Annotated in this window: 53 protein-coding genes (1 of these 53 running past the window's edge); 32 read left to right on the plus strand and 21 right to left on the minus strand. The window is 72.9% G+C overall.

The window, feature by feature from the left end; all coding sequences use genetic code 11:
• From tpiA to ACIQTO_RS22230, 3 genes are all read left to right on the plus strand, one after another.
• Nucleotides 1-621, plus strand: partial view of a triose-phosphate isomerase gene (gene tpiA, locus ACIQTO_RS22220; protein ID WP_402390604.1) — the 3' portion only. The gene continues 165 nt to the left of window position 1, outside the view; only the last 621 of its 786 coding nucleotides appear in the window; its start codon lies off the left edge, out of view; its stop codon occupies nt 619-621.
• Between the two features lie 88 nt (nt 622-709).
• On the plus strand, nt 710-946 hold the full coding sequence (gene secG, locus ACIQTO_RS22225; RefSeq protein ID WP_380576970.1) for a preprotein translocase subunit SecG: 237 nt from the start codon (nt 710-712) through the stop codon (nt 944-946).
• 205 nt (nt 947-1,151) lie between these two features.
• Nucleotides 1,152-1,439 carry an RNA polymerase-binding protein RbpA gene (locus ACIQTO_RS22230; protein ID WP_063349510.1) on the plus strand — a complete coding sequence of 96 codons (288 nt, stop codon included), beginning with the start codon at nt 1,152-1,154 and terminating at the stop codon, nt 1,437-1,439.
• 60 nt (nt 1,440-1,499) lie between these two features.
• Here the strand turns inward: ACIQTO_RS22230 and pgl are convergent, their stop codons facing one another.
• The 5 genes from pgl to tkt form a co-directional block, all read right to left on the minus strand.
• A complete protein-coding gene (pgl, locus tag ACIQTO_RS22235) occupies nt 1,500-2,288 on the minus strand; it encodes a 6-phosphogluconolactonase (protein ID WP_402390608.1) in 789 nt (262 codons plus the stop codon).
• Nucleotides 2,285-3,388: a glucose-6-phosphate dehydrogenase assembly protein OpcA gene (gene opcA, locus ACIQTO_RS22240; protein ID WP_402390610.1), complete on the minus strand. Its 1,104-nt coding sequence runs from the start codon at nt 3,386-3,388 to the stop codon at nt 2,285-2,287. Before opcA ends, pgl begins: the two co-directional genes overlap by 4 nt.
• The gene (zwf, locus tag ACIQTO_RS22245) at nt 3,385-4,974 is read right to left on the minus strand and encodes a glucose-6-phosphate dehydrogenase (protein WP_402390740.1); all 1,590 of its coding nucleotides are present in this window, start codon (nt 4,972-4,974) and stop codon (nt 3,385-3,387) included. The genes opcA and zwf overlap by 4 nt, the downstream gene beginning before the upstream one ends.
• A 61-nt stretch (nt 4,975-5,035) precedes the next feature.
• Nucleotides 5,036-6,175 (minus strand): transaldolase, encoded by a 1,140-nt coding sequence (gene tal / locus ACIQTO_RS22250; RefSeq protein WP_402390613.1) that lies wholly within the window; start codon nt 6,173-6,175, stop codon nt 5,036-5,038.
• A 97-nt stretch (nt 6,176-6,272) separates the two neighbouring features.
• The gene (gene tkt, locus ACIQTO_RS22255) at nt 6,273-8,372 is read right to left on the minus strand and encodes a transketolase (protein ID WP_402390616.1); all 2,100 of its coding nucleotides are present in this window, start codon (nt 8,370-8,372) and stop codon (nt 6,273-6,275) included.
• 467 nt (nt 8,373-8,839) lie between these two features.
• Between tkt and ACIQTO_RS22260 the strand changes: the two genes are divergently transcribed.
• The gene (locus tag ACIQTO_RS22260; RefSeq protein ID WP_402390619.1) at nt 8,840-9,781 is read left to right on the plus strand and encodes a heme o synthase; all 942 of its coding nucleotides are present in this window, start codon (nt 8,840-8,842) and stop codon (nt 9,779-9,781) included.
• A 50-nt stretch (nt 9,782-9,831) separates the two neighbouring features.
• Here ACIQTO_RS22260 and ACIQTO_RS22265 read toward each other — a convergent pair whose 3' ends face one another.
• On the minus strand, nt 9,832-10,473 hold the full coding sequence (locus ACIQTO_RS22265; RefSeq protein WP_402390622.1) for a DUF2461 domain-containing protein: 642 nt from the start codon (nt 10,471-10,473) through the stop codon (nt 9,832-9,834).
• Nucleotides 10,474-10,545: 72 nt separating this feature from the next.
• Between ACIQTO_RS22265 and ACIQTO_RS22270 the strand changes: the two genes are divergently transcribed.
• Complete coding sequence (locus ACIQTO_RS22270; RefSeq protein ID WP_402390624.1) at nt 10,546-10,884, plus strand: hypothetical protein; 339 nt, start codon at nt 10,546-10,548, stop codon at nt 10,882-10,884.
• Between the two features lie 81 nt (nt 10,885-10,965).
• On the opposite strand, the gene ACIQTO_RS22275 is transcribed toward ACIQTO_RS22270, so the two are convergent.
• Complete coding sequence (locus ACIQTO_RS22275; RefSeq protein WP_402390627.1) at nt 10,966-11,967, minus strand: heme A synthase; 1,002 nt, start codon at nt 11,965-11,967, stop codon at nt 10,966-10,968.
• Between the two features lie 297 nt (nt 11,968-12,264).
• Here ACIQTO_RS22275 and ACIQTO_RS22280 point away from each other — a divergent pair, with 297 nt between their 5' ends.
• From ACIQTO_RS22280 to ACIQTO_RS22290, 3 genes are all read left to right on the plus strand, one after another.
• Nucleotides 12,265-13,617 carry a choice-of-anchor A family protein gene (locus ACIQTO_RS22280; RefSeq protein WP_402390629.1) on the plus strand — a complete coding sequence of 451 codons (1,353 nt, stop codon included), beginning with the start codon at nt 12,265-12,267 and terminating at the stop codon, nt 13,615-13,617.
• A gap of 301 nt (nt 13,618-13,918) precedes the next feature.
• Entirely contained in the window at nt 13,919-14,647 is a 729-nt protein-coding gene (locus ACIQTO_RS22285; RefSeq protein ID WP_402390632.1) for an LAETG motif-containing sortase-dependent surface protein, read from the plus strand.
• Between the two features lie 179 nt (nt 14,648-14,826).
• A complete protein-coding gene (locus ACIQTO_RS22290) occupies nt 14,827-15,288 on the plus strand; it encodes a DUF4231 domain-containing protein (protein ID WP_402390634.1) in 462 nt (153 codons plus the stop codon).
• Nucleotides 15,289-15,390: 102 nt separating this feature from the next.
• Here the strand turns inward: ACIQTO_RS22290 and ACIQTO_RS22295 are convergent, their stop codons facing one another.
• Together ACIQTO_RS22295 and ACIQTO_RS22300 are read right to left on the minus strand one after the other, a co-directional pair.
• A complete protein-coding gene (locus ACIQTO_RS22295) occupies nt 15,391-16,161 on the minus strand; it encodes an ABC transporter permease (protein ID WP_402390636.1) in 771 nt (256 codons plus the stop codon).
• Entirely contained in the window at nt 16,158-17,084 is a 927-nt protein-coding gene (locus ACIQTO_RS22300) for an ABC transporter ATP-binding protein (RefSeq protein WP_402390639.1), read from the minus strand. Before ACIQTO_RS22300 ends, ACIQTO_RS22295 begins: the two co-directional genes overlap by 4 nt.
• A 277-nt stretch (nt 17,085-17,361) precedes the next feature.
• Here ACIQTO_RS22300 and ACIQTO_RS22305 point away from each other — a divergent pair, with 277 nt between their 5' ends.
• The 9 genes from ACIQTO_RS22305 to ACIQTO_RS22345 all read left to right on the plus strand — a co-directional run bounded on the left by ACIQTO_RS22305 (nt 17,362) and on the right by ACIQTO_RS22345 (nt 24,965).
• Entirely contained in the window at nt 17,362-18,204 is an 843-nt protein-coding gene (locus ACIQTO_RS22305; protein WP_402390641.1) for a helix-turn-helix transcriptional regulator, read from the plus strand.
• A 9-nt stretch (nt 18,205-18,213) separates the two neighbouring features.
• Nucleotides 18,214-19,629 (plus strand): Fe-S cluster assembly protein SufB, encoded by a 1,416-nt coding sequence (gene sufB, locus ACIQTO_RS22310; RefSeq protein ID WP_402390644.1) that lies wholly within the window; start codon nt 18,214-18,216, stop codon nt 19,627-19,629.
• Nucleotides 19,630-19,685: 56 nt separating this feature from the next.
• The gene (gene sufD, locus ACIQTO_RS22315) at nt 19,686-20,918 is read left to right on the plus strand and encodes a Fe-S cluster assembly protein SufD (RefSeq protein WP_402390647.1); all 1,233 of its coding nucleotides are present in this window, start codon (nt 19,686-19,688) and stop codon (nt 20,916-20,918) included.
• A gap of 5 nt (nt 20,919-20,923) precedes the next feature.
• A complete protein-coding gene (locus ACIQTO_RS22320; RefSeq protein WP_402390650.1) occupies nt 20,924-21,241 on the plus strand; it encodes a bifunctional 3-phenylpropionate/cinnamic acid dioxygenase ferredoxin subunit in 318 nt (105 codons plus the stop codon).
• A gap of 6 nt (nt 21,242-21,247) precedes the next feature.
• On the plus strand, nt 21,248-22,012 hold the full coding sequence (gene sufC / locus ACIQTO_RS22325) for a Fe-S cluster assembly ATPase SufC (protein WP_402390652.1): 765 nt from the start codon (nt 21,248-21,250) through the stop codon (nt 22,010-22,012).
• The gene (locus tag ACIQTO_RS22330) at nt 22,012-23,295 is read left to right on the plus strand and encodes a cysteine desulfurase (protein WP_402390743.1); all 1,284 of its coding nucleotides are present in this window, start codon (nt 22,012-22,014) and stop codon (nt 23,293-23,295) included. The genes sufC and ACIQTO_RS22330 overlap by 1 nt, the downstream gene beginning before the upstream one ends.
• A 16-nt stretch (nt 23,296-23,311) precedes the next feature.
• Entirely contained in the window at nt 23,312-23,773 is a 462-nt protein-coding gene (sufU, locus tag ACIQTO_RS22335; RefSeq protein ID WP_402390655.1) for a Fe-S cluster assembly sulfur transfer protein SufU, read from the plus strand.
• A gap of 21 nt (nt 23,774-23,794) precedes the next feature.
• Nucleotides 23,795-24,181: a metal-sulfur cluster assembly factor gene (locus ACIQTO_RS22340; RefSeq protein ID WP_402390658.1), complete on the plus strand. Its 387-nt coding sequence runs from the start codon at nt 23,795-23,797 to the stop codon at nt 24,179-24,181.
• Nucleotides 24,182-24,305: 124 nt separating this feature from the next.
• Entirely contained in the window at nt 24,306-24,965 is a 660-nt protein-coding gene (locus ACIQTO_RS22345; protein WP_402390661.1) for a Uma2 family endonuclease, read from the plus strand.
• A gap of 63 nt (nt 24,966-25,028) precedes the next feature.
• Here the strand turns inward: ACIQTO_RS22345 and ACIQTO_RS22350 are convergent, their stop codons facing one another.
• On the minus strand, nt 25,029-26,366 hold the full coding sequence (locus tag ACIQTO_RS22350; protein ID WP_402390664.1) for an MFS transporter: 1,338 nt from the start codon (nt 26,364-26,366) through the stop codon (nt 25,029-25,031).
• 365 nt (nt 26,367-26,731) lie between these two features.
• On the opposite strand from ACIQTO_RS22350, the gene ACIQTO_RS22355 reads away from it, so the two are divergent.
• Nucleotides 26,732-28,387, plus strand: a complete 1,656-nt coding sequence (locus ACIQTO_RS22355) for a hypothetical protein (RefSeq protein ID WP_402390666.1) — start codon at nt 26,732-26,734, stop codon at nt 28,385-28,387.
• A gap of 43 nt (nt 28,388-28,430) precedes the next feature.
• Here ACIQTO_RS22355 and ACIQTO_RS22360 read toward each other — a convergent pair whose 3' ends face one another.
• The gene (locus tag ACIQTO_RS22360) at nt 28,431-28,874 is read right to left on the minus strand and encodes a VOC family protein (protein ID WP_402390669.1); all 444 of its coding nucleotides are present in this window, start codon (nt 28,872-28,874) and stop codon (nt 28,431-28,433) included.
• A 221-nt stretch (nt 28,875-29,095) separates the two neighbouring features.
• Between ACIQTO_RS22360 and ACIQTO_RS22365 the strand changes: the two genes are divergently transcribed.
• Nucleotides 29,096-30,232, plus strand: a complete 1,137-nt coding sequence (locus ACIQTO_RS22365) for a hypothetical protein (protein WP_402390672.1) — start codon at nt 29,096-29,098, stop codon at nt 30,230-30,232.
• A gap of 279 nt (nt 30,233-30,511) precedes the next feature.
• Nucleotides 30,512-31,993 carry an alkaline phosphatase PhoX gene (locus ACIQTO_RS22370; protein ID WP_402390674.1) on the plus strand — a complete coding sequence of 494 codons (1,482 nt, stop codon included), beginning with the start codon at nt 30,512-30,514 and terminating at the stop codon, nt 31,991-31,993.
• Nucleotides 31,994-32,138: 145 nt separating this feature from the next.
• Here ACIQTO_RS22370 and ACIQTO_RS22375 read toward each other — a convergent pair whose 3' ends face one another.
• Nucleotides 32,139-33,740, minus strand: a complete 1,602-nt coding sequence (locus ACIQTO_RS22375) for a PucR family transcriptional regulator (RefSeq protein ID WP_402390678.1) — start codon at nt 33,738-33,740, stop codon at nt 32,139-32,141.
• Between the two features lie 297 nt (nt 33,741-34,037).
• Between ACIQTO_RS22375 and pruA the strand changes: the two genes are divergently transcribed.
• Both pruA and ACIQTO_RS22385 read left to right on the plus strand, forming a co-directional pair.
• Entirely contained in the window at nt 34,038-35,666 is a 1,629-nt protein-coding gene (pruA, locus tag ACIQTO_RS22380; protein WP_402390681.1) for an L-glutamate gamma-semialdehyde dehydrogenase, read from the plus strand.
• A gap of 123 nt (nt 35,667-35,789) precedes the next feature.
• Nucleotides 35,790-36,719, plus strand: a complete 930-nt coding sequence (locus ACIQTO_RS22385) for a proline dehydrogenase family protein (RefSeq protein WP_402390684.1) — start codon at nt 35,790-35,792, stop codon at nt 36,717-36,719.
• Nucleotides 36,720-36,819: 100 nt separating this feature from the next.
• On the opposite strand, the gene ACIQTO_RS22390 is transcribed toward ACIQTO_RS22385, so the two are convergent.
• Nucleotides 36,820-37,413 carry a Uma2 family endonuclease gene (locus ACIQTO_RS22390; RefSeq protein ID WP_402390687.1) on the minus strand — a complete coding sequence of 198 codons (594 nt, stop codon included), beginning with the start codon at nt 37,411-37,413 and terminating at the stop codon, nt 36,820-36,822.
• A gap of 148 nt (nt 37,414-37,561) precedes the next feature.
• Here ACIQTO_RS22390 and ACIQTO_RS22395 point away from each other — a divergent pair, with 148 nt between their 5' ends.
• Nucleotides 37,562-38,254 (plus strand): RraA family protein, encoded by a 693-nt coding sequence (locus tag ACIQTO_RS22395; protein ID WP_402390690.1) that lies wholly within the window; start codon nt 37,562-37,564, stop codon nt 38,252-38,254.
• Between the two features lie 4 nt (nt 38,255-38,258).
• On the opposite strand, the gene ACIQTO_RS22400 is transcribed toward ACIQTO_RS22395, so the two are convergent.
• The 3 genes from ACIQTO_RS22400 to ACIQTO_RS22410 all read right to left on the minus strand — a co-directional run bounded on the left by ACIQTO_RS22400 (nt 38,259) and on the right by ACIQTO_RS22410 (nt 41,438).
• Nucleotides 38,259-38,747, minus strand: coding sequence for a GNAT family N-acetyltransferase (locus ACIQTO_RS22400; RefSeq protein ID WP_402390692.1), 489 nt, complete (start codon nt 38,745-38,747; stop codon nt 38,259-38,261).
• A gap of 79 nt (nt 38,748-38,826) precedes the next feature.
• Complete coding sequence (locus tag ACIQTO_RS22405) at nt 38,827-40,035, minus strand: TerD family protein (protein WP_402390746.1); 1,209 nt, start codon at nt 40,033-40,035, stop codon at nt 38,827-38,829.
• A gap of 152 nt (nt 40,036-40,187) precedes the next feature.
• Complete coding sequence (locus ACIQTO_RS22410; protein WP_402390695.1) at nt 40,188-41,438, minus strand: hypothetical protein; 1,251 nt, start codon at nt 41,436-41,438, stop codon at nt 40,188-40,190.
• A gap of 405 nt (nt 41,439-41,843) precedes the next feature.
• On the opposite strand from ACIQTO_RS22410, the gene ACIQTO_RS22415 reads away from it, so the two are divergent.
• Nucleotides 41,844-42,344, plus strand: coding sequence for an SsgA family sporulation/cell division regulator (locus ACIQTO_RS22415; protein WP_402390698.1), 501 nt, complete (start codon nt 41,844-41,846; stop codon nt 42,342-42,344).
• Here the strand turns inward: ACIQTO_RS22415 and ACIQTO_RS22420 are convergent.
• The 3 genes from ACIQTO_RS22420 to ACIQTO_RS22430 form a co-directional block, all read right to left on the minus strand.
• Nucleotides 42,296-43,798, minus strand: coding sequence for a GAF domain-containing protein (locus ACIQTO_RS22420; RefSeq protein WP_402390700.1), 1,503 nt, complete (start codon nt 43,796-43,798; stop codon nt 42,296-42,298). The genes ACIQTO_RS22415 and ACIQTO_RS22420 overlap by 49 nt on opposite strands.
• Before the next feature lie 190 nt (nt 43,799-43,988).
• Entirely contained in the window at nt 43,989-45,206 is a 1,218-nt protein-coding gene (locus ACIQTO_RS22425) for a M56 family metallopeptidase (RefSeq protein WP_402390702.1), read from the minus strand.
• Nucleotides 45,203-45,649, minus strand: a complete 447-nt coding sequence (locus ACIQTO_RS22430) for a BlaI/MecI/CopY family transcriptional regulator (protein ID WP_402390705.1) — start codon at nt 45,647-45,649, stop codon at nt 45,203-45,205. Before ACIQTO_RS22430 ends, ACIQTO_RS22425 begins: the two co-directional genes overlap by 4 nt.
• A 157-nt stretch (nt 45,650-45,806) precedes the next feature.
• Between ACIQTO_RS22430 and ACIQTO_RS22435 the strand changes: the two genes are divergently transcribed.
• The 6 genes from ACIQTO_RS22435 (at nt 45,807) to ACIQTO_RS22460 (ending at nt 50,430) form a co-directional block, all read left to right on the plus strand.
• The gene (locus ACIQTO_RS22435) at nt 45,807-46,439 is read left to right on the plus strand and encodes a DedA family protein (RefSeq protein ID WP_402390708.1); all 633 of its coding nucleotides are present in this window, start codon (nt 45,807-45,809) and stop codon (nt 46,437-46,439) included.
• On the plus strand, nt 46,436-47,107 hold the full coding sequence (locus ACIQTO_RS22440) for a phosphatase PAP2 family protein (RefSeq protein ID WP_402390711.1): 672 nt from the start codon (nt 46,436-46,438) through the stop codon (nt 47,105-47,107). The genes ACIQTO_RS22435 and ACIQTO_RS22440 overlap by 4 nt, the downstream gene beginning before the upstream one ends.
• A gap of 147 nt (nt 47,108-47,254) precedes the next feature.
• Nucleotides 47,255-47,767: a pyridoxamine 5'-phosphate oxidase family protein gene (locus ACIQTO_RS22445; RefSeq protein WP_402390713.1), complete on the plus strand. Its 513-nt coding sequence runs from the start codon at nt 47,255-47,257 to the stop codon at nt 47,765-47,767.
• Between the two features lie 210 nt (nt 47,768-47,977).
• Nucleotides 47,978-49,099, plus strand: a complete 1,122-nt coding sequence (locus tag ACIQTO_RS22450; protein WP_402390716.1) for a TIGR03364 family FAD-dependent oxidoreductase — start codon at nt 47,978-47,980, stop codon at nt 49,097-49,099.
• A gap of 11 nt (nt 49,100-49,110) precedes the next feature.
• Nucleotides 49,111-49,791, plus strand: a complete 681-nt coding sequence (locus ACIQTO_RS22455; protein WP_402390719.1) for a phosphonatase-like hydrolase — start codon at nt 49,111-49,113, stop codon at nt 49,789-49,791.
• 129 nt (nt 49,792-49,920) lie between these two features.
• Entirely contained in the window at nt 49,921-50,430 is a 510-nt protein-coding gene (locus ACIQTO_RS22460) for a GNAT family N-acetyltransferase (RefSeq protein WP_402390721.1), read from the plus strand.
• A 68-nt stretch (nt 50,431-50,498) separates the two neighbouring features.
• On the opposite strand, the gene ACIQTO_RS22465 is transcribed toward ACIQTO_RS22460, so the two are convergent.
• Nucleotides 50,499-51,161, minus strand: coding sequence for an HAD family hydrolase (locus tag ACIQTO_RS22465; RefSeq protein WP_402390724.1), 663 nt, complete (start codon nt 51,159-51,161; stop codon nt 50,499-50,501).
• A 614-nt stretch (nt 51,162-51,775) separates the two neighbouring features.
• On the opposite strand from ACIQTO_RS22465, the gene ACIQTO_RS22470 reads away from it, so the two are divergent.
• Complete coding sequence (locus ACIQTO_RS22470) at nt 51,776-53,233, plus strand: sulfatase (RefSeq protein ID WP_402390727.1); 1,458 nt, start codon at nt 51,776-51,778, stop codon at nt 53,231-53,233.
• Nucleotides 53,234-53,328: 95 nt separating this feature from the next.
• Nucleotides 53,329-54,375 carry a formylglycine-generating enzyme family protein gene (locus ACIQTO_RS22475; RefSeq protein ID WP_402390730.1) on the plus strand — a complete coding sequence of 349 codons (1,047 nt, stop codon included), beginning with the start codon at nt 53,329-53,331 and terminating at the stop codon, nt 54,373-54,375.
• Nucleotides 54,376-54,393: 18 nt separating this feature from the next.
• On the opposite strand, the gene ACIQTO_RS22480 is transcribed toward ACIQTO_RS22475, so the two are convergent.
• Nucleotides 54,394-55,397: phospholipase domain-containing protein (locus ACIQTO_RS22480; RefSeq protein ID WP_402390733.1), on the minus strand; the 1,004-nt coding region annotated here is incomplete at its 5' end.

A 55,397-nucleotide genomic window follows, 5' to 3' on the forward strand; every position in this document is an offset into this window, starting at 1 on the left:
ACCCTGGTCGACGGCGACAAGCTGAAGATCAAGTACGGCTCGCAGGACATCTCGCAGCACGACTCCGGTGCCTACACCGGCGAGATCTCCGGCCCGATGCTGTCCAAGCTGAAGTGCGCCTACGCGGTGATCGGCCACTCGGAGCGCCGCCAGTACCACGGCGAGAACGAGGAGATCGTCAACGCCAAGGTCAAGGCGGCCTACCGCAACGGGATCACCCCGATCCTCTGCATCGGCGAGCCGCTGGACATCCGCAAGGCCGGCACCCACGTCGAGTACACCCTGGCCCAGCTCGACGGCGGCCTGCAGGACGTCCCGGCCGACCAGGCCGAGTCCGTCGTGGTCGCCTACGAGCCGGTCTGGGCGATCGGCACCGGCGAGGTGGCGACCCCCGAGGACGCCCAGGAGGTCTGCGCCGCCATCCGCAAGCGGATCGCCGAGCTGTACGACGCCCCGCTGGCCGAGAAGGTCCGCGTGCTGTACGGCGGTTCGGTCAAGTCCTCCAGCGCGGCCGGCCTGATGGCCAAGCCCGACGTCGACGGCGGCCTGATCGGCGGTGCCTCCCTGGACGCCGACGAGTTCGTCAAGATCGTGCGGTACCGTGACCAGGCAGTAGGCTAACGCCGCCGCAGCAACGTAGGCTTTGGGGCCGGACCGCATCATGGCGGCCCGGCCCCTTCGCCGAAGATACGAGAGAGTTGGTCCCGCCGTGGTTCTCGGGTTCTCGATTGCCCTGATCATCTTCAGCCTGCTGATGATCCTCCTGGTGCTGCTGCACAAGGGGAAGGGCGGCGGCCTGTCCGACATGTTCGGTGGCGGCGCGATGTCCACCGGCGGCGGTTCGGCCGTGGCCGAGCGCAACCTGGACCGCATCACGGTCATCGTCGGTTTCGGGTGGTTCGCGTGCATCGTCGTGCTCGGCCTGGTGCTCAAGTACAAGAGCTGACGTATCTCTGACGCCCTGTCGCCCCGCGGCCTATGCTGGAACGGTCCGGGGCGGAGTCGGTGGCGGTGCATCCTTAACTCCTGCTTACACTAGGACGACTTTCGCCACCGACGCGCACCGCGGCGGGTCGGCGCACCAGCACGCAGGGAGTCAGACCGTGGCAAGTGGCAACGCCATCCGTGGCAGCAGGGTCGGAGCCGGCCCGATGGGCGAGGCGGAGCGCGGCGAATCCGCCCCCCGCAACCGGATCACCTTCTGGTGTGCCAACAAGCACGAGACCCGTCCCAGCTTCGCCGCCGAGGCGGTCATCCCGGACACCTGGGACTGCCCGCGCTGCGGATTTCCGGCCGGCCAGGACGAGCACAACCCGCCTGCCCCCTCGCGCAACGAGCCCTACAAGACCCACCTCGCCTACGTCCGCGAGCGGCGCACCGACGCCGACGGCGAGGCGATCCTCGCCGAGGCGCTGGCCAAGCTGCGCGGTGAGATCTGAACACCTGACCAACGCCGAAGGGCGCCACCGTTGTCCACGGTGGCGCCCTTCGCCATGCGGTCAGGCCGAGGCCGGCGGGTACAGCTGCGGCGGGAGCTGCGCCGCGGCGGCACGGTCCAGCAGCCACAAGGTCCGGCCGCGCCCGTACGCGCCCGAGGCGGGCGCCTGGAGCTCGCCCGGCCCGGACAGCGCCAGCGCGACGGCGCCCGCCTTGTCCTCGCCGGCCGCCAGCAGCCAGACCTCGCGGGCCGCCCGGATGGCCGGGAGGGTGAGCGAGACCCGGGTCGGCGGGGGCTTGGGCGCACCGCGCACGCCGACCACCGTCAGCCCGGTCTCCCGGACGCCCGGGTGCTCGGGGAAGAGCGAGGCGACATGGGTGTCCGGGCCGACGCCGAGCAGCAGCACGTCGAAGGCGGGCACACCGAGACGGTCGCCCGGCCCGGCGGCCTTCGCCAGCTCCTCGGCGTAGCGGGCCGCGGCGGCCTCGACGTCCGAGCCGTCCACCCCGTCCGAGGCGGGCATCTCGTGCACCCGGGCCGGGTCGAGCGGTACGGCGTCGAGCAGCTCCGCGCGGGCCTGGACGGCGTTGCGCTCGGCGTTGCCGGCGGGCACGAAGCGCTCGTCGCCCCACCAGAGGTCCAGCCGGGCCCAGTCGACCGCGTCCCGGGCGGGGGAGGCGGCGATGGCGGCCAGCAGCGCGTTGCCGTTGCGCCCGCCCGTGAGCACCACCGAGGCGGCGCCGCGGGCGGCCTGGGCGTCCACGATCCGGGTGATCAGCCGGGCCGCGGCCGCCTGGGCCATCAGCTCCTTGTCCCGGTGGACGACCAGCTGCGGGGTCGACGCCGTCACGAGCCCGCCTTCTTGGCGGCGCGCTTGGCCGGGGCCTTCTTCGCCGGGGCGGACTCCCCGGTCGTCGCCGGCTCGTCCAGGACCTTGGCGGTCACCCGGGCCGGGTTGGCCACCGCGGCCTCGGCGACCACGTCCTGCGCGGCCTTCTCGGCCGCCGCCGTCTCGGCGTTGGCCGGCTCGTGCAGCCGCTCCACGGGGGTGCGGACGGCCGTCGCGTAGATGTCGTCCGGGTCGAGCCGGCGCAGCTCCTCCGCGATCAGCTCGGAGGTCTCGCGGCGCTTGAGCGCCACCTGGCGGTCCGGCGAGCCGGGCATCGAGAGCGTGCCCATCAGGCCGTCCGGGCGGTCCAGGGTGATGTCCCCGTCCTTGGTGCGCAGGTGCACCGCGGTGATGCCCGGGCCGCCGGTGACGACCCGCTCGACCGGGACGTGCAGCCGGTTGTGCAGCCAGAGGCCGAGCAGTTCGACGCTGGGGTTGTACGACTCGCCCTCGACCACCGCGGCGGTGACCTGGGAGGGCCGCTGGTCCAGCGCGGCGGCCAGCATCGAGCGCCAGCCGGTGATCCTGGTCCAGGCCAGGTCGGTGTCGCCCGGGGTGTAGCTCTGGGCCCGCTGGGCGAGCTGGCCGACCGGGGACTCGGCGGTGACGGCGTCGGTGATCCGGCGCTGGGCGATCGAGCCCAGCGGATCCTGAGCCGGGTGCAGCGGCGCGTTCTCGGGCCACCAGACCACCACCGGGGCGTCCGGCAGGAGCAGCGGCAGGACGACCGACTGGGCGTGCGCGGCGAGCTCGCCGTGCATGCGCAGCACGACCGTCTCGCCGGAGCCGGCGTCGGTGCCGACCAGGATCTCGGCGTCCAGGCGGGTCTCGGCGCGGGCCCGGGGCGAGCGCCCGGCGCGCTTGATGACCGCCAGGGTGCGCGAGGGGTGCTCGCGGGAGGCGTCGTTGGCGGCCTTGAGGGCGTCGTAGGCGCTGCCCTCGTCGGTCACGATCACCAGGGTGAGCACCATGCCGGCGGCGGTGGAGCCGCTGGCCCGGCGCGCCTCCATCAGCGCTGCGTTGATCTTGCTGGACGTGGTGTCCGTGAGGTCGATCTTCATGGCCGGCGCCAGCTCCTGCCGTCTCGTGCGAGCATCTCGTCGGCCTCGACCGGGCCCCAGGTCCCTGCCGGGTACTGGGCGGGCTTGCCGTGGGTGTCCCAGTAGGTCTCGATCGGGTCGAGGATCTGCCAGGAGAGCTCGACCTCCTGGTGGCGCGGGAACAGGTTGGCGTCGCCGAGCAGCACGTCGAGGATGAGGCGCTCGTAGGCCTCCGGGCTGGACTCGGTGAAGGACTCGCCGTAGGCGAAGTCCATCGTGACGTCCCGGACCTCGAACGAGGTGCCCGGCACCTTGGAGCCGAACCGCACCGTCACGCCCTCGTCCGGCTGGACCCGGATGACCAGGGCGTTCTGCCCCAGCTCCTCGGTCGCGTAGGAGTCGAACGGCAGGTACGGGGCGCGCTGGAAGACCACCGCGATCTCGGTGACCCGGCGGCCGAGCCGCTTGCCGGTGCGCAGGTAGAACGGCACGCCCGCCCAGCGGCGGTTGTTGATCTCCAGCTTGATGGCCGCGTAGGTGTCGGTCGTGGAGTCCGGGTTGATGCCGTCCTCGTCGAGGTAGCCGCGGACCTCCTCGCCGCCCTGCCAGCCGGACGCGTACTGGCCGCGCACGGTGTGCTTACCGAGGTCGGCCGGGAGCTTGACGGCGCTGAGCACCTTGAGCTTCTCGGCCACCAGCGCCTTGGGGTGGAACGACGCCGGCTCCTCGATGGCGGTGAGCGCCATCAGCTGGAGCAGGTGGTTCTGGATGACGTCCCGGGCCGAGCCGATGCCGTCGTAGTAGCCGGCGCGGCCGCCGATGCCGATGTCCTCCGCCATGGTGATCTGCACGTGGTCGACGTACGACCGGTTCCAGATCGGCTCGAACATCTGGTTGGCGAAGCGCAGGGCCAGGATGTTCTGGACGGTCTCCTTGCCCAGGTAGTGGTCGATCCGGAAGACCTCGTCACGGGGGAAGACCTCGTGGACGATCCGGTTCAACTCCTGGGCGCTCTCCAGGTTGTGCCCGAAGGGCTTCTCGATGACGGCGCGCCGCCAGGACTTCCTGACGGGCCCCTCCTGGCCGTCGCCGGGCGAGGAGGGCGGGTCGGCCAGGCCGTGCTTCTTCAGCTGCTGCACGACGGTCGGGAAGAACTTCGGCGGCACCGAGAGGTAGAACGCGAAGTTGCCGCCGGTGCCCTGCGCCTTGTCGAGCTCCTCGATGGTCTCGCGGAGCTTGTCGAAGGCGTCGTCGTCGCCGAAGTCGCCCTGGACGAAGCGCATGCCCTTGGCGAGCTGCTGCCAGACCTCCTCGCGGAACGGGGTCCGGGCGTGCTCCTTGACCGCGTCGTGGACCTCCTTGGCGAAGTCCTCGTCCTCCCACTCGCGGCGGGCGAAGCCGACGAGCGAGAAGCCCGGCGGCAGCAGGCCGCGGTTGGCCAGGTCGTAGATGGCCGGCATCAGCTTCTTGCGGGACAGGTCACCGGTGACCCCGAAGATGACCAGGCCGGACGGCCCCGCGATACGCGGGAGCCGCCGGTCGGTGGGGTCACGAAGCGGGTTGACGGGGGCGGCGGGGGAGTCGCCCGCGTCCGAGTCCGACGTCAACTCAGGGAAATCAGTGCTCACTTGATGTGCTCCGCTTTCGTGCGCTGGCTGTGAGCGGGGGTCACTTCTCGTCGGCGAAGGAGGCGAGCGAGGCGGTGACGGTGTCGAGCAGCTCGTTCCAGGACTGCTCGAACTTCTCGACGCCCTCGTCCTCCAGCACCTGCACGACGTCGTCGTAGTCCACGCCGTGGGCGGCGATGGCGTCCATCACGGCCTTGGCGTCGGCGTAGTTGGGGACGATGGTGCCGCCGGTGATCACGCCGTGGTCGCCGGTGGCCTCCAGGGTGGCCTCGGGCATGGTGTTGACGGTGCCCGGGGCGACCAGCTCGGTGACGTACAGGGTGTCCGGCAGGGCCGGGTCCTTGACGCCGGTGGAGGCCCAGAGCGGGCGCTGCGGCTTGGCGCCGGCGGCCTCCAGGGCCTTCCAGCGGGCGCTGCCGGCGGTCTTGCCGTCGACGCTGCCGAAGACCTCCTCGTACGCCTGGTAGGCCAGGCGGGCGTTGGCCAGCGCGGCCTTGGAGCGCAGCTGCTTGGCGTCGCCGCCGACCTTGTCGAGGCGCTTGTCGATCTCGGTGTCCACGCGGGAGACGAAGAAGGAGGCGACCGACTCGATCTGCGAGAGGTCCAGGCCCTTGGCCTTGGCGGACTCCAGGCCGGTCAGGTAGGCGTCGATCACCGCGCGGTAGCGCTCCAGCGAGAAGATCAGCGTGACGTTGACGCTGATGCCCTTGCCGATGACCTCGCCGATCGCGGGCAGGCCGGCCTTGGTGGCGGGGATCTTGATGAAGACGTTCGGACGGTCGACCAGCCACCACAGCTGCTTGGCCTCGGCGACGGTCGCGGCCGTCTCGTGGGCCAGGCGCGGGTCGACCTCGATGGAGACCCGGCCGTCGCGGCCGTTGGAGGCGTCGTAGACCGGGCGCAGCACATCGGCGGCGTCCCGCACGTCCGAGGTGGTGATCATGCGGACGGCTTCGTCGGTGGTGACCTTGCGGACGGCGAGGTCACGCAGCTGGCCGTCGTAGGAGGAGTCCCCGCCGCCGATGGCCTTCTGGAAGATGGTCGGGTTGGTGGTGACGCCCACCACGTGCTTGTTCTGCACCAGCTCGGCGAGGTTGCCGGTGTTCAGGCGCTTGCGGCTGAGGTCGTCCAGCCAGATCGCCACGCCTTCGTCGCTGAGGCGCTTCAGTGCGTCAGTCATGGTGCTCAGTCCTTCTTCTGTCTTCGTCTGTCTGTCTGTGGGGTCGTCAGACGGGCCGCGTACCCGCTGTGCGGGCGGGCACGCGGCCCCGGTGGTGCTAGCGGTTGACGGCTTCGAGCGAGCGCAGCGCGTTGTGGGCCTCGGCGACGACGCGCTCGGTGGTCAGGCCGAACTCCTCGAAGAGCACCTGGTAGTCGGCGGAGGCGCCGAAGTGCTCCAGCGAGACGATCCGGCCGTGGTCGCCGACCAGCTCGCGCCAGCCCTGGGCGATGCCGGCCTCGACCGAGACGCGGGCCTTGACCGACGGCGGCAGCACGCTGTCGCGGTAAGCCTGGTCCTGCTCCTGGAACCACTCGAAGGACGGCAGCGAGACCACGCGGGTCGCGACGCCCTCGGCCTCCAGGACCTCGCGGGCCTGGACGGCCAGCTGGACCTCGGAGCCGGTGCCGAGCAGGATCAGCTGCGGGTCGCCGTTGGACGCCTCGGCCAGGATGTAGCCGCCCTTCGCGGTGCCCTCGGCGGAGCCGAAGACCTCGCGGTCGAAGGTCGGGACGTTCTGGCGGGTGAGCGCCAGGCCGACCGGGCCCGGGTGGCTGGTCTGCCGCTCGATGACGGTGCGCCAGGCGACGGCCGTCTCGTTGGCGTCGGCCGGGCGGACCATGGTCAGGCCCGGGATGGCGCGCAGCGAGGCCAGGTGCTCGACCGGCTGGTGGGTCGGGCCGTCCTCGCCGAGGCCGATCGAGTCGTGCGTCCAGACGTAGGTGACCGGCAGCTTCATCAGCGCGGCCAGCCGGACGGCCGGGCGCATGTAGTCGGCGAAGACCAGGAAGGTGCCGCCGAAGACCCGGGTCCTGCCGTGCAGCGCGATGCCGTTCATGGTCGAGCCCATGGCGTGCTCGCGGATGCCGAAGTGGATCGTCCGGCCGTAGGGGCTCGCGCTCTTCAGCGGGTTGCCCTCGGGGAGGAACGAGCTGTCCTCGTCGATGGTGGTGAGGTTGGACTCCGCGAGGTCGGCCGAGCCGCCCCACAGCTCCGGGATCACCGCGCCGAGCGCCTTGAGGGTCTCGCCGGAGGCCTTGCGGGTGGCGACGTCCTTGCCGGCGGCGAAGACCGGGACGGCCTTCTTCCAGCTCTCGGGGAGCTCGCCGGCCTGGATGCGGTCGAACTCGGCGGCGCGCTGCGGGTGGGCGGCGCGCCAGGCGCCGAGCGACTGCTGCCACTCGTCGCGGGCGGCCTTGCCGCGCTTGATCACCAGGCGGGCGTGCTCGATGACCTTGTCGCTGACCTCGAAGGTCTTCTCCGGGTCGAAGCCCAGGACCTTCTTGGTGGCGGCGATCTCGGCGGCACCGAGCGCGGAGCCGTGCGCCTTGGCGGTGTTCTGCGCGTCCGGGGCCGGCCAGGCGATGATGGTGCGCATCGCGATGATCGACGGGCGGGAGGTCTCGGCCTTGGCCGCGGCCAGCGCCTCGGCCAGGACGGCCACGTCGATGTCGCCGTTGGACTTCGGGGCGACCCGCTGCACGTGCCAGCCGTACGCCTCGTAGCGCTTGAGCACGTCCTCGGAGAAGGCCGTCTCGGTGTCGCCCTCGATCGAGATGTGGTTGTCGTCGTAGAGCGCGACCAGGTTGCCCAGCTTCTGGTGGCCGGCCAGCGACGAGGCCTCGGCGGAGATGCCCTCCTCCAGGTCGCCGTCGGAGACGATCGCCCAGATGGTGTGGTCGAACGGCGACTCGCCGGCCGCGGCGTCCGGGTCGAACAGGCCGCGCTCGAAACGGGCGGCCATCGCCATGCCCACGGCGTTGCCGATGCCCTGGCCGAGCGGGCCGGTGGTGGTCTCGACACCCGCGGTGTGACCGTGCTCGGGGTGGCCGGGGGTGCGACTGCCCGCGACCCGGAAGGCCTTGAGGTCGTCCAGCTCCAGGCCGTAGCCCGAGAAGTAGAGCTGCGTGTAGAGGGTCAGGCTGGTGTGCCCGGGAGAGAGGACGAAACGGTCGCGGCCGACCCATGCCGGGTCGGTCGGGTCGTGGCGCAGGAAGCGCTGGAAGATCAGGTACGCCGCCGGGGCCAGCGACATGGCCGTCCCGGGGTGTCCGTTGCCGACCTTCTGGACCGCGTCCATGGCCAGGACGCGGGCGGTGTCGACCGTCCGCTCGTCCAGCTCGGACCACTCGAATGCATTCGTCGGCGTCGTGCTCACCCTGTCTCAGGGCTCCTTCCGTTGTGAAGAGTGACCCCGTGAAGGGGACCGGGTCGGCCACGTCGCTGGGGCCGGACATTGGGTGGTTCCGGTCACGGAGGGTAGATCCCGCTTCTCGGTGCGAGCCTACCGCCCGGGTCGAGGCTCACCCTCCGTGCTGAGACAACCGGGATTTCCGTATGGCGATTCCCACGAGGGTTCGAGAGGTGCTTTTGTCCCAGGCTCTCCTGGTTTCGTGGTGTCTGCCCGTCCGATGGTCAGGACGGGGGACCCGCGCCCCACCAGGGCGGCTTCGTGTGTTCGGCCAGGGGGTTCACCCGGGGGTGTGCGTTCCGCCCCGCCGGGGGACCCCGGAGCCGGTGGGGAGATATGGAGCGTCTAAGGTGGCGTGGTACGCGCAGAGCGGACGATTCGGGAACTTCGTTCCGGTGGACGCCTGCGAAGATTCATCTTCAGTTGGGGTGTTAGTGACCGCCGTCGAATCCCGTCCCGCCGGGGTCACCGGGGCGACGCCCGCGCGCCGGCCGTTCGGGGCCCGTGTCGGCGCCTTCGTCGCACTGACCAAGCCACGGATCATCGAGCTGCTGCTGATCACCACCGTGCCGGTGATGTTCCTGGCGCAGCGTGGTGTTCCGGATCCGCTGCTGGTGCTGGAGGTGGTCATCGGCGGCTACCTGTCGGCCGGTGGTGCCAACGCCCTCAACATGTACATCGACCGGGACATCGACGCGGTGATGTCGCGCACCGAGCGCCGGCCGCTCGTCACCGGCATGGTGTCGCCGCGCGAGGCACTGGTCTTCGGCATCGCGCTGGCGATCGGCTCCACGCTCTGGCTCGGCTACTTCGTCAACGCGCTCTCCTCCCTGCTCGCGCTGTCGGCTCTCCTCTTCTATGTGTTCGTCTACACGCTGGGGCTGAAGCGGCGCACCGCGCAGAACATCGTCTGGGGCGGGATCGCCGGCTGCATGCCGGTCTTCGTCGGCTGGGCCGCGGTCACCAACTCGGTCTCCTGGTCGGCGCTGGTGCTCTTCCTGGTCATCTTCTTCTGGACGCCGCCGCACTACTGGCCGCTGTCGATGAAGGTGCGCGAGGACTACGAGCGGGCCGGCGTGCCGATGCTGCCGGTGGTCAAGGGCAACCTGGCGGTCGCCAAGCAGATCGTCATCTACTCCTGGGTGATGGTCGCCGTCTCGCTGGCGCTCTGGCCGCTGGCCGAGACCAGCTGGCTGTACCCCGTCTCGGCGGTGCTGCTGGGCGCGGCCTGGCTGAAGGAGGCGCACGGACTGTACGCCCGGGCCAAGGCCGGGACGGTCGGCGCGAAGCTCAAGGAGATGCGCCTGTTCCACTGGTCCATCACCTACCTGACGCTGCTGTTCGTGGTCATCGCGGTGGACCCGTTCGTGAAGTGAGCCGTTGAACGTCGAAGGGCCCCGGTCTGCGGACCGGGGCCCTTCGCGTTTCAGCGCGGCGGCAGTTCGGAGGGCCCGACCCGGTCCTCCAGCCAGTCCCGCAGGGGCTGGGAGGCCCGCAGGAAGCCGGTGATCCGGTCGTAGGCGGTCCGGGTGCCGAGCCACGCCGCCGGCGGCCACTCCTGCCAGGCGATCAGCCCCTTGTGGCGGAGCAGCCCGATCCGCGGGTGGTCCCTGGGGTAGCCGCGCGGGGCGGACTTCAGGCTGTCCCGGCCGACCACCTCCGGGCCGGCCCCGCCGACCCGCGCGATCACCCGCTCCAGCTCGGCGCCGCTCACCTCCTCGGCGACGGCCGCCCGGTAGCGCGCCAGCTGGTCCGGGGCGAGCCGGTAGAGCCCGTTGCCGCAGGCCAGGCCGTCGGCGGAGAGCTGGATGTAGCCGCCGGCCGCCAGGTGGGCGCCGATGTGCGTCTTGTACGGGGACTTGTCGGCGCTGAACCGGACGTCCCGGTTGGGCCGGAAGATCTTGCCCGGGCCGAAGTCGGGCTCCAGGTCGGCGAGCAGCCGCTCCATCGGCTCCCGTACGGCGTGCTCGTACCGGTCCTTGTGGGTCTGCCAGAAGGACCTGGAGTTGTCGGTCTCCAGGTGCTCGTAGAACTCGAGGGCCTCGGCCGGCCAGCCTTGGAAGGTCACCGGACCAGTATGTGGTCCGGTGCACAGCCAGGTCCCGTCGCCAGCTCCGCTACCGATGGGTAGCATGCGGGCATGAGCAGCGCAGAGACCGCCACCCCCGCCGCGCCGGACGCCCGCGTCGAACGCCGCGCCAAGCGCATCGCCAAGCACCTGACCGCCTTCGCCCGGCAGCACGGCGGCAGCGCCGACGGCGTCGTCGAGTACGTCGGCACCGTCGCCACCCGGATCGTGGTGGTCGGCGCGGACGGCGCCTGGGGCGACCAGGTCGCCCCGAGCTACGCCGTCGGCCGCCGGGCCGCCGAGCTGGCCGGGGTCACCCTGCACGACAGCTTCGAGGGCGAGCTGGGCCTGCGGGTGAGGACCGGGCCCTACGAGTGGAAGCGGATGGCCGGCATCCAGATCGGCGGCTGACGCCGGTCCCGGACGTGCGGAGGGGCCCCGGGTGATCCCGGGGCCCCTCCGTGCGCGCGGCCGGCGTCGGTGCGCCGGGTATCAGACGGCGGCGGTCCGCGCCGCCCGGGCGGGCAGCGGCACGACGGGCGCGTCCTCGTCCGCCCGGACCCGCAGCGCCAGCGGGACGCGCAGGACGGCGATCCAGGTGAGCGTGGCGCCCAGCATGTGCACGCCGACCAGGAGCTCCGGGACGTCCGTGAAGTACTGGACGAAGCCGAGCACACCCTGGACCAGCAGCACCACGAGCAGCTCGCGGGCCCGGGCGCGGGCGGCCGGCGGGGCCTTCACGGCGGCGAGGACGAAGACCACCGCGATCGCCAGGCCGACCGAGACGAACGCCAGGTCGGCGTGCACCTGGGCGAGGCGGTCGTAGTCGAGCGGGATCCGCGGGACCAGCTTGTTGTCCTTGGGCGTCCCGGGGTGGTGTCCGGCGCCGGTCACCAGTGTCCCGGCCGCGACCAGCAGGCCGATCACGGCGACCAGGACGTAGGAGAGCCGGATGATCGGGCGGGCCACCGCGGGCCGCGGCGGGCCGTCGCCCTCCCGGGACCGCTCCCACATCAGCAGCGCGACCCAGACCAGGGCCATCGCGGCGATCAGGTGGGCGGCGACGGTGTACGGGTTGAGGCCGGTCAGCACGGTGATCCCACCGAGTACGGCGTTGCTCATCACCAGCCAGAACTGGGCCCATCCCAGTGTGGTCAGGCTGCGGCGCCAGGGGCGCGCGGACCCCTCGGCCGACGGCCGGCGGTGGCAGCGGGCGGCCAGGATCGCCCAGCCGATGGCCGCGCTCAGCACATAGGTGAGCATCCGGTTGGTGAACTCGATGATCCCGTGGAGGCCCATTTCGGGCGTCGGCGTGATGCTTTCGCCGGTGCAGCGGGGCCAGGTGGTGCAGCCGAGGCCGGAGGCGGTGAGCCGGACGGCTCCGCCGGTGACGACGATCACCACGCTCATCACCAGCGCGGCGAACGCGGCGCGCCGGACCATGGCGGCGGACGGCTGCCAGCGGTCGGCGAGCAGGGAGAAGGGGGTAGGCACGGGGTCAATCGTAGGCGGCCTTACAGCCGATCTTGGGGCGGGGCGGGGTCGTGCCGAGGGCGCGGTGGGCGGGCGACGGGTCCGCGACCGGCTCATGACGGGTGCGCGGCGCCGGGGCCGGTGCCGCGGCGGGCCGTCCGGCGGGTGCCGAGGCGCCGCGCCCGGAGTAATCCGGACTGTTCGGGCATGGCGGACATTGGTCTTGACCAATCACTCGTTTGGCCGAAAGAGTGCGGCTTGGTCCATACCTTTTTCAGGACCCCTCCCACCCCCCGCACGTAAGCGGAGATCCTGCACATGCGCATACCCACTCCCGCCGCCGCGCTCGCGCTCGGCGGATCCCTTGCCCTGGCCGGTCTCATCGCCCCGGCCGCGCACGCGACCGAACCCGGTCAGCAGTGCCAGAGTCTCGGTGTCGCCAATCTCTACGGCGAGTTCATCGAGGGCGACGACACCCACACGCCGGACGCCGAGGGCGCGGTGGCGGTCGGCGGCAACGCGGACTTCACCGGCGGCTTCTCGGTCGGCCAGGAGCTGACCCCGGAGCAGGTGGCGGCGCTGCCCGGCGGCAACGCGCTGGTCGTGGCTGGCAAGATCACCGGGCACAACACCCAGGTGATGAAGGGCAACGGCGTCTACGGCTCGAAGGCAGCCGGCGCCGTCGTCGACGCGCACCAGGGCAAGATCGCTCAGGGCGCTTCCCCGATCGACTTCAAGGCCGAGTTCGCCAAGCTGCGCGCCGCCGCCGGCACGCTCGCCGCCGTGCCGCAGACCGCCGGCGCCACGGTCGAGGCGAAGGGCGCGGCCCTCTACCTGACCGCCGCCGACGCCAGGCTCAACAGCTTCACCGTCAGTGCCTCGACCCTCCAGGGCGCCACCGACGTCTTCGTGAAGGTGCCGGCCGGATCGGTCACCGTCGTCACCGTGACCGGTGACGCCTACGACATGGCCGCCGCCAGGACCACGGGCTTCCACCTGTGGGACGAGGGCAAGAAGGCCTATGTCCTGGACGACAAGCTGCAGAGCGCGGCGGGCGGGGCGGTCAGGGCCAAGCTGCTCTGGAACTTCCCGACCGCCACCAAGGTGGTCAAGAACAGCGCGGCCGCCTGGGCCGGCACCGTGCTGGCGCCGAACGCCGCCTTCGACCTCGGCAGCGGCGGACCGGTCAACGGCTCGGTGATCGCCAAGTCGCTGACCGGCAAGGGCGGCGCCGAGACGCACCACTACCCGTTCACCGGCTGCCTGAACACCGAGGTGCCGCCGACCACCGTGCCGACCGTGCCCCCGGTGGTGCCGACCGGTTCGCCGTCCGCGAGCACCACCCCGAGCGCGTCGGGCACCCCGAGCACGCCGGGGACGCCGGGTGCCTCGGTGACCCCGAGCGCCTCCGGCGGCCCGTCCACCCCGGCCGGTGGCAAGCCGAGCCCGAGCGCCTCGGGCAGCCCCTCGGCCGCCGCCTCCCCGTCGTCGTCGGCGGCCGCGGTGCCGAGTGCCTCGGCCAGCCCGTCGGCCGAGGCCAGCACCGGGGGCGGTCTCGCCCACACCGGCTCCGGTCCGGTCGTCCCGCTGGCGATCGGCGGCGCGGTCGTGATCGCCGCCGGTGGCGCGATCGTGGTGGCCACGCGCCGTCGGGCGGCCAAGAAGGCCTGACGGACCGTCGCTTGACCGTTGCGCTGCCTCCGGTGGTCGGATTCGACCGCCGGGGGCAGCAGTTTTTTGGCCACTGTGACGGAATACGTTCAAGTTTGCCGAACCGGTGTTGTGCGAGGTGGCGGGTGTGATGGGCTGCCTCCTGCACAACCGAGGCCGGACGGACAGTCGAAATCCGGTCGTACGGCGGGGTGTGGGGAGGTACGGGGGTGCCGGTAGAGTCCCCCGGACAGTCGTGGCGGGCCACCGCGAAACCACTCAACAAGCCTGCTGCACAAGACCGTTCGGAGGGGACAACGAAATGGCACGACAGCGGCGGCAGATCGGTATCAGGAGCGCGGCACTGGCGGGGACGGCGGCGGTCGCCGTCCTGCTGCCCGTGGCACTGGCGACCAGCGCCTCGGCGCACGTGCCGAAGTGGCAGCTGACCTGCGACAAGATCGTGATCGATCTGACCAACTACAGCGACGCGAGCGGTGTGAAGAACGTCGTCAGCCTGACCGTCGACGGCGAGAAGGTGCTCGACCAGAAGGAGTTCGGCAAGGAGTTCCACGGGACGTACCCGGTGAAGGACCACGCCAAGCCGGTCAGCGCCACCTTCGTGGTCACCACCACCGAGGACCCGAAGAACGGCGACTGGAACAAGACGGAGACCAGGACGATCGAGGTCTGCCAGACCCCGACGCCCACCCCGACGCCCACCCCGACCCCGACGCCCACGCCGACACCCACCCCGACCCCGACCCCGACACCCACCCCCACCCCGACCCCCACGCCCACGAAGACCCCGACCCCCACGCCGACCCCGTCGCGCACCGCCACCCCCACGGCGACCCCGACGGCGACGCCCACCCCGACCCGGACGCCCAGCCCGGCTCCGAGCAGCGCCACCCCGGGCCCGGTGCTCGCCCAGACCGGTAGCAGCGACGCCACCCCCGCCATCGCGGCGGCCGGCGGCGGCGTCCTGCTCCTCGGCGGCGCGATCGTCCTGCTGGCCCGCAAGCGCCGCGACGGCGGCAGCGAGAGCTGACGCGCGCGGTCGTCGGCCCCCGGCGGCCCCCCGCTCGCACCGTCGAGCGGGGGGGCCGCCACCGCTTCCGGACCGCTGCGCGCACGGTCCCGCGGTGTGAGAACCTTCGGTCGCGACCAGTGGGGGCGTCGCGCAGGGCTACGAGTGGGGGAGACATGGAATCCGGCGGGTCCGGGCGCGTGGGGCCGACACCGGCGGAGACCGCCGGCCACCTCCTGGAGCGGATCCGGGCGGGCGGTCTGCACGTCCGGCGGAAGAAGAAGGCCTTCCGCCTGGCCTCCTCGGCCCTGAAGGTGCTGACGCTCCTGCTGTCCGGCGCCTCGACGATCATCCTCGGCCTGCAGAACCTGGACTTCTGGGCCGGCCTGGGCTTCGCCCTCGTGGCCGTGGTGACCCTGCTGGGAGCCGTCGAGTCGTTCTTCAACTGGCGATCGCGCTGGGTGTTGATGGAGGAGTCGCAGTACCGGTTCCAGCGTCTCGCGGACGAGCTGGAGTACCTCATCGCCTCGACGCCCGCCGACGACCTCACCCAGGACCGGCTCCGGCCGCTCTTCGAGGAGTACCAGGGCGTGTGGGCGCGGCAGAGCGAGCGCTGGCTCCAGGACCGTCGCACGTCGGCCGCCCGGCCCGGCGGTCACTGAGCCGTCGACGGCGCGACACCCGCTCCGCGGCCGGGGTGGCCGGCCGACGCGAAGGCCCCCGTCCGGCAGGGCGGGGGCCTTCGCGTCGCGGGCGGGTGGTGGTCACTCCCAGCGGAAGAAGCGGGCCGCCGCGGCCAGGCCGAGGACGGCCCAGCCGGTCAGGATGCCGAGGTCGGCCCAGGGCACGCCGGCGCCGGTCTGCAGGACCGAGCGCAGACCGTCCGACAGTGCGGCGATCGGGGTCAGTTCCAGCACCGACTGAACGGCGGACGGGAACTTCGACAGCGGGACGATCACGCCGCCGGCCAGCAGCAGCAGGACGAAGACCAGGTTGGCGGCGGCCAGCGTGGCCTCCGCCTTGAGGGTGCCGGCCATCAGCAGGCCGAGGCCGGAGAAGGCGGCGGTGCCCAGCACCAGCAGGGCGAGGACGGTCAGGGGGTTGCCCTGGGGGGACCAGCCGAGGGCGAGCGCGATCACGCTCAGCAGCGCGACCTGGAGTGCCTCGGTGACCAGCACGCAGCCGGTCTTGGCGGTGAGCAGGGCCCAGCGGGGGAGCGGGCTGGCGCCCAGGCGCTTGAGCACGCCGTAGCGGCGCTCGAAGCCGGTGGCGATGGCCTGCCCGGTGAAGGCGGTGGACAGCACGGCCAGCGCCAGCAGGCCGGGGGCCAGGAAGTCGACGCGCTTGCCGGGGCCCTCGACGGTGACGATGTCGACGGCGGAGAACAGCACGAGCAGCACCGTCGGGATGATCACCGTCAGCAGCAGCTGCTCGCCGTTGCGCAGCAGCATCCTGGTCTCGAACGCGGTCTGCGCGAGCAGCATCCGGCCCACGGGGGCGGCGCCCGGCCGCGGGGAGTAGTCCACGGAGGTCATGAGCGGAGCTCCCGTCCGGTCAGGTCGAGGAAGACGTCCTCAAGGCTGCGGCGCTGCACGGCGAGCCGCTCGGGGAGGATGCCGGTGGCCGCGCACCAGCCGGTGACGGTGGCCAGCAGCCGCGGGTCGACCGGGGCCTCGACGCGGTAGCTGCCGGGGGCGGTCTCGGTGGCGGCGGCCCCCTCGGGCAGCTCCTTGAGCAGGGTGCTGAGGTCGAGGCCGGGCGGGCCGTCGAAGCGCAGCGAGGATTCCGCGCCGCCGCGGCAGAGCTCCTCGGGGGTGCCCTCGGCGATCACGCGGCCGCGGTCGACGACGGCGACCCGGTCGGCGAGCTGTTCGGCCTCGTCCATGTGGTGGGTGGTGACGACCACCGTGACGCCGTCGCGGCGCAGGTCGCGGACCAGCTCCCAGGTGGCGCGGCGGGCCTGCGGGTCGAGGCCGGCGGTGGGCTCGTCCAGGAAGACCAGCTCGGGGCGGCCGACCACGGCCATCGCCAGGGCGAGCCGCTGCTGCTGGCCGCCGGAGAGCCGGCGGTACGTGGTGCGGCCGCAGGAGCCGAGGCCGAGGCGCTCGACCAGGGCGTCCACGTCGAGCGGGTGGGCGTGCAGTTTGGCGGTGTGCCGGAGCATTTCGACGGCGCGCGCTCCCGCGTACACGCCGCCGGACTGCAGCATCACCCCGATCCGCGGGCGGAGCTCGGCGCCCTGGGTGACCGGGTCGAGGCCGAGGACCCGGACGGTGCCGGCGTCGGGGCGGCGGTAGCCCTCGCAGGTCTCGATGGTGGTGGTCTTGCCGGCGCCGTTGGGGCCGAGCACGGCGGTGACGGCGCCGCGCGCGAGGGTGAGGTCGAGACCGTCCACCGCCGTCTTGGTGCCGTAGCGCTTGACCAGCCCGGTGACCCGGACCGCGGGTTCGGAGTGCATACCGGCGAGTCTAAGAGGAGCGAACACGGCGGCCGGCCGGGAGGCCGGGCCGGGCCGCCGGTCGCGGCGGACGGGGCACGGCGGAGGGCGGGATTCCGGATCGGCGGACCCCGGGGAGCCGGGCCCGGACCGGCGGCGGTGAGCGGCGGAACGGCACCCTCGTGATCGTTTCCGCAGGTCAGGTAAGGCTTACCTGCGTGACAGATGACACGAGTGAGGCCTGCATCACGGGTTGTCCCTTCGGAAGGAATTACGCAACAATCGTGTTGTGAAAAACATGCGCGAGCACCCCACGCAGCAGGAGGCCGAGTCGGCCCCCGGCTGCGCCGTGCCCGCGACGGCGACCGAGGTGCTGCTCGACGGTCACCGGGCGACCCGGGACCGGGTCGCCCGCTCGATCCTCGACCACGGCCCCTCCTCCGCCGCCGACCTGGCGAACCGGCTCGGTCTGTCGACCGCCGCCGTCCGGCGCCACCTGGACGGCCTCGCCGCCGCGGGGCTGGTCGACGCCCGCGAGCAGCGGGTCTACGGCAGCCGCGGCCGGGGGCGCCCGGCCAAGGTCTTCGCCCTCACCGAATCCGGTCGGGACGCCTTCTACCAGGCGTACGACCAGCTCGCGGCCGACGCGCTGCGCTGGATCTCCGACGCGGTGGGCGGCGGCGCCGCGGGCGAGGAGGCGGTCGCCGCCTTCGCCCGCGCCCGGTTCGGCAAGCAGGGCGAGAAGTACCTGGACGCCCTGCGCGAGGCCGCCGCCGGTGAGCGCACCGAGGCACTGGCCCGGGCGCTGAGCGCCGACGGGTACGCTGCCACGGTGCGGCGGGTTCCGTCGGCCGCGGCGAAAGCCCCGGCGGGCGCCCAGCTCTGCCAGCACCACTGCCCGGTCGCGCACATCGCCGAGCAGTTCCCGCAGCTCTGCGAGGCGGAGACCGAGGTCTTCTCCCAACTGCTGGGCACCCATGTGCAACGGCTGGCCACCATCGCCCACGGCGACGGGGTCTGCACCACCTATGTGCCGGCACCCGGTGCCGCATCGTCGCCCTCCCTGCGCAGCACGGGTCCGGGTTCCGGTGCGGTGCCGACTGCCGGTACGTCCACCGAAGATTCAGCCTCCGCGCGTTAGGAAGCTCGCATGACTGACACCGTTTCGCACCCGGAGCTCGAAGGCCTGGGCACCTACGAGTACGGCTGGGCGGACCCGGATGCCGCCGGTGCCGCCGCCAAGCGCGGGCTCAGCGAGGACGTCGTCCGCGACATCTCGGCGAAGAAGAACGAGTCCGAGTGGATGCTGAACCTCCGCCTCAAGGGCCTCAAGCTGTTCGGCAAGAAGCCCATGCCCACCTGGGGCTCGGACCTCACCGGCATCGACTTCGACAACATCAAGTACTTCGTCCGTTCGACCGAGAAGCAGGCCGAGTCCTGGGAGGACCTGCCCGCCGACATCAAGGCGACGTACGACCGGCTCGGCATCCCGGAGGCGGAGAAGCAGCGCCTGGTCGCCGGTGTCGCCGCGCAGTACGAGTCCGAGGTCGTCTACCACCAGATCCGCGAGGACCTGGAGGAGCAGGGCGTCATCTTCCTGGACACCGACACCGCGCTCCGGGAGCACCCGGAGATCTTCAAGGAGTACTTCGGCACCGTCATCCCGGCCGGCGACAACAAGTTCGCCGCGCTGAACACGGCCGTGTGGTCGGGCGGGTCCTTCATCTACGTGCCGAAGGGTGTCCACGTCGACATCCCGCTGCAGGCCTACTTCCGGATCAACACCGAGAACATGGGCCAGTTCGAGCGGACGCTGATCATCGTCGACGAGGACGCCTACGTCCACTACGTCGAGGGCTGCACCGCGCCGATCTACTCCTCGGACTCGCTGCACTCCGCGGTCGTGGAGATCATCGTCAAGAAGGGCGGCCGCTGCCGCTACACGACCATCCAGAACTGGTCGAACAACGTCTACAACCTGGTCACCAAGCGCGCCGTGGCGTACGAGGGCGCGACCATGGAGTGGGTCGACGGCAACATCGGTTCCAAGGTCACCATGAAGTACCCGGCCGTCTACCTGATGGGCGAGCACGCCAAGGGCGAGACCCTGTCGATCGCCTTCGCCGGTGAGGGCCAGCACCAGGACGCCGGCGCCAAGATGGTCCACATGGCGCCGAACACCTCCTCCAACATCGTCTCCAAGTCGGTGGCGCGGGGCGGCGGCCGCACCTCCTACCGCGGTCTGATCGAGATCGGCGAGGGCTCCAAGGGCGCCAAGTCCAACGTGCTCTGCGACGCGCTGCTGGTCGACACCATCTCCCGCTCGGACACCTACCCGTACGTGGACGTCCGCGAGGACGACGTGTCGATGGGCCACGAGGCGACCGTCTCCAAGGTCAGCGAGGACCAGCTCTTCTACCTGATGAGCCGGGGCATGACCGAGTTCGAGGCGATGGCGATGATCGTCCGCGGTTTCGTCGAGCCGATCGCGCGCGAGCTGCCGATGGAGTACGCGCTGGAGCTGAACCGGCTGATCGAGCTGCAGATGGAGGGCTCCGTCGGCTGACGTACGGCCGCACGCAGTCCAGTCCGCAATCTTAGGAAGAGAGCACCACGACAGCCATGGCTGACGTCAACACCCCCACCGGCTCCACCACCGCCGGTTCGATCGAGGTCGGCACCGCCGGGGCGGGCGCGCAGCTCGCCGGCCCCGGCACCGGCCGCGCCACCGTCCAGCAGCCGATCGACGCCCGCGTCGCCGTCAAGCCCTCCTTCGAGGTCGGCGACTTCCCGGTGCCGACCGGCCGCGAGGAGGACTGGCGGTTCACCCCGATGCACCGTCTGAACGGCCTGCACGACGGCAGCGCCGCCGAGGCGGAGAAGGGCACCGACAAGGTCGAGCTGAGCCTCCCGGACGGCGTCACCGCCGAGACCGTCGGCCGCGACGACGCCCGGCTGGGCAAGGCCGGCAAGCCGGTCGACCGGGTCGCCGCCCAGGCGTTCAGCGCCTTCGAGCAGGCGCTCGTGGTCACCGTCCCCAAGGAGACGGTGCTCACCGAGCCGGTGAAGATCGACGTGCACGGCGAGGGCGGCACCCGCTTCGCCCACGTGGTGATCGACGTCAAGCCGTTCGCCGAGGCCGTCGTGGTGATCAACCACACCGGCACGGGCACCCGCGCGGCCAACGTCGAGCTGCTGCTGGGTGACGGCGCCAAGCTGACCTTCGTCTCCGTCCAGGACTGGGACCGCGACGCGGTGCACGCCGCCCAGCAGACCGCCCTGGTCGGCCGGGACGCCTCGCTGAAGTCCGTCGTGGTCACCTTCGGCGGCGACGTGGTCCGCATCCACCCGCGGGTCTCCTACGCGGCGCCCGGTGGCGAGGCCGAGCTGTTCGGCCTCTACTTCGCCGACGCCGGCCAGCACCTGGAGCACCGTCTGGTCATCGACCACGACACCCCGCACTGCCGCTCCAACGTCGTCTACAAGGGCGCGCTGCAGGGCCAGGACGCGCACGCCGTCTGGGTCGGCGACGTGCTGATCCGCGCGGCCGCCGAGGGCACCGACACCTACGAGCTCAACCGCAACCTGGTGCTGACCGACGGCGCCCGGGTCGACTCGATCCCCAACCTGGAGATCGAGACCGGCGAGATCGTCGGCGCCGGCCACGCCTCCGCGACCGGCCGCTTCGACGACGAGCAGCTCTTCTACCTGCAGGCCCGCGGCATCCCGGCCGACGAGGCCCGCCGCCTGGTGGTGCGCGGCTTCTTCGCCGAACTGGTCCAGCAGATCGGCGTCGCCGAGATCCAGGAGCAGCTCATGGAGAAGATCGAGGCCGAGCTGGAAGCGGCGGTCTGAGGCCGATGAGTTTTCTCCGTGCCTGCGCGCTGAGCGAGCTCCAGGAGGACGTGCCCCGGCGCGTCGACCTCAACGGTGTGCCCGTCTCCGTCGTCCGGACCGACGAGGGGGTGTTCGCGATCAACGACACCTGCTCGCACGCGAACGTCTCGCTCGCCGAGGGCGAGGTCGAGGACTGCATGATCGAGTGCTGGCTGCACGGCTCCAGCTTCGACCTGCGCACCGGCAAGCCCTCCGGACTGCCCGCCACCAAGCCGGTCGCTGTCTACCCCGTAAAGATCGAAGGGGACGATGTGCTCGTCTCCGTCAACCAGGAGTCCTGAGTACATATGGCAACCCTTGAAATCCGCGACCTGCACGTCTCCGTCGAGGCGGAGAACGGCCCCCGGGAGATCCTGAAGGGCGTCGACCTGACCGTGAAGCAGGGCGAGACCCACGCGATCATGGGTCCGAACGGCTCCGGCAAGTCCACCCTGGCGTACTCGCTGGCGGGTCACCCCAAGTACACCGTCACCGGTGGCTCGGTGCTGCTGGACGGCGAGGACGTCCTGGAGATGTCCGTCGACGAGCGCGCCCGCGCCGGCGTCTTCCTGGCCATGCAGTACCCGGTCGAGGTCCCGGGCGTCTCGGTGTCCAACTTCCTGCGCACCGCCGCCACCGCCACCCGTGGCGAGGCCCCGAAGCTGCGGCTCTGGGTCAAGGAGGTCAAGGAGGCGATGGCGGCCCTCCAGATGGACCCGGCCTTCGCCGAGCGCAACGTCAACGAGGGCTTCTCCGGCGGTGAGAAGAAGCGCCACGAGATCCTGCAGCTGGAGCTCCTCAAGCCGAAGATCGCGATCCTCGACGAGACCGACTCCGGTCTGGACGTCGACGCGCTGCGGGTCGTCTCCGAGGGCATCAACCGGGTCCGCTCGACCGGCGAGGTCGGCACCCTGCTGGTGACCCACTACACCCGCATCCTGCGGTACATCAAGCCCGACTACGTCCACGTCTTCGCGGCCGGCCGCATCGTCGAGTCCGGCGGCGCCGAGCTGGCCGACAAGCTGGAGGAAGAGGGCTACGAGTCCTACGTGAAGGGTGGCGCTTCCGAGTGATCCATACTCCCGAGACGAGTGGCCCGGCCACGGGCCTGCGGGGTCTGCTCGACACCGACGCGATCCGCAAGGACTTCCCCGTCCTGCAGCGCCTGCTGCACGACGACAAGCCCCTGGTCTACCTGGACAACGCCGCGACCTCGCAGAAGCCGCGCCAGGTGCTGGAGGCGCTGAACGCCTACTACGAGCGGCACAACGCCAACGTGCACCGCGGCGTGCACGTGCTGGCCGAGGAGGCCACGGCGCTGTACGAGGGGGCCCGGGACAAGGTCGCGGCCTTCGTCAACGCGCCGAGCCGCAACGAGGTGGTCTTCACCAAGAACGCCTCGGAGTCGCTCAACCTGGTCGCCAACATGCTGACCTGGGCGGACGAGCCGTACCGGGTGGACGCCGACTCCGAGATCGTCATCACGGAGATGGAGCACCACTCCAACATCGTCCCGTGGCAGCTGCTCTCGCAGCGCACCGGCGCGAAGCTGAAGTGGTTCGGGCTGACCGACGAGGGCCGGCTCGACCTGTCGAACATCGACGAGCTGATCACCGAGAAGACCAAGGTGGTCTCGTTCACCCTGGTCTCCAACCTGCTCGGCACCGTGAACCCGGTCGAGGCCATCGTCCGCCGGGCCCAGGCCGTCGGCGCGCTGGTCGTCATCGACGCCTCGCAGGCCGCGCCGCACATGGTGCTGGACGTGCAGGCGCTGGAGGCCGACTTCGTCGCCTTCACCGGTCACAAGATGCTGGCTCCCACCGGCATCGGCGTGCTCTGGGGCCGCCAGGAGCTGCTGGAGGACCTTCCGCCGTTCCTCGGCGGCGGCGAGATGATCGAGACCGTCACCATGGGCTCGTCCACCTACGCCCCGGCACCGCACAAGTTCGAGGCCGGCACCCCGCCGATCGCCCAGGCGGTCGGGCTCGGCGCGGCCATCGACTACCTGTCGAACATCGGCATGGAGCGGATCGCCGCGCACGAGCACGCCATCACCGCCTACGCGGTCGAGCGGCTGCTGGAGGTCCCGGACCTGCGGATCATCGGTCCGCGCACGGCCGTGGACCGGGGCGCCGCGATCTCGTTCACGCTGGGTGACATCCACCCGCACGACGTGGGCCAGGTGCTGGACGAGCAGGGCATCGCCGTGCGGGTCGGCCACCACTGCGCGCGGCCGGTCTGCCTGCGGTACGGAATTCCGGCGACCACGCGGGCGTCGTTCTACCTGTACTCGACGCCCGGTGAGGTCGACGCCCTGATCGACGGCCTGCACCACGTCCGGAACTTCTTCGGCTGACGGGACGGCCCACGACATGAAGCTCGACTCGATGTACCAGGACATCATCCTGGACCACTACCGCAACCCGCACGGCAAGGGGCTGCGGGACGGCGACGCCGAGGTGCACCACGTCAACCCGACCTGCGGGGACGAGATCACCCTGCGGGTGCGGCTCGACGGTGCCACGGTCGTGGACGTCTCGTACGAGTCGCAGGGCTGTTCCATCAGCCAGGCCAGCGCCTCGGTGCTGAACGACCTGGTGGTCGGCAAGACCGTGGGCGAGGCGCAGGTCGTCCAGGAGGCCTTCCTGGAGCTGATGCAGAGCAAGGGTCAGGGCGAGGGCGACGAGGAGGTGCTGGAGGACGCGGTCGCGTTCGCCGGCGTCTCCAAGTACCCGGCCCGGGTCAAGTGCGCGCTGCTCAGCTGGATGGCCTGGAAGGACGCCACCGCCAAGGCCCTGGCCGAGCAGCCCGCCGTCAACGACCTGAACGACTGAAGCAGAAGAGGAGGACAGACCATGAGTGACAGTGACATCGCGACGCCCGCCCCTTCCGCCTCGGAGGGGCCGACCGTCATCGTCGGCACCACCGCCGGAACCGTCTCCGTCGAGGACCTGACCGAGGCCCTGATGGACGTCGTCGACCCCGAGCTGGGCATCGACGTCGTCAACCTGGGCCTGATCTACGGCATCCACATCGACGAGTCCGACGTGGCCACCATCGACATGACGCTCACCTCGGCGGCCTGCCCGCTGACCGACGTCATCGAGGACCAGGCCAGGACCGCGACCGACGGTCTCGTCCAGGACCTGCGGATCAACTGGGTCTGGATGCCGCCGTGGGGCCCGGACAAGATCACCGACGACGGTCGCGACCAGCTCCGCGCCCTCGGCTTCAACGTCTGACCGACGGGCCTTCGTCAACCCACTGCCGCGCGAGTCTCTCCTCCGGGGGAAGTATTCGCGCGGCAGTGGTATATCTGCGAGCGGGCGGCCACGCTGGTGCCGCGACCGCGAAGGGAGCGACGGGATGGCTGTGGAAGCGGTCGGACACTGGACGTTGCCCGACTCGCCGTACGCCATGTGGGTCCGGGGCGAGCTCGACGAGTACCTGCGGATCCCTGACGACGGCACACGGGTCGAGGTGATCGGAGGGGAGTTCGTCGTGTCACCGGCGCCTGTTTACCTTCACGCGGGGATTCTCGCGGACATCCAGGACGCGGTGCGCTATGCACGGGTGGCGGATGCGGCATTCTCCTGGCGGGCCGTGCAGGCCGTGAATCTGGACTTGGTCGACATCGGCGACGGTTACATCCCGGACATGGTCGTCCTCCACAAGGACACCGATGCCAAGCTCCGGGCGGAGGACGCGCTCCATCTCCAGCCGCAGGATCTGGATCTGGTGATCGAGGTGACATCCTCCTCCAACGCGCACAACGACCGCCGTCCCGTTCTCGGCCGACGGCTCAAGCCCACCAAGTGGAGCGGGTACGCGCGGACCGGGGTGCCCTACCACCTGCTGGTGGAGCGTGACCCGCGGCAGCCCGGCATCACGCTGTTCGGTGAGCCGGACCGCGGTGAGGGGAGCTACCGGGTGCTCGGCGAGTGGAAGTTCGGTGAGCCGGTGCGGCTGCCGGCGCCCTTCGGGTTCGAGATCGTCACGGACACCTGGAAGCCCTGGACCGCATAGCCGCCACCGCGAAAGCCGCCGCCCGGGACGGAGATCCGTCCCGGGCGGCGGCCTTCGGGCCGGTCAGGCAGCCGCGCGCCGGGGCGGGCGGGCCACCGCGAGGGCCAGGCCGACGCAGAGCAGGGCGGCGAGGCCCACGAAGCCGCTGGTGGCCGGGAGCAGGCCGTAGGCCTGGACGAGCGCGCCGACGGCGACGATCGGCAGCGAACTGCCGAGGTACACGATGACCCAGAGGGAGCTGAGTTCGGAGCCCCGGCGCTCCGGGTTCATCGCGGCCACCGCGGTGGTGAACAGCGAGCGGAAGGCGACGCCCTGGCAGGAGCCCCCGAGGACGCTGCCGATGAACAGCAGCGCCGGCGTGCCGGTGTACTGGGCGGTGACGACCAGGCCGAGGCCGGCCGCGAGGCCGGTCATGCCGAGGGCGATGACCAGGCGGTCGGCGGTCGGCGGGACGAGCAACTGGGCGACGGCGGAGGAGCCGAGCAGCAGCGCGGCCACGACGGCGCCGGTCAGCCGGGAGTCGGTGTGCAGCAGCTTGGCGGAGAAGGCCGGGGCCAGGCTGAGGTAGACGCCGAAGACCGCGTAGGAGATGAAGCCGGCGGCCGAGGCCTGCAGGAACTCGCGGCGGCCGGTGGTCGGCAGGGCGAGCCGCTGCGGGCGCAGGTGCGCCGGGGTGGTGATGCGCGGCGGGGAGGCCGGCGGGCGGTCGCGGCCGGGCATCCGGGGGTGGACCAGGGCGAGCGGCACACAGAGCGCGAGCAGGGCGACGGCGTGCAGCAGGAAGGGCGTCAGCAGCGGGTCGGAGCCGCCGGCCAGCAGGGCGCCGACCACCGGGCCGAGTGCCACGCCGCCCGCCGAACAGGCCAGGGTGAGCTTGGCGGCCAGCGTGGGGCGGTCGGGCAGCAGGTCACCGAGGGCGGCCCCGGCGGCCCCGGTGGACAGGCCCACCGCGATGCCCTGGACGGCGCGGCCGAGGGCGAGCTGCCAGAAGCTGTCCGAGGTGGCGAAGACGGCGTCCCCGGCGGCGGCCAGGGTCACGGCGGGCAGGATCAGCGCGCGGCGGCCGAGGTGGTCCGACCAGTGGCCGACCACGGCGAGCACCGGCACCAGCGCGAACACGTACACCGTGAAGAGGATCGTGGTGTCGAGCGCGGTCAGCGAGAGTCGCTGTTGGAGCAGCGGGTAGATCGGCGTGGCCAGGTTGGCACCGATCAGCATGAGGAGGAGGGCGCCGGCGACGAGGCCGACGCGGACACCGCGCAGCGCGTTCCAGCGGCTTATCGCGGCGAGCTGGAGCTGGGCGCGCGGCGCGAGCTCCAGGGGAAGCAGGGCCTCCGACAGTCGGCGTCCGTCGAACTGCGCGGTGCGCAGGCCGGAGCCGGCAGGGGAGAGGTCCGCCATGGCAGGGGTCTCCTGTGGCCGGGCACCACCAAGGTCGGCGGGGTGTGCCGGCACGCCCGTCCGGGGGCGCTGTGGTGGTGGCCTCGGTGCGGGGCTCCCTGGTGGAGCGGGTGAGCATGGGACCCTCCCACCCGGTAGCGGGCGAGGAGGGCGGAGGGGCTTCGTTGCCCGGTGGCCCGTGCGGGGTGTGCGCGGTACCGGTTCGAAGGATAAGGGGTGGGCGCATGGTTGCGGCGCGCGCCCCGGGAGGCCGGGCATCGGGGGTGCCCGGCCTATACGCTGAGGTAGCGGACCGGCACAGGGAGCTGGTCCACGGCGGCCGGAACGGATCGGCCGACCGCTGGCGGTAGGGAGAGCGCACGACAATGGCCGGACGACGTCGTAAGAACGCTGGGGCTTCGTCGGCGGGTGCGCCGGACGAGGGGGCGGTCGGCGCGGTGCTGCCCGCCGACCTGGAGCTGCAGGACCTCTATGGGGCGTTCGCCGCGCACGGGCTGGACGACGAAGACCTGGACGACGCGGCCGTGCTGGTACCGCCGGTGCGGCTGCCGGCCGAGTCCGAGCTGGCCGAGCAGGCGAAGGCCGTGCCGATGTTCGGGTTCGCGTTGAAGCTGGCCCGCTGGGCGGCCCCGCACCGGGAGGTGGACGAGTTCGGCGACCTCACCGGTCCGGACCGTGAGCCGGCCGCCCGGCTGCTCGGCCTCGCGCCGGAGGAGGGCGAGGCGCCGGAGGAGGCCGTGGTCGAGGCGATGCGGGCCTGGTCGCTGGCCTGTGACCTCGACCTCGTCGAGATCGGCACCACCGCCGCCGGCGAGCACGTGGCCATTCCCGGTCCGGATCTGGAGCCGGCCGAGGAGGGGGACGCGGAGACCGTCCTGGAGCTCTGGCTGACCGCCGCCGGGATCGTCCGGGAGCTGGCCGTGGAGGCCGACTCGCTGCCGGAGGAGGAGACCGCCGAGGAGGCGGCCGAGCGGGCGGGGGCCGCCGAGGAGCCGGACGAGGAGGACGAGGAGCGGCTGGCGCGGGTCGAGGAGGCCCGGGAGGAGGCCGCCGAGCTGCTCGACGAGGCGCTCCAGGTGCTCTACGAGACCACCGCCTTCGCCGACCCCGGCGCCGAGACCGTGCCGCTGGGGGTGCTGGCCGCCCTGCTGGTCGTCCCGGAGGGGGAGGAGCCGAGTGAGGAGCTGCTCGGCGACATCACCGACGTGATGGTCGCGCTGGACCCGATGCTGGGTGACCTCGCCGAACTCGGTCTGCTGGACTACCGTCCGATCGACCCGGAGCTGTTCGACGAGGAGGAGGGGCAGGAGCCCGTCGGCGTCGCGGTCGGCGAGGAGCCGCTGGACGAGGAGGAGTCGGCCCGCTTCGGCCTGGTCCGGCTCACCCCGCTCGGCCAGTACGGCATCCGCCAGTGGCTGCTGGAGGACGGCTACGACGCGCCGCTGGTCGGCGAGCTGGCCCAGGGCGACGCCGCCGAGCTGCTCCGCGGGATCTGCGAGGCCGCCAACGTGCTGCCCGACGAGGAACTGCAGGTCTGGGTGACCGGCCGGGAGCCGGTGGAGGCGGCGCGCGAGCTGCTGGCGGCCTCGCGCGGCGATGACGCGTACGCCCCGATGCGCCGGATGCTCAGCGGGCTGGCGCTGGGCATGATCGGCCGGCCCGCCGAGCCCGCCGCCCGGGAGGTGCTGGACGACCCGGAGCTGGGCGGGGCCGCACGGGCCTGGCTGGTCGGAGCCGGCGCCACCGACGTGCCCGCCCCGGAGCGGGGGATGGCGCTGTGGACGGTGGTCGACACCTTCGCCGCCCAGCTGCTCGACACCGGCGGCGACGCCGAACTGCTGCGCGAGCTGATCGCCGACCTGCCGGTGACCGGCAATCCGGCGAGCTACTTCGGCGAGCTCTGGCGGGTCGACCACCCGTACACGGCGGACGTGCTGGAGGCGGTCGGCGAGCTGCACCTGGACCGGACGGTGGCCAAGGAGGCGCGCAAGGCGGCCTTCAAGGCGCGTTCGAAGAGCTGAGGCGGCGGGGGCCGGCGGGGGGCGGGGCGGTGCGCCCGGCCGGTCACGGGAGGTCCAGCGAGCCGTCCTCGGTGAAGGGGAAGAACGGGTTGTGGGCCAGCTCCCAGAGGTGGCCGTCCGGGTCCTCGAAGTAGCCGGAGTAGCCGCCCCAGCTGGTCGCGGCCGGGGGCTTGACCACGGTGGCGCCGGCCTCGACGGCCGTCCTCAGGGCGGCGTCGACCCGCTCGGGCGACTCCAGGTTCACCGCGAGGGTGACACCCCGGAACGACGGCTCGCCGAGTGCGGGGACGCCCGCGTCGGCGGCCAGCTCGTCGCTCGGGAAGAGGCCGAGCACCGAGTCGGCGGTGCGGAACCAGACGATCTCCGGGCTGGAGACCGTGGAACGGCGCCACCCGAGGTCCTCGTAGAAGCGGGCGCTGCGGTCGAGGTCCGTCACCCCGAGGGTGACGATGCTGATGCGGGCCGGAAAGGCCTGGGTTGCGGTCATGCCCGACAGCGTAGGAAGCGGGACTGACAAACAGGTGCCCTGACACGGTGGCACGGGTATCGATCCACTCGGCGGGGCAAAGGAGCTGATGACCCGGCAGGTCGGGCCACGTAGGGTGTCCCGCAGGCTTTGAGGGCGGCGAGGACATGGGGGTGCGGCGCGGGATGACGCGGGAGAGCGGTGGCAGGCAGGACGGTCTCCGGGGGGACGGCGCGCGGTGGATGGACCCGTGCGGACGGGAGGACCGCTTCGCCGACCAGGAGGAGTTCTCCCGCCGCACCCTGGCCGCGGCCGACTTCCCGGTGTACGGCGTCGTGCGGGGCGTGGGCCCGGACGGTGACGCGCTGGCCGCGTTCGAGACCTGTGACGGCCGGCTGTCCTGGGTCGAGGTCTGCTCCGGCGACTGGACCTGTGCCGACGGCCCGTACGTCACCGTGCGCACCTATCGGCCCGGCGCCGACCGGCCCGGCGCGCTGCCCGATCTGGAGGACGTGGTCGAGGACGAGCGCGACCGGGTCTACGAGCAGCTCGGCGTCGACGAGGGCGACGGCCCGGGCCGGGTCCGGGCGCTGCGCGAGTGGATCACCGTCGGCGGCGAGCCGTGCGCGGTGGAGGTCCACGAGGACCTGCGCGACCTCTGGGACCGGCCGGACGCCCCGGTGCCCGGCCTCGGCACCACCTCCGGCGCCGGCCCGGTCTGGGCGGGCCGGTTCCGGGTGGCCGGGCTGACCGTCACCGTCTGCGGGCGCGGAGTGGCGCCGGGCAGCCTCGAACTGGCGCCGATCGAGGACGTCGAGCGGCATCTGCGCGGCCGGACCGCGTTGCTGCGCGGCCTCGCCGCCCGCCGGGCCCGGTACGTCCCGGTCGAGGAGCGCGAACTCGCGCCGTCCGCCGGGCTGGAGGCGCACCGGGCGGTGATCGAGCACTGCATCGCCGAGTCCGCGGCGATCGAGGCGCAGGTCCGGGCCGGCCGGACGCCCCGGTTGCCGCGCGGGCTGCGCGGCGAGACCGGCGCGCTGCGCTGGGAGGCCGCGGTGCGCCGGCAGATGCGGCTCGGCTCGGAGAGCCGCGAGGAGGCGGTCGCGTCGGTGACGGCGATGGTCAACCACCTCAACCGGCTCTCGCGGCAGACCCAGTGGGTGGTCGGCACGGCGGAGGGGGTGGCCGCGGTCGAGGAGGTCATCCGTTACACGGTGTTCGCCAGCGAGGTGGCGAGCCTGCCCGCGCAGCGCGCCTGGGAGCAGCTCTGGCGGGACCGGGCGGCCGGGGCGGGCGACGGCTGGGAGGGGCAGCGGCTCGGCGAGCAGCTCTGGCTCGCGGCCTGGGAGCAGTGGCGGGCGGCCCGCGCGGCCCGGTGAGCGGCGGACGGTGCCGCGGCGCCGCGGCACCGTGACGCGGCACCGTGACGCGGCGCGGTGGCACGGTGTCCTGGCGCGGTGACCTGTGGTACGCATGGCAAAGGGCTGGTCATGCATTCGAATACGGTCGGCAAATGAACACTCTGACGAGGCATCCGCTTCACCGGGCGTTCACCGCGGCGGCGGAGTCTGCTGGCGTCGACGACCTGCCTCGACGCCTCGCACGCCACGCACCGGGCTCCGTCCCGGTCGGCGGCCCACCTCTCAGGAGTGACTCACATGTCGCTGTCCCGCCGGGACTTCGTGAACCGTTCCACCCTCGTCGGGGCCGGTGTCCTGATCGCCGGCAGCGCCGAGGCGCTGGCCAGCGCCCCGGGCGCGATCGCCGCTCCGGTCGGCGGTGAGGTGCAGGACGCCGCGACGGCCGACGCCGAGCGCGCCGCCGTCGGCTACGGCCCGCTGGCCGCCGACCCGGAGAAGCTGCTCGCCCTGCCCAAGGGCTTCAGCTACAAGGTGGTGAACCGGGCCGGCGTCACCAAGCTGCGCACCGGCGAGTTCACCCCCAGCAACCACGACGGCACCTCCGCCTTCGAGGACGAGCGCGGCGGCAACCTGCTGGTCGTCAACCACGAGCTGGGCGGCGCCCGCGCCAACTGGCCCTACCCGGTGCCGCTGACCGAGGGCCACGTCTACGACCCGGGCGCGGCCGGTGGCTGCACCATCGTGCACGCCAAGCGCAACGGCACGGTCGAGCAGTGGGTCGGCATCGCCGGTACCGCCACCAACTGCGCCGGTGGCGTGAGCCCCTGGGGCACCTGGCTGTCCGGTGAGGAGACCGAGGACAAGGCCGGCAAGAACGGCTTCACCAAGGACCACGGCTACATCTTCGAGGTCGACCCGTTCGACGACGACTACAACCGCGACCCGCAGCCCGTGAAGGCCTTCGGCCGTTACGCGCACGAGGCCGTCGTGGTGGACCCGAAGCGCGGTCACGTCTACCTGACCGAGGACGCCTCGAACCCCAACGGACTGCTGTTCCGCTGGACCCCGCCGGCCGGCTTCAAGCACGGCCGCTACCAGCTGCGCAAGCTGGCCGCCGACGCCGGCACGCTGGAGGCCTTCAAGGTCTTCGACGCGCAGGGCAAGTTCATCGACGACCTGTCGCGCGCCACCGAGGTCGGCACCACCTACGGCGTGGACTGGGTCAAGGTCCAGGACCGCGACGCCAAGACGGTCTCGGTCCGCAAGCAGTTCAAGGACGGCGAGGTCACCCGCGCCCGCAAGCTGGAGGGCATGTGGTGGGGTGACGGCGGCTTCTACTTCGTCTCCAGCTTCGCCCGCTCGGAGAGCCCGCTCCAGCACGACGGCCAGGTCTGGTTCTTCAACCCTGTCCGCCGCACCATCACCCTGAAGGTGCTGCTCGGCGTCAACACCGACGTCTGGGGCGACCACGACAACTTCGACGGCCCGGACAACATCACCGTCTCGCCGTACGGCGGCATCGTGATCGCCGAGGACGGCGAGGGTGTCTCGCACCTGTTCGGCGCCACCGAGGACGGGCTGACCTACCCGATCGCCCGCAACGAGCTGAACATCGGCACCGCCGAGAAGCCGGAGTTCAGCGAGTTCACCGGGGTGACCTTCTCGGACGACGGCAAGACCCTGTTCGCCAACATCCAGACCCCGGGCATCCAGCTGGCCATCACCGGCCCCTGGCACCGCCTGAACGAGCACAAGCGCGGTCAGGGCTACGGCGCCTGATCCGGTAGCACCGCGGTGAGGGGAGGGGTTCGCTTCGGCGGGCCCCTTCCCGGCGTCCGGCCACCGGCGCGCGGGCCCGTCCTTCCCGGCCCGGCCGTCCGGCCCGGCCTTCCCGGCGGTCCGGACCACGAGGCTGCTCCCGGACCTACTCCGGCGGCAGTCGCAGCTGGAGCATGGCCAGCAGCCGCTGCTGCGGCTGTGCGAGGTCGACCCCGGTGAGCTGCTCGGCCCGGCGCACCCGGTACCGCAGGGTGTTGGGGTGGATGTGCAGCGCGTCCGCCGCGACCCGGACCTCGCCGAGCGCGTCCAGCCAGGCCAGCACCGACTCCGCGAGCCGGGTGCCGTGCCGGCGGTCGTACGCGGTCAGCGCGGTCAGCCGGGGGTCGCGCAGGCCCGAGCGCTCCTGCAGCAGCGCCAGCATCTCGCTGACCAGGACCTCCGCCTGGACGTCGATCAGGGCCGCGACCTCCAGGTCCACCCCGCCGCGGCCCATGGCGTCCAGGATCCGGTCCGCCTGGGCCCGGGAGTCGGGCACCTGGGCCAGGCCGTCCACCGTCGAGCCGATCGCCGCCCGCAACGGGACACCCAGGTGGTCCCGGGCCGCCTCCACCACCTCCCGCGCCCAGTCGCGGACCGTCGTCATCGGCAGACCGGCCGGCAGCTCCGGCAGCAGCACGTAGACCCGGGACTCGATCGGGGCGAGCAGCGCGCCGCGATGGCGGGCGGCGGTGTGCACCGAGATCAGGCCGGTCACCTCGGCGCGGGTGAGCGCCTCGGTGGTCGGCGCGCTGTACGCCAGCACGGTGGCCGGGCGGCGCAGGTCCAGGCCCAGGTGGGTGGCGAGCGACTGCGGGCCGGTCGAGCCCTCCAGCAGACCGGTGAGCAGCGTGCGGGTCAGCCGGACGTCCGCCGACAGCTCCCGCCGCCGCCGGACCAGCTGCGCCGCCGCCACCCGGGCCGCGCCGACCAGCGCCTGCTCGGCGAGCGGCGCCAGCGGCTGGGCACCCTCCTGCACCCAGATCGTCCCGAGCGGCTGCGCCCCCGTCCGGATGCCGATCGCCAGGCGCCGGCGCAGGCCGAGCTCCGGGTGCGGATCGACCGCGATCGCCGAGTCCGAGGTGCGCAGGTGCTGGAAGATGCCCCACTCGCGGAGCTTCGAGAGGTAGGGCTCGGGGCCCTGCCAGCCGAGGATGGAGAGCCGGCGGAGGTCGTCCACCTCGTCGGAGTCGGAGGACCGGGAGTAGGCGAGCACCCGGCTGGAGGTGTCCTCGATCGAGACGATGCCGTGGGTGAGCACGGCGACGGTCTGGGCGAGCGAGAAGAGGTCGCCCGCGTTGTGCTCGGGGGCGCCCGGGGCGTCCGGGGTGTCCGGCCCGGCGATGATCGCGCGGGCGAGCGAGTCCAGGTGCTCCCAGCGGGTCTCCCGGCGGACGGAGAGCAGGGCCACGCCCGCCTCGGTGGCCGCCTCCCGCAGCGCGTCGGCCTGGCCGGGGCCGTCCAGCTTGACCGCGACGGCGGCGGCGCCGGCCCGGCCGGCCGCGCGCAGGGCCGGGAGCGCGGCCCGGCCCCGTGCGCCGATGGCGAGCACGAGTTCGCCGGGAGCGGCGGTGGGAGGGTCCTCGGGGTCGAGGATCGCGACGTCGCGGACCGGGACGTCCAGCCCCTGGGGGGCGGCCTGGAGCTCGACCAGCGGTTCGCCGAGGGACATCAGCAGTTGACGGAGCGGGAGGCCGGCGGGCTGGGACACCGGCGGCTCCTTCATGCGGACGGACAACGGCGTACCGCCGATTTTAGCCGGGCGGACAGGACTGGGGGCGGTGAGCGGCCGGTCCCCGACCGGTGGACCGGTCCCGCCGGTGTCACCGCTCGCGCGGCGGCGACCGTGACCGCCCCGTGATCCCTTCGTCGGTCCGGACAACGCCGTACGGGGGACTTTAGCCGCCAGGCCAATCAAGTGGGGCCCGGTGCAGGAATAGCGTTCGTCCTGTGGCCGACGTGCGACCCGCGTCGGCATCCCGCATGAACCGAAGGAGAGCGTGCGCTCATGGATGCTGTGACCCAGGTCCCCGCGCCGGTGAACGAGCCGGTCCACAGCTACGCCCCCGGCAGCCCGGAACGGGCTCGCCTGGAGGCCAAGCTGAAGGAGCTGGGCGGCCAGGAGCCGGTCCAGCTGACCATGACGATCAACGGTGAGCGTCGCCTCGGCGGCGGCACCGAGATCCACGTCGTCCAGCCGCACAACCACGCGGCGAGGCTCGGAACGCTGCGCAACGCCACCCAGGCCGACGCGCAGGACGCCATCGACACTGCCCTGGCCGCTGCCCCGGCCTGGCAGGCGCTCTCCTTCGACTCGCGCGCCGCGATCTTCCTCCGCGCCGCCGACCTGCTGGCCGGCCCCTGGCGCGAGACCCTGGCCGCCGCCACCATGCTCGGCCAGTCCAAGACCGCCCAGCAGGCCGAGATCGACACCCCGTGCGAGCTGGTCGACTTCCTGCGCTTCAACGTGCACTTCGCCCGGCAGATCCTGGCCGAGCAGCCGATCTCCTCGGACGGTGTCTGGAACCGCAGCGACCACCGCCCGCTGGAGGGCTTCGTCTACGCGATCACCCCGTTCAACTTCACCGCCATCGCCGGCAACCTGCCGACCGCGCCGGCGCTGATGGGCAACGTGGTGCTCTGGAAGCCGTCCCCGACCCAGCAGTTCTCCGCGCACCTGCTGATGCAGCTGCTGGAGGAGGCCGGGCTGCCCAAGGGCGTCATCAACATGGTGACCGGCGACGGCCTGGACGTCTCCGCCGTCGCGCTGAAGCACCCGTCGCTGGCGGGCATCCACTTCACCGGCTCCACCGCGACCTTCCAGCACCTGTGGCGCACGGTCGGCGAGAACATCGCCGGCTACCGCACCTACCCGCGGATCGTCGGCGAGACCGGCGGCAAGGACTTCCTGGTCGCCCACCCGTCCGCCGACCCGGCCGTGCTGAAGACCGCGATGACCCGCGGCGCCTTCGAGTTCCAGGGCCAGAAGTGTTCGGCGCTCTCCCGGGCGTACGTCCCCGCCTCGCTGTGGGCCGGCCTCAAGGACGCCTTCCGCGACGAGGTCGAGGGCCTCACCATGGGCGACGTCAGCGACCTGTCGAACTTCATGTCGGCCGTCATCGACGAGCGCTCCTTCGCCAAGAACAAGGCCGCGATCGACCGGGCCCAGGCGGACCCGTCGGTCGAGGTGCTGGCCGGCGGCACGTACGACGACTCGGTGGGCTACTTCGTCCGCCCGACCGTGCTGGTCTGCCAGGACCCGGCCGGCGAGTACTTCAAGGACGAGTACTTCGGCCCGATCCTCGCGGTGCACGTCTACGAGGACGAGAACTACGAGCAGATGCTGGCCCAGATGGAGTCGGTGTCGCCGTACGGCCTGACCGGCTCGATCATCTCCCAGGACCGCGCGGCCGCCCAGGACGCGATGCACAAGCTGCGGTTCGCGGCCGGCAACTTCTACATCAACGACAAGCCGACCGGCGCGGTCGTCGGCCAGCAGCCCTTCGGCGGCGGCCGGGCGTCCGGGACCAACGACAAGGCCGGCGCCAAGCAGAACCTGGCGCGCTGGACCTCGACCCGTTCGGTCAAGGAGACCTTCGTCCCGCCGACGGACTACCGCTACCCGCACATGGGCTGACCTGCCCCGCCGACGCCCGGTCCCGCAGCCGGGCGTCCCCGGGGGCGGGCGGCCCCACCCCCGGCCGCCCGCCCCCGTCCTCCTCTCCTGTCACCCTTAGAAGCACCAGCTCCAGGAGTCACGATGCTCCGTTCCGCCCTTCTCGCGGCCTCCCGCTCCCCGCAGGTCCGCACCGTTGTCGAGAAGTTCCCGCCGACCCACGCGATAGTCGAGCGGTTCGTCGCCGGCGAGGCCCTCGACGACGCCGTCACCGCCTGCGACGACCTGGTCGCCACCGGCCGCAAGGTCACCCTGGACCACCTCGGTGAGGACACCAAGGACGCCGCCCAGGCCGCCGGGACCGCCGAGGCGTACGAGCACCTGCTCGCCGCGCTCAAGGACACCGGCCTGGCGGCCGGCGCCGAGGTCTCGGTGAAGCTGTCGGCCGTCGGCCAGTTCCTCCCGGTGGACGGCGAGAAGATCGCGCTGGAGAACGCCCGCCGGATCTGCGAGGCGGCCGCCGACGCGGGCACCACGGTGACCCTCGACATGGAGGACCACACCACCACCGACTCCACCCTCGCCATCGCGCGCGAGCTGCGGGCCGACTTCCCCTGGCTGGGCGTCGTGCTCCAGGCCTACCTGCGCCGCACCGAGGCCGACTGCCGCGAGTTCGCCGGCGCGGGCTCCCGGGTGCGGCTGTGCAAGGGCGCCTACAAGGAGCCCGAGTCGGTCGCCTTCCAGGGCAAGCACGAGGTGGACCTCGCGTACGTCCGCGCGCTGAAGGTCCTGATGGCCGGTGAGGGCTACCCGATGATCGCCTCGCACGACCCCAACATGATCAAGATCGCCGGCCAGCTCGCCCAGTGGAACGGCCGCAAGCGCGACTCCTTCGAGTACCAGATGCTGTTCGGCATCCGCCCCGAGGAGCAGCTGCGCCTGGCCGGCGAGGGCAACACCATGCGGGTGTACCTGCCCTACGGCGAGGAGTGGTACGGCTACTTCATGCGCCGGCTGGCCGAGCGCCCCGCCAACCTGACCTTCTTCCTGCGCGCCATGGCGACGCGGGGCTGAGGCACCGGACCGCGAACGGTCCGCACCCCTTGTGGAAGGGGGGTGCGGGCCGTTCGTCGTCTCCGGGCCTCCGGGTCGCCGGGTCCGGAGGCCGCCCGGTCTACAGGAAGGGCTTGGTGTCCAGCTCGAAGCCGAAGGGGGCGGGCAGGTCGAGCGGCTCGCCGAAGGCGGCGATGTGCACTTCGGTGTACTCGTCGCGGTGCGGCGTGCCGAAGACGCTGACCTGGGAGCGTTCGCGGTCGATCAGCAGGTAGAGCGGGATCGCGGCACGGGCGTAGCAGTGCCGCTTGGCGATCCGGTCCTGGTCGGGCTTGGTGGACGTCACCTCGGCGACCATGGCCACGCCCTGGGGGTCCATCCAGGACGGGGCGCCGCGGAAGAGGCGGAGTTCCATCGGAGCGAAGGTCGCGTCCGGGATGACGTGGTTCTTCGGGCAGAGCCCGCCGCTCTCCAGGCGTAGGCCCTTTCCGCCGGAGACCTGCATGTGGACCTCTGCCCGGCGGCTCACCTGGTCGATCAGCAAGCCGATGTAGTCCTCGTGATCGCCGTCCGGCGGTGGTGCCACGATGATCTCTCCCTCGATGAGCTCGGCCCGGAAGCCTTCGGGGGAGTGCAGGCTCAGGAAGCCCTCCAGGAGGAGGTCTTCCTCCGACGGGGAGTCCGAGATCGGTTGCTCATGCGCCACAGCACTCATGATGCCCCTCCTTCAGGTGCGAGTCACGCTAGTCGAGGCTTCGACGATCTATGCCGTACACGGTCCGCTTTCACTCGATGGTGTGAGTCCGGGGCGGGCCTACGATCGCGTTGCTGGTGAACTTGATTTCCGGTGAGAGGAGTTGGGGATGCTGAAGGCCTTCGCGGAGTTGTCGACGCCGTTGGTGGCGGACGCGTGCGTGCGGCTGGGGGTGGAGCTGCGGGCGGCGCCGGCGGGGGTCGGGCCGGTGGTGGCGGGGCACCGGGTCGCGGGGCGGGTGCTGCCGGTGCGGCACTACGGGAGCGTCGACGTGTTCCTGGAGGCGTACGGCGCGGCCGGATCCGGGGACGTGCTGGTGGTCGACAACGGCGGGCGGGTCGACGAGGCCTGCGTCGGGGACCTCGCGGTACTGGAGGCGCGGTCCGCCGGGGTGGCCGGGGTGGCGGTGTGGGGCCTGCACCGGGACACGTCGGAGCTGGTCGAGATCGGGCTGCCGGTGTTCAGCTACGGCGCGTTGCCGCTCGGTCCGGTGCGGCTCGACCCGCGGGAGCCGGAGGCGCTGGTCACCGCCCGGTTCGGGGCGCACCTGGTGAGCGCCGAGGACGTGGTGTTCGGGGACGCCGACGGCCTGCTGTTCGTGCCGGCCGCGCGACTGGACGAGGTGCTGGAGACGGCCGTCGGGATCGCGCGGACCGAACGCGCGCAGGCGGAGCGGATCCGCTCCGGCGACACGCTGCGCCGGCAGACCGCGTTCGACGACTACCTGGCGCGCCGGGCGGCCGATCCCTCGTACAGCTTCCGGCGGCATCTGCGCCGGGTCGGCGGCGCGATCGAGGAGTAGGGGCCTAGAGCGCGCGGTGCATGACGTGCAGGCCGACGTAGCCGTGGACGGGGTGGTGGAAGCCCTCGGGGAGGGTGCCCAGGATCTCGAAGCCGAGCGACCGGTACAGCCGCACCGCGCGCTCGTTGGAGGCCACCACCGCGTTGAACTGCATGGCGCGGTAGCCCGCGGCCCGTGCCCAGTCCAGGGTGTACGCGGTGAGGGCGCGCCCGACGCCCCGGCCGGAGTGCGCCGGGTCGACCATGTAACTGGCGCTCGCGATGTGCGAGCCGTTGCCCTGGTGGTTGCGGTTCATCTTGGCGCTGCCGAGGACGGTGCCGTCCTCGTCGACGGCCACCACGGTACGGCTCGGGGCGGGGAGGAGCCACCAGTCACGCCCCTGCTCGAAGGTCAGGTCGAGCGGGTAGGTGAACGTCTCGCCGGCGGCGGCGATGGTGTGGAAGAACGGCCAGACGGACGGCCAGTCCGCGGGGGTGGCTTCCCTGATCAGCATCCGGACAGGATGTCAGGCCGGCGGTCCGGGGACCAGCCGTTTTCGGGTGCCCGGGCGGCGGGCCCGGGCACCCGGGGCGTCAGAGCATCGAGGCGGCGGGCTTGACCATGGCGCGGGCGGTCTTGGCGTCCACGTACTCGCCGATCGCCGTCATCACCCACTCGCCGGAGTACTGACGGACCAGCTTGCACATCACCACGCCGGTGTGCGGCTCGGACGAGGTGAGGTCGAAACGGACCAGCTCCTGGCCGGAGCCCGCGTCCACCAGACGGCAGTAGGCGTTCTTGACGTCGGTGAACTTCTGGCCGGAGAAGGAGTTGACCACGAAGACCAGGCCGCAGACCTCGGGCGGCAGGCCGTCGAGGTGGACGGTGATCGACTCGTCGTCACCGCCGCCCTCGCCGGTGAGGTTGTCGCCGGAGTGGGCCACGGCGCCGTTGAAGATCCCCAGCTTCATGAACCAGGCGGTGTCCATCTTCTCGCGCTTGGCGTCGAAGGCGATGCAGGAGGCGTCCAGGTCGATGTTGCGGCCGCGGCCGGCGGGCTCCCAGCCGAGGCCCATCCGGACGGAGGAGAGGAAGGGCTTGCCGTTCTTCTCCAGCGAGACCGAGCCGCCCTTGGTGAGGCTCACCCGGCCCTTGTCCAGGGTGACCTTGGTGAGGCTCGGCGCGGCGGCGGCGGCGGCGGGCGGCGCGGGCGGGGCCGGCGGCATCGGGGGAGCGCTCTGCGGCATCGGCGGGGCGACCGGGGCGGCCACGGGGGCGGCGACCGGGGCGGCGGCCGCCGGGGCGGGCTCGTCCTCCACCGTGACACCGAAGTCGGTGGCGATGCCGGCCAGGCCGTTGGCGTAGCCCTGGCCGACCGCGCGGACCTTCCACGCGCCGTTGCGCTGGTAGACCTCGACCACGATCAGCGCGGTCTCGCGGCCCAGCTGGGGCGCGGTGAAGGTGGCCAGGACCTGGCCGGAGGCGGCGTCCCGGACGGTCGCGGTCGGCTCCATGCCGGCGAAGGTGGCGCCCGACTCGTCGGGGCTCGCCGTGACGACGATCTTGGTGATGCCGGCCGGGACGGCGGAGGTGTCGATGGTGATCGCGTCCGGGGTGCCGCCGGAGGCCGGGCGGTGGGTGACACCCGGGCCGTTCGGAGCGTTGAAGAACACGAAGTCGGCGTCCGAGCGCACCTTTCCGGCATCGGTCAGGAGCAGGCCGGAGACGTCCAGCGCCTTGGGTGCGGTGACCTCGACGGTCACCCGCGCGGCGGTCAGCGGGGCGTTGCCGCCTTGGGTCAGGACCGTGGACACGAACTCCTCCTCGGATGCGGTGGCACGGCGTGCGGGACCCGAGTCGGGGCTGCCGTGCCGAGTGGTACCCACAGTAACGAACGGGGTTGTCGGGACGAGCCCGATCAAGGCGGTGACCTGTCGGGTTGTCGGACGGTCGGTCAACTCGCCGGGGCGGCGAACGTCCCCAGCGCGGCGACGGCCCGCGGGCGGTGGATGCCGAACGCGGAGGCGCTCCAGCTCTCGGCCGGGGCGGCCTTGCGGGGACCGTCCGGTGTGCTCTCCCCGGGGCGGGGGGCGGCCGGCGTGGGCACGAACGGGGACGGTACCGCCGGGGACGGCGCCGCCGACGCCGGCGTGCCCGGTGCGGGTGCGCCGGTGGCGGGTGCGGTGGCGGGGAGGCTGCTCCGGACACCGAAGGTGTAGCGGCCGGGCGGGACGTCGGTGCCCGCCGGGGTGGTGAAGCGGTAGACCAGGGTGCCGCGTTCGTGGAGGGTGGTGACCACGGCGCCGGCGAGGTCGGTCCAGGCGGTGCCGGTGGCGCCGGGGCCGCCGGTGGCCGGTTCGTCGGGGCCCGGTTCGTCGGGGGCGAGCCGGAGTTCGGCCTGGAGCGCGGTGAGCGGCTCGGCGACGGTCAGGGCGAGCAGGTGGCGGGTGCCGTCGCGGCCGAGCGGCTGGACCACGGCGGACCCGGTGAGCGCGTTGTCGACGGTGCCGTCCGGGGCCGGACCGGTTCCGTCGCCGTCCTGGCCCCCGGGCGGCCGGAGCTCGGGGGCGAGGGGCGCCGGCGCGGGGGCGAACGGCCGCTGTGGCGAGGGCGAGGGGGACGGGAACGGTGGGACGACGAGGTCCGGGAGGCCGGGCTGCTGGTACGGCGGCCGGTCCGCGGGAGGCCGTCCGGCGGTGGTCCCGGGGCCGTCCTGCCGCGGCGAGGGGACGACGGTGCCCGTCGTCGGGGTGCCGACGGGCCCGCGGTCGCTGCTGCGGCCCTCGGCGAGCGGCAGGGTCGTGCCCGTGACGGGCGGCCGGGGCGCGGGGATGCCGGAGACGGGCGGGTACGAGGCGTGGAGATCGGACGCGGTCGGGCCCGAGGGGCGGACGGAGGGCCGTCCGGAGGGCGCCGGCGCGGTCGGTGCGGGTGAGGTGTCGGGGGCGGAGGCGAGGTCGGCGCGGTCGGCGCCCGGGGTGGGCGGCGGGCTCGACCCGACCCGGGCCACCCCGGCCCGGCGTCCGACCCCCTGCTGCTCGTGGAGCAGCCAGGTGGTGGCGATGCTGATGCCGACCACGGTGGACATCGCCATCGCGGCGCCGGAGAACCGCAGGGTCGGCAGCCGGAGCCGGCCGCCGAACGGCCTCGGCCGACCGTGCCGGCCGCGCTGTGTGTCCTGCCCGATCTCCTCGCGCGGAGCCACCCCGACCCTCCCTCCCCGAAGCCGTCGCTGAATTCGCCGCATTCTCCCACGCGCGGCCGACGTGCCCGAATCGCCGTCATGGGCGGACTGCCGCCGGATCACCCGGGGTCGTCCGGGGTCGCTCGTGCGGGTCCGCCGATGGACGCGCGGGGGCCCGCGCCGACAGGGGGACGAGCGTACCAGCGGGCGCCCGGCCCCTGGCCAGACCTCGGGAAGGATCGATCAACTCCGTGGACAGCCTTTTCCTGAACGGAAGTTGACGGTCCGTCTGACAAGGTGGGCAGCACAGTGGGTAAGGAGTCACGGGCGGGCACGGGGATTATTGCAACCTCCTTGCAACCCTTGCCCGTCCGGCCGGTGGTGGCGCAGGGTGGGGGCATCCCACGCCGTCCCGGAGAGACCGTCATGCCGTCCGACCCGCTGTCAGCACCCTCCAGTGCCCCTCTCGCCGCCACCCCCACGGGCGGCGATGAGGCAGGCTCCACCGCCGCTCCGGCGGCGGTGGAGGAGGTGCTGGCGCTGCGGATCTCGTTGGGCGAGGAAGTGGTCGGCGAGGTGCGGACGCGATTCCGGTTCGACGCCGAGCGCCCGTACGAGGTGCTGCTGACGTTCCATCTGGGCCGGCCGGACGAGGCCGATTGGGTGTTCTCGCGCGATCTGCTGCGCGACGGCCTGCGCTCGTTGAGCGGCCAGGGCGACGTCAAGTTGTGGCCGGCCTACTGCCCGTGCCACGGCTCGACGTTGCACCTGGCGCTCGAGTCCCCTCACGGCAGCGCGCTGCTGGAGGTCTCCAAGCCCAAGGTGCGGGCCTGGCTGGACCGGACGTACGCCCTGGTCTCGGAGGAGGCCGAGCAGACCTACGGCCCGACCGACGCCCAGCTGTCCGCGCTGCTGGCCGGCGGCTGATGCCCCGCCACCGCGGCGACCGCGTCGCCCGGGGTGCGCGGGCCCGGTAACGGGGGAGTCCCCGGCAGTCGGACGGCGCCGGAGGCCAGACCCGCCCGCAGCCGGCGCACGGCCGGCGCGGAGGAGACCGGAAGCAGGTCGTACGGGTCGTCCGGCCCGTCCACGGTGACCAGGACCGACTCGGCGAACCGGTATGGCCGGTGGGCCAGCAGGCCGCCCAGGTAGCGCCGCAGCCGGGACAGTTCGGCCCGGACCGTCACCGTGCGGGCCGGATCGCCGAAGAGCGCGTCGGCGAGCTGCGCCGCGCTGTGCCCGGTGCGCTCGGTGGCGAGCAGCAGCAGCAGTTCGGCGTGCCGCGGACTCAGCGCGTGCGACCAGCTGCCGGCGGCGCCGCGCACCGACAGCTCGGGACGGTCCGGCCGGCGCAGGTCGAGCCGGAGCCGGGCCCCCTCGGCCTGCTCGGCGGTCACCGCGGTGGTGCCCTCCCCGGTCCGCTCGCCGTCCAGCTGTCGCACCGGTCGGACCAGCCAGCCGTCGGCGAGCGGCTCGATGACGCACTCGCCGAGGCCGGGCAGCCAGTGCGCGGCGGCCGAGCTCCAGCCCTCGGCGGGCAGTCGCAGCCGGACGGGTGGCGGCAGGCCGGCCGCGCAGGCGATCCAGCCGGCGGCGTCGACCACCAGGGCCGGGCCGTTCACCCGGGCCAGCAGCGGGGCGGCCAGGGTGCGCAGGTGGTGCAACGACTCCAGGCGGCGGGCGCGCAGCTCCGTCTCGGCGAGCCGGGCCGCGGTGGCGGTCAGTTGCAGCAGGTAGGGCCGGACGCTGGTGGCCGGACCGCTGAGGTTGATGGCGCCGACCAGCCGGCCGGTGCCGGGGTCGTGCACGGGGGCGGCGACGCACGTCCAGGAGTGGTGGCTGCGCAGGTAGTGCTCGGCGGAGTGGACCTGCATCGGCCGCTGGGCGCGCAGCGCGGAGGCGATGCCGTTGGTGCCGACGCTCTCCTCGATCCAGCGGGCGCCGGTGAGGAAGCCGATCCGGTCGGCGCTGCGGCGCAGGCCGCGTTCGCCCTCCTGCCAGAGGATGTGGCCCTCGGCGTCGGCGATGGCGAGGATCAGCGGGACGTGGTCGGCCGGGTCCAGCAAGGTGTCGCGCAGGACCGGCAGCAGCACGTCGAGGCCGCTGGCGCGGCGGCGGTGCTCGACCTCGGCGGGGCCCAGGTGGACGGCGGCGGCGCCGGCGTCCGGGTCCAGCCCGAGGCGGCGCAGGCGGGCCCAGGAGTCGCCGATCTCGGGGCGGGGCCCGGACAGCGGCTGTTCGGTGTCGGTCGGCTCGGCCTCCCGGGCCGGGCCGCGGGTGAGGGGTTCGGTCAGGGCGCGGTCGTGGAGCCTGGCCAGCTCCGCCGAGGTCGACGGAGTTCGGGGCCCGGGCCGTCGGGTCTGCCGTCCGGTCTGCCGCACTCGTCCTGCTCCTCGCCGCCGATCGAGGGCGCGTCGGGGCCGACGCGCTGACGAAAGAGTACGGGGGTCGCCCGGTCCTGGGGACGGGGTCCGCCAACTAGGGCCGATGAGCGGTATCAGAGTGGACATGCCAACAAGTGATGGGTGTCCCGACGTCGGGAATCGGCCCGGCGCACGCCCCGGGCGCGGCTCAGCGCGGGCCGCCCGCCTCCTGCTGGGCGGCCTCGACGGTGTGGTGGAGGTCGGCGCCGGCGTCCAGGGTGGCGGCCGTGGTCAGCGCCAGGCAGGCGGCGAGGACGAGCGCGGCGGCGGTCCGGCGGCCGGTGCCGGAGGCGGCCGGGCGCGGTTGCAGCAGGGCCGCGACCCGGCGCGGGACCGGGCCGGAGTGGGCGGCGGGGGCCAGCCCGGGGCGGGCCGGGCGGGGCGAGCGGCTCGCCGCCAGGGCGGCCCGGCCCACCGCGCGGGCGGTGACGGTGCGGTCGCCGACCTGCTCGGCGGCGACCTCGTCGGCCCAGCGCTCCAGGTGGTAGCCGAGCGGCGCGCGCAGTGGCCGCAGCGCCGGATGGACGGCGGCGGCGTGCTCGGCGAGGGCCAGGAAGAGGTGGTGGCGGCCGGCGAGGTGGGCGCGCTCGTGGGCCAGCAGCGCGGCCCGCTCGGGGGCGCTGAGGGCGCGCAGCATCCCGGCGGTGACCACGATCCGTCCCGGTTCGCCGGGCCGTCCGGGGCGGCGGAGGCGGCCGGGAAGGGCGAAGGCGTCGGCCCGGTCGTCGTCCAGGACGGCCAGCGGGTGCTGTCCGGCGGGGTGGAGCAGGGCGTGGAAGAGGGCGTGGGCGCGGCGTCGGAGGGCGTGGAGGTAGTGCGCGAGGGCGCCCGTACGGGTGGTCTGCCGGGGACCGCTGGTGCGCGCTCGGCGCATGGAGGCGCACGGGGGGCGCATGTCCGGATGCTGGTCACCGCGGTGCGGTTCGGTCGGACCCGGCTGCGCCGCCCTGGCGGGGGAATCGGGGGTGTCCGGGCCCGCAGGGGCGACGGGGCTCGCGGGGTCGACGGGGCCGAGCGCCGCGCGGGCGGTCCGCAGCTCGTTCCGGCGCAGGCGGGCGGTCCGCAGGGCCAGGGTCGTCAGGACGGCCAGCGCCGCTCCGGCCAGGGCGGCCGGGAGCCCCGCGGCGGGGCCGTCGGCGGCCGGCCAGGGCAGCGACAGGTGGCCGAGCGCGGCGACGGCGGGCAGCTGGAGCAGACCCTCGGCGGTCAGCAGGCCGAGCGAGCAGAGCGTGCCGACGGCCAGTACGGCGGAGGCGGTGGCCAGGGTCCAGGCGGCGGCCCGGGGCGGCAGGGCGTCGGCCAGCCGGCGGGCCGGCCGGGCGGCGAGGAAGGGCAGCAGCAGCGGTACCCAGACGGCGAGGATCACGGGGCGACCGGTCCGGTGGCGCCCCTCGGGTCCGTGCCCGCGCCGGTGCCCGTCGCTTCGTCCGCGCCCCCGTCCGCGCCCCCGCCGAGGAGCTCGCGCAGCAGCCGCTCGTCCTCGGTGGAGAGGTCGGAGACGAAGCGGGCCAGCACGGTCGAGCGGTCCGCCTCCCGCCCCAGCTCGGTGTGCATCCGGCGGGCGGCGAGGCCGGCCGGGTCCTGGACGGTCGGGGTGTAGGCGTAGGCGCGCCCCGCCCGGGTGCGTTCCAGCGTGCCCTTGTCGTGCAGCCGGGCCAGGATCGTCGCGACGGTGGTCCGTGCGAGGCCGCCGCCGAGGGCCGTCTGGACGTCCTGGGGCGTCAGCGGTTCGCGTGCGGCCCAGAGGGTGGCCAGCACCTCGGCCTCCAGCTCCCCGGCGGGCCGGCGGGCGGACGGTACGTCGGACATGGCGGCGATTCCTCCAGGTTTCGTCTACAGTCGTGTAGACCGTCTACGTCACTGTAGACGGTCGAGGGCGTGCTCCGCAGAAGTCGCCCTCCAACGTACGGGAGGTCCGCCAACCTTGCTCCAGTCGTCCGTCGCTCCGGCCGTTCACGCTCTCGCGGTGAACCCGCTGGACGCCTCCTCGCTCCTCGCCGCCTTCGGGGCACTCGGCATCGCCGTCGTGCTCTTCGCCGAGACCGGGCTGCTCGTGGGGTTCTTCCTGCCCGGCGACTCGCTGCTGTTCACCGCCGGCCTGCTCTGCGTCCCCGGTGCCACCAAGGGGCCGCAGCTGGAGCTCTACCAGGTGCTGCCGGCCGCCTTGGCGGGCGCGCTGATCGGCGCCCAGGTCGGCTTCCTGATCGGCCGGCGCGGCGGCCGCGCGCTGTTGCAGCGCTCCGAGAACAAGAGCCTGAAGCACGGTGTCGAGCGGGCCGAGGAACTGCTCGCCAAGTACGGCTACGGCAAGGCGATCGTGCTCGGACGGTTCATCCCGGTGGTCCGGACGGTGCTCAACCCGCTCTGTGGCGTGCTGGAGGTGCCGGTGCGCACGTTCACGCTCTGGCAGGTGGTGGGCGGCGTGATCTGGACCGTCGGCGTGGTGCTGGCCGGATACGCGCTCGGCTCGTCGGTGCCCAGTATCGACCGGTACCTGCTTCCCATCATCGGTCTGGTAGTAGTTGTCTCCGTGATCCCGATTGTTCTTGAATTGTTCCGGGCCCGGAAGGCCCGGCGTCACGGCGGTGACGCCCGATGACGCCCTCCCGCGCGCTGGCCGTCTACGACGGCAGCGGAATCGACGGCGGCCTCTACACCCGGGTGGTCGGGTGGGCGGACGCCGCGCCGCACTGGCTCGACCAGGTGATCAAGGTCTGGTCCGCGCTGGGGCTCGGCCTGTTCGCCGTCCTCATGGTCCTGGCGTGGTGGCGGGCGCGCGGCGCCGGCCCCGTCGTGATGGCCAGGGTGCTGGCCTCGCCGCTGATCGTGGTCGTCGCCTATGTCGTCAACTCCGGGTTCAAGGGCGTGGTGGAGGAGGTCCGGCCGTGCGCCCAGCTCGGGGTGCGCGGCACCCTGGAGGCCTGTCCGGGCGCCGGTGACTGGTCCTTCCCCAGCAACCACACGGTGATCGCCTTCGCCGCCGCGACGGCGCTCTGGTTCGCCGACCGGCGGCTGGGCGCGGTCGCCGCGGTCGCCGCCGCGCTGATGGGCGCCTCCCGGGTCTGGGTCGGCGTGCACTACCCGCACGACGTGCTGGTCGGTGCGCTGGTCGGGGTCCTGGCGGCGGTCCCGCTCGCGCTGGCCGCCGGACGGGCCGCGCCGCTGGTCGAGCGGGCGCGCGACGGCGCGCTGCGACCGTTGCTGGGCGCGGGCGCCGTCGCGTCGGCGGCCGGTGGCCGGCCGTCGCTGGAGGCGCAGCGGCGCTGACTTCCGTGACCCGCCCGGCCCTTGTGTGGCCGAGGTGGCGGGGAGAGCATGTGAGCCGGGCGTGGGGCCTTCGACGGGCACCCGCCCGGCTCAGTCGTGCCGGGGTGCCGCGGCGCCCCGGCGTGTCCGTGGAGGGAAGTGCCGCCGATGCCGTACCGACTCGACCCCACCCGGGGTGACCGGCCCGCCGAGGAACTCCGCAAGGGCGTGGAGGCGCTGCTGGCCGAGGCCATGGTGCTCACGCTCGCCACCGCCGGCCACGAGCACGGCCCGCACGCCAACCTGGCCTTCTTCGCCCACGACGACGACCTCGTCCTGTACTTCGTCAGCGAGCGCGCCACCCGGCACAGCCACCACCTGGCCGAGGAGGCCAGGGCGTCGGCCACCGTCTTCCTGCCGCCGCCGGTCTTCGGGGAGCAACTGCGCGGGATCCAGCTGACCGGCAGCGCGGGCGAGGCGTGGGGGCACCAGGCGGAGGCGGCGCTGGCCGCGTACCGGGGGCGGTTCCCGTCCTTCGCCCGGGAGGAGGACGTCCGGCGGCAGTTCCTGACCGGGGGCGGGGCGGCGGCGCTGTACCGGTTCCAGGTGGAGGAGCTGACGGTGGTGGACGAGCCCCACTTCGGGCGGCGCAACTACCTGCGGGCGACCGTGGTGCGCTGAGCGGCCGGCCGCGCTCCGGCGGGGGTCCGGCCGGTCGTCACGGGCGGGCCTGCGGCGGTCGGGCCGGTGCTGGTCGGGCCGGTGCTGGTCGGCCCGACGCGCCCCGGCCGGGCCCGTGCGGCCGGGTTGGCTATACAACTTTTCGGTCGGTTCACCTGTGCGCCGCTGTTCGGACTCCCCTCGGCCACCTCGCGGCACCAGCCTGGCCGCATGAGAGTCATCGTCGTAGGAGCAGGCGTGCTCGGCACCATGCACGCCTGGCAGGCCGTCGAGCGCGGTCATGAGGTCGTCCACCTGGAGCGCGAGGCCGAGGCGCGCGGCGCCTCCGTGCGCAACTTCGGACTGGTCTGGGTCAGCGGCCGGGCCGCGGGGGAGGAGCTGGACACCGCGCTGCGCGCCCGCGAGCTGTGGGAGCGGATCGGCGCGAAGGTGCCCGAGCTCGGCTTCCGGGCCAACGGCTCGCTCACCGCGATCCGCACCGAGGCCGAACTCGCCGTCGCCGAACAGGCGATGACCCTGCCCGACGCGGCCGCGCGCGGCTACCGGCTGCTGGACGCGGCCGAGACGCGGGCCGCCAACCCGGCGCTGCGCGGCAAGCTGCTCGGCGCGCTCCGGTGCGACCGGGACGCCGCCGTCGAGCCGCGCACCGCCCAGCCCGCGCTGCGCGCCGCACTGCTGGCCGGCGGCCGGTACACCTTCCTCCCCGGGCGCGAGGTGCGCGAGGTGATCGGCGAGAACGCCGTCCGGGACGACCACGGTGACGTCCACACCGGCGACCTGGTCATCCTCTGCACCGGCGCCTGGCTGGGCGGCCTGGTGCGCGAGCTGGCGCCCGAACTGCCCGTCCGCAAGGTGCGGCTGCAGATGATGCAGACCGACCCGCTCGGCGAGGAGCTCACCACCTCGGTCGCCGACGGCGACAGCTTCCGCTACTACCCCGCCTTCGCCGGTGACGCGTTGGAGCGACTGAAGGCCGCGCAGCCCCAGCCGCCGGTCGCCGCCGAGCACAAGATGCAGCTGCTGATGGTCCAGCGCGAGGACGGCGGCCTCACCATCGGCGACACCCACGAGTACGACCAGCCGTTCGGCTTCGACGTCGTCGAGGATCCGTACGACCACCTGGTCGGGGTGGCCGAGGAACTGCTCGGCCGGCCGCTGCCCCGGGTGCGCCGCCGGTGGGCCGGGGTGTACGCGCAGTGCGTGGACACCACCCGGGTCGTCCACCGGGAGCGGGTCCGCGACGCCGTCTGGCTGGTCACCGGCCCCGGTGGCCGCGGCATGACCTGCTCGCCGGCCATCGCCGAGACCACCGCCGAACTCGCCAATCTCTAGAGGTAGTTGATATGTCGATTGATATCCGTCTCGTTGTGCTCGACATGGCCGGCACCACGGTGGCCGACGACGGCCTGGTCGAGCGGGCCTTCCAGGCCGCCGCCGGCGCGCTCGGCGTCGAGGCCGGCAGCCCCGAGCACGCACGCATGCTGGAGCACGTCCGGGCCACCATGGGCGAGTCCAAGATCTCCGTCTTCCGCCACCTGTTCGGCGCGGAGGAGAAGGCCCGGGCGGCCAACGCCGCCTTCGAGGCCGCCTACCACGACCTCGTCGACGCGGGCCACTGCGCCGCGCTGCCGGGGGCGGCCGAGGCGATCGCCGAACTCCGGGGCCAGGGCCGCACGGTGGTCCTCACCACCGGCTTCTCCCGGTCCACCCAGGACCGCATCCTGGCCGCCCTGGGGTGGGAGTCGATCGCCGACCTCACCCTCTGCCCGGCCGAGGCCGGCCGCGGCCGCCCGTACCCGGACCTGGCGCTCACCGCCCTGCTGCGCACCGGGACCGAGTCGGTCCGGCAGATCGCCGTCGCCGGGGACACCGGCTACGACATGCTGACCGGCACCCGGGCGGGTGCCCCGGTGGTGGCCGGCGTGCTGACCGGCGCCCACGACGAGGCGCGCCTGCGGGCCGACGGCGCGACGCACGTGCTGACGTCGATCGCCGAGCTGCCGGCGCTGCTCGCCCAGGGCTGAGCCCGCACCGGCCCCGGTTCCCCCTCGACGGGGGAGCCGGGGCCGGCCGGAGCCGGCCCGCCGGGTCGCGAAAACCCGTTGCGCCCGGAGCGGACCACCCGGGAGGCTGGCCGGCCGGAGGCGATGAACATGGTTGACGTGGTCCTGCGACTGTCGGTGCGCGATCTGGCGCATGCCGACCTGGCGTCCTGCGGGTGGTCCGGGTCTGATCTCCATCTCGTGGGCGTGGCACAGCAGTTGGCGCGTGCCGCCCGTGGTGAGGTCGACTATCTCGCGGTCTGCACGCCGACGGACCTGCCGGTGGCGAAGGCCGGTGTCGACTACCGGGCCGCCGAGGGCGCCGGGACGATCTGGCAACTGGCCGTCCACCCCGCGCTGCAGTCGTGCGGGATCGGCACGCTCCTCATCGGGGCCGCGGAGCAGCGGATCGGGAGCCGCGGTCTGCGCCGTGCCGAACTCGGCGTGGAGGAGGACAACTCCCGGGCCCGGGCCCTGTACGAGCGGCTGGGCTACGTCGCCCACGAGCGGCGGCTCGACGCGTGGGACGAACGGGCCCCGGACGGCTCGCTGCGCCGCCACGAGACGATGTGCGTCCGGATGCGCAAGGAGCTGACCCCGGGAGCCGACGGCTCCGGCTGAGCGCGCGGGAGTCCGCCGTGCGCGCGGGCGCCCACCCGGTCGGATGGCGACACCGCGCGCGGGCGGGTTCAGCGGGCGCCGAGGAGGGCGGGCAGGTCGCGCATGTCGTGGAAGACGACGGTGCCGGGGCCCGCCAGCCGCTCGGCCGGGGTCAGACCGCCGGCGTACCCGAAGGCGCGCATGCCCGCCGCGCGGGCGGCCCGGACGCCGGGCGCGCTGTCCTCGACCACCGCGCAGGCGGCCGGCGGGACGCCCATCCTGGCGGCCGCGTACAGGAAGAGGTCGGGGGCGGGCTTGCCGCGGTCGACCTCGGTGGCGCTGTAGATGCGCCCGGCGAAGCGCCGGTGCAGACCGGTGCGGCCGAGGGTGTGCGCCATCTTCTCGTGCGAGCCGCTGGACGCGACACAGGTCGGCAGGGAGATCGCGTCGAGCGCCTCCGGCAGACCGTCGACGGCGGTGAGGCCGGCGTCCACCTCCTCGGCGTGCCGGCGCACGAACTCCGCCGACCAGTGCGCGGCCGTCTCCTCGCCGAGCCGTTCGACGACCTGCTCGTGGATCGATGCCTGGGAACGCCCGATGAACCGTTCGACGACCTCGGCCTCGGTGAGCGGCCAGCCCAGTTCGGCGCCCAGGGCGACCTGGACCCGGGCCGCGATCCGTTCGCTGTCGACGAGGACGCCGTCGCAGTCGAAGATGACGAGTGCTATCGGCGCTTCGGGTGAGGTGATCATGGCGGCAGCTTAGGTCCCGCCCGGCCGGACGGGACCTGGTGAGGGCCTCCGCCGCGCAGGGCCGGGCCCGCGCGGGCCGGGTGGTGTCCGGTCCTGCCGGGTCAACGTCCGGAGCGGGGTGAGGACACCGGAGAGCCACGTGGCGAGACGGTGGGAAACGTGCGGTGCGGGGCCCGAAACGGCGCCGCAACAAAGGCGTACGCGGTATTGCCAGCGCTTCCCGGAAGCTTCTACAGTCGCTCGCATGGCAGCTGGAGAGTTCTTGGCTGCTCGTCGGCATGTCGATTTCGGACGGCTGGCGAGCACCCTCTGTACGGCCGACGCGGCGTGATTCGGTGACGGTGCCCCGGTAGGTGCGCGGGCCCGGCCGAAGCTCGTCGAGATCCCTCGGAACACCCCTCCCACCTGCATGGTTCGTGCGCTGGGGGGCTGGGCCCGGTTTCTTGCAGGCGGATCACCGGCGCATCGCCGACGTCCCGGGTGCCGTCCGCGCACGGTCGCGGACAGTCGGCGGGCCGGATTTCCGCACACCCGTCCGTGATTTCGGTGCGATCGCGCGGAATTCCGCCGCGGCCGGTCCGGCCGGAATCGCCGAAGCAGTACGGAGGAATTCCATGAGCGATTCGACGAGTGATTCGACGGGCAATTCTGCGAGCGCGCCGGAGACCGGCGGGCCGGCCGGGGTCGGCCGGCGCGGCTTTCTCGCGGGCGCCGCCGCCGTGGCGGCGACCGCCGCGGCCCCGGCCGCGCTCCAGGTGGCCGCCGCCCGGCCCGCGGCCGCCGCGACCGGTGCCGCCCGGCCGAACATCCTCCTGATCGTCACCGACGACCAGCCCAAGCAGACCGACTGGGCGATCCGGCGGACCGTCGACTGGATCGCCGGCCAGGGCGTCCGGTTCACCCACGGGCATGTCACCACGCCGCTCTGCGCACCGTCGCGGTCGTCGGTGTTCTCCGGCCGGTACGCCCACAACCACGGCGTGCGCAACAACGGCGCCTCGTACAGCCTGGACCAGCACACCACCGTGCAGCGCTACCTCCAGCAGGCCGGCTACCGCACCGGGCTGTTCGGCAAGTACCTCAACTCCTGGACCCTGGCGGACAACCCGCCGCACTTCGAGGAGTGGGCGCTGCTCCAGCCCGCCTACAACGACGCCCGCTGGAACATCAACGGCACGGTCCAGACGCTCACCGGCTACACCACCGACATCGTCAGGAACCGCACGCTGTCCTTCCTGGACAAGGCCGCCACCGACACCCGCCCGTGGTTCGCCTACGTGACCCCGTACGCCTCGCACGCGCCCAACGTCCCGGCGGACACGTACGCCGACACGGTGGTGCCGCCGTGGAACGGCCGCCCGTCGGTGCCCGAGGCCGACCGCAGTGACAAGCCCGAGTACATCCAGAACGCCACCGCCACCCTCGCCGACGCCCAGGCGCTGCGGACCAGGCAGTTGCGGACCCTGCTCTCCGTCGACGACGCCGTCCAGGCGATCCACGACAAGCTGGCGGCGCTCGGCCAGCTCGACAACACCCTGGTCGTCTACCTCGGCGACAACGGCTTCACCTGGGCCGACCACGGCTGGAGCAAGAAGTCCGTGCCGTACTCCCCGGCCCACGAGGTGCCGTTCTACCTCTCCTGGCCGGCCGGCGGGCTCGGTGCGGGCACGGTCGACAACCGGGTCGTCGCCAACATCGACATCGCCCCGACCATCCTCGACGCCGCCGGCATCACCCCGGACACCCCGCAGGACGGCCACTCGCTGCTCACCGGGTACAGCAGGGAGCACCTGCTGGTCGAGTGGTGGAAGCAGGGCACGGCGGCGGGCGGCCCGCCCACCTGGTCCTCGTACGTCGCGAAGGACCGGCAGTACACCGAGTACTACGCGCTGCACACCGATGCGAACGGCACCGTCTCCGGCACGGGCGCGGTGAAGTTCCGCGAGTACTACGACCTGGCCGCCGACCCGTACCAGCTGTCCAACCTGCTGTACCAGGCGACGCCGCAGCAGGAGGCGGCGCTCGGAATCCCGGGGCTGGCGGCGCAGTTGGCCGCCGACCAGGTGGCCTGACCGTCCGACCGCCGGTGGTCGGCGCCCCGCACCCGGTCCGCCGGTGCGGGGCGCCGGCCCCGGCCCGATCACCGCGGAACGAGGAACGGAACACCGTGCCGACGACCACCGAGCCCTGCTGCACCCCCGGCCGAGGGGCGGACGCCCCCGTCGCGCTCGCCGCACCCGTCCTGCTCGCCGCCCCCGTCGTGGCCGCTCCCGTCGTCGCCGCTCCCGTCGTGCCGGTACCCGTCGCGCCGGCGTCCGTCGACCCGAGGGCCGCGCGCGTCGCGGGCCGGCTGACCGGGCTGCCCGGCGGCCGGTTCCTGATGGGTACGGAGGACCGGACGGGCTATCCGGCCGACGGCGAAGGACCGGTGCGCGAGGTCGAGTTGAGCCCGTTCCGGATCGCGCCGACCACGGTGACCAACGCCGCGTTCGCGACCTTCGTCAAGGCCACCGGCTACCGGACCGAGGCCGAGGGCTTCGGCTTCTCCTTCGTCTTCGAGGGCTTCCTGCCCGAGGAACTCGCCGCCGCCGCACCGCCGGTGGCCGCCGTGCCGTGGTGGCGGGCGGTGGCCGGGGCGAGCTGGCGGGCGCCGGAGGGCCCCGGCTCCTCCGTCACGACGCGGCAGAACCACCCCGCCGTGCACGTGTCGTGGCACGACGCGCAGGCGTACTGCGCCTGGTCCGGCACCCGGCTGCCGACCGAGGCCGAGTGGGAGTACGCCGCCCGGGGCGGCCTGGAGCAGAAGCGCTACCCCTGGGGCGACGAACTCGCCCCAGGGGGGAAGCACCTGTGCAACATCTGGCGGGGCGTCTTCCCGACGCTGAACACGGCGGAGGACGGTCACCGGGGCACGGCCCCGGTGACCGCCTTCCGGCCGAACGGCTTCGGGCTGTACAACACCGTCGGCAACGTCTGGGAGTGGTGCGCGGACCGGTTCAGCCCCGGCTTCCACCGCACCGGGCCGCGCCGTGACCCGGCCGGGCCGCCGGACGGCTCGGCGCGGGTGATGCGCGGCGGCTCCCACCTGTGCCACGCGTCGTACTGCCACCGCTACCGGGTGGCGGCGCGCAGTTCGAACACGCCCGACAGCGCGGCCGGCAACATCGGCTTCCGGGTCGCGGCCGGCCCGGTGGCGCCGGGCTCGGCCGGCTGACGGCCCGGTCGGCCGGGCTCAGTGCAGCGTGCCCGCGTAGCGCTGGGCGAAGCGGGTGCCGGTGGGGGCGGTGACGGTGACGTCGTAGCGGGACCGGTCGAGCGGGTAACTGGTGGTGGTGCTGGACGCCGGGGCGACCCGGACGGTCTGGACGGTGCCCGCGTAGTCGTTGGGCGTGAGGGTGAAGGTGATCGCGGTCCGCCCGGCGTTGGACAGCCGGACGGTGAGCGCCGTGGCGCCCGGCGTGGCGGTCACCACGGGAACGGCGATGTCGTCCTGGCCGTCGCGGACGACGGTGCCGGCGAAGCGGCGGACGAAGCCGTCGGGGCCGTGGACGGTGAAGTCGTAGCGGCCGTCGGTGGCGGCGGCGTCCCAGGTGTACGTGCGGGAGGCGCCCGGGGCGACCGTGAACGGGGTGCCGGCGAAGGCGTACACGATGTTGGGGTAGACGGTGCAGGGGAAGGCGACCGTGCCGTCGTTGCTCAGGGTGCAGGTGATCAGACCGGTGGCGCGGTCGACGGTGATGTCGGCCCAGGGCTGGTAGGGGAGGTGGCGGTGGGGGCGTTCGCCGGGTTCCTGGACGGGCATCGACTGGGTGCCGAGGGCGGGCAGGGCGACGCCGGGGAGTTTGGCGCCGGCGTCGGACTTGGCCATCAGGGCCACGGTGTCGGGCAGTTGGGGGATGGACCAGTCGGGGGCGGCGAAGTCGAAGCAGCTGGTGAGGTCGCCGCAGACGGCGCGGCGCCAGGCGGAGATGTTGGGCTCGGCGACCCCGGTGACCCGTTCCATGAAGCGCAGGACGGAGGTGTGGTCGAAGACCTGGGAGTTGACCCAGCCTCCGCGTGACCAGGGCGAGGCGACCCACAGTGGTACCCGGTTGCCCAGGCCGATCGCGCGGCCCTGGGTGAACTCCTCGGGGGTGCCGGTCTCGGGGGTGGGCGGCACCATGTGGTCGAAGTAGCCGTCGTTCTCGTCGTACATGACGAGGAAGACGGTGTGCTGCCACACGGCGGGGTTGGACA

This window comes from Kitasatospora sp. NPDC091207 (genome assembly GCF_044768625.1).
Classification (GTDB): domain Bacteria; phylum Actinomycetota; class Actinomycetes; order Streptomycetales; family Streptomycetaceae; genus Kitasatospora.

Bases quoted from the DNA above. Each gene is read 5' to 3' on its own strand.
- ACIQTO_RS22230 (WP_063349510.1), top strand. From the start codon at position 1,152: ATGGGCGAGGCGGAGCGCGGCGAATCCGCCCCCCGCAACCGGATCACC.
- opcA (WP_402390610.1), bottom strand. From the start codon at position 3,388: ATGAAGATCGACCTCACGGACACCACGTCCAGCAAGATCAACGCAGCG.
- tal (WP_402390613.1), bottom strand. From the start codon at position 6,175: ATGACTGACGCACTGAAGCGCCTCAGCGACGAAGGCGTGGCGATCTGG.
- ACIQTO_RS22270 (WP_402390624.1), top strand. From the start codon at position 10,546: ATGAGCAGCGCAGAGACCGCCACCCCCGCCGCGCCGGACGCCCGCGTC.
- ACIQTO_RS22280 (WP_402390629.1), top strand. From the start codon at position 12,265: ATGCGCATACCCACTCCCGCCGCCGCGCTCGCGCTCGGCGGATCCCTT.
- ACIQTO_RS22285 (WP_402390632.1), top strand. From the start codon at position 13,919: ATGGCACGACAGCGGCGGCAGATCGGTATCAGGAGCGCGGCACTGGCG.
- ACIQTO_RS22295 (WP_402390636.1), bottom strand. From the start codon at position 16,161: ATGACCTCCGTGGACTACTCCCCGCGGCCGGGCGCCGCCCCCGTGGGC.
- ACIQTO_RS22300 (WP_402390639.1), bottom strand. From the start codon at position 17,084: ATGCACTCCGAACCCGCGGTCCGGGTCACCGGGCTGGTCAAGCGCTAC.
- ACIQTO_RS22305 (WP_402390641.1), top strand. From the start codon at position 17,362: ATGCGCGAGCACCCCACGCAGCAGGAGGCCGAGTCGGCCCCCGGCTGC.
- sufB (WP_402390644.1), top strand. From the start codon at position 18,214: ATGACTGACACCGTTTCGCACCCGGAGCTCGAAGGCCTGGGCACCTAC.
- sufD (WP_402390647.1), top strand. From the start codon at position 19,686: ATGGCTGACGTCAACACCCCCACCGGCTCCACCACCGCCGGTTCGATC.
- ACIQTO_RS22320 (WP_402390650.1), top strand. From the start codon at position 20,924: ATGAGTTTTCTCCGTGCCTGCGCGCTGAGCGAGCTCCAGGAGGACGTG.
- sufC (WP_402390652.1), top strand. From the start codon at position 21,248: ATGGCAACCCTTGAAATCCGCGACCTGCACGTCTCCGTCGAGGCGGAG.
- sufU (WP_402390655.1), top strand. From the start codon at position 23,312: ATGAAGCTCGACTCGATGTACCAGGACATCATCCTGGACCACTACCGC.
- ACIQTO_RS22340 (WP_402390658.1), top strand. From the start codon at position 23,795: ATGAGTGACAGTGACATCGCGACGCCCGCCCCTTCCGCCTCGGAGGGG.
- ACIQTO_RS22345 (WP_402390661.1), top strand. From the start codon at position 24,306: ATGGCTGTGGAAGCGGTCGGACACTGGACGTTGCCCGACTCGCCGTAC.
- ACIQTO_RS22350 (WP_402390664.1), bottom strand. From the start codon at position 26,366: ATGGCGGACCTCTCCCCTGCCGGCTCCGGCCTGCGCACCGCGCAGTTC.
- ACIQTO_RS22355 (WP_402390666.1), top strand. From the start codon at position 26,732: ATGGCCGGACGACGTCGTAAGAACGCTGGGGCTTCGTCGGCGGGTGCG.
- ACIQTO_RS22360 (WP_402390669.1), bottom strand. From the start codon at position 28,874: ATGACCGCAACCCAGGCCTTTCCGGCCCGCATCAGCATCGTCACCCTC.
- ACIQTO_RS22365 (WP_402390672.1), top strand. From the start codon at position 29,096: ATGGACCCGTGCGGACGGGAGGACCGCTTCGCCGACCAGGAGGAGTTC.
- ACIQTO_RS22370 (WP_402390674.1), top strand. From the start codon at position 30,512: ATGTCGCTGTCCCGCCGGGACTTCGTGAACCGTTCCACCCTCGTCGGG.
- pruA (WP_402390681.1), top strand. From the start codon at position 34,038: ATGGATGCTGTGACCCAGGTCCCCGCGCCGGTGAACGAGCCGGTCCAC.
- ACIQTO_RS22385 (WP_402390684.1), top strand. From the start codon at position 35,790: ATGCTCCGTTCCGCCCTTCTCGCGGCCTCCCGCTCCCCGCAGGTCCGC.
- ACIQTO_RS22390 (WP_402390687.1), bottom strand. From the start codon at position 37,413: ATGAGTGCTGTGGCGCATGAGCAACCGATCTCGGACTCCCCGTCGGAG.
- ACIQTO_RS22395 (WP_402390690.1), top strand. From the start codon at position 37,562: ATGCTGAAGGCCTTCGCGGAGTTGTCGACGCCGTTGGTGGCGGACGCG.
- ACIQTO_RS22400 (WP_402390692.1), bottom strand. From the start codon at position 38,747: ATGCTGATCAGGGAAGCCACCCCCGCGGACTGGCCGTCCGTCTGGCCG.
- ACIQTO_RS22415 (WP_402390698.1), top strand. From the start codon at position 41,844: ATGCCGTCCGACCCGCTGTCAGCACCCTCCAGTGCCCCTCTCGCCGCC.
- ACIQTO_RS22430 (WP_402390705.1), bottom strand. From the start codon at position 45,649: ATGTCCGACGTACCGTCCGCCCGCCGGCCCGCCGGGGAGCTGGAGGCC.
- ACIQTO_RS22440 (WP_402390711.1), top strand. From the start codon at position 46,436: ATGACGCCCTCCCGCGCGCTGGCCGTCTACGACGGCAGCGGAATCGAC.
- ACIQTO_RS22445 (WP_402390713.1), top strand. From the start codon at position 47,255: ATGCCGTACCGACTCGACCCCACCCGGGGTGACCGGCCCGCCGAGGAA.
- ACIQTO_RS22450 (WP_402390716.1), top strand. From the start codon at position 47,978: ATGAGAGTCATCGTCGTAGGAGCAGGCGTGCTCGGCACCATGCACGCC.
- ACIQTO_RS22455 (WP_402390719.1), top strand. From the start codon at position 49,111: ATGTCGATTGATATCCGTCTCGTTGTGCTCGACATGGCCGGCACCACG.
- ACIQTO_RS22460 (WP_402390721.1), top strand. From the start codon at position 49,921: ATGGTTGACGTGGTCCTGCGACTGTCGGTGCGCGATCTGGCGCATGCC.
- ACIQTO_RS22465 (WP_402390724.1), bottom strand. From the start codon at position 51,161: ATGATCACCTCACCCGAAGCGCCGATAGCACTCGTCATCTTCGACTGC.
- ACIQTO_RS22470 (WP_402390727.1), top strand. From the start codon at position 51,776: ATGAGCGATTCGACGAGTGATTCGACGGGCAATTCTGCGAGCGCGCCG.